Origin of the sequence: Streptomyces sp. NPDC057271 (genome assembly GCF_042668715.1) — a bacterium.
Classification (GTDB): domain Bacteria; phylum Actinomycetota; class Actinomycetes; order Streptomycetales; family Streptomycetaceae; genus Streptomyces.
In genome coordinates this window covers 21,504-70,801 of record NZ_JBHUYJ010000032.1, presented here as the reverse complement: position 1 = coordinate 70,801, position 49,298 = coordinate 21,504, and the positions used below count along the sequence as shown (strand labels likewise).

General features: G+C 71.4%; 48 protein-coding genes. 35 read left to right on the top strand and 13 right to left on the bottom strand.

All coding sequences use genetic code 11. From position 1 onward, the window contains the following. Window positions 1-186 precede the first annotated feature (186 nt). On the bottom strand, window positions 187-837 hold the full coding sequence (locus tag ACFUJR_RS17435; RefSeq protein ID WP_383172612.1) for a type III effector protein: 651 nt from the start codon (window positions 835-837) through the stop codon (window positions 187-189). Window positions 838-964: 127 nt separating this feature from the next. Between ACFUJR_RS17435 and ACFUJR_RS17430 the strand changes: the two genes are divergently transcribed. The 3 genes from ACFUJR_RS17430 to ACFUJR_RS17420 all read left to right on the top strand — a co-directional run bounded on the left by ACFUJR_RS17430 (window position 965) and on the right by ACFUJR_RS17420 (window position 2,433). Further along, complete coding sequence (locus ACFUJR_RS17430; RefSeq protein ID WP_383172613.1) at window positions 965-1,396, top strand: Hsp20/alpha crystallin family protein; 432 nt, start codon at window positions 965-967, stop codon at window positions 1,394-1,396. A 135-nt stretch (window positions 1,397-1,531) separates the two neighbouring features. Then, window positions 1,532-1,927, top strand: a complete 396-nt coding sequence (locus ACFUJR_RS17425; RefSeq protein ID WP_383172614.1) for a DUF2267 domain-containing protein — start codon at window positions 1,532-1,534, stop codon at window positions 1,925-1,927. Between the two features lie 68 nt (window positions 1,928-1,995). Next, window positions 1,996-2,433 carry a DUF2267 domain-containing protein gene (locus tag ACFUJR_RS17420; RefSeq protein WP_383172616.1) on the top strand — a complete coding sequence of 146 codons (438 nt, stop codon included), beginning with the start codon at window positions 1,996-1,998 and terminating at the stop codon, window positions 2,431-2,433. A gap of 531 nt (window positions 2,434-2,964) precedes the next feature. Here ACFUJR_RS17420 and ACFUJR_RS17415 read toward each other — a convergent pair. Further along, complete coding sequence (locus ACFUJR_RS17415) at window positions 2,965-3,153, bottom strand: hypothetical protein (protein WP_383172618.1); 189 nt, start codon at window positions 3,151-3,153, stop codon at window positions 2,965-2,967. Window positions 3,154-3,330: 177 nt separating this feature from the next. On the opposite strand from ACFUJR_RS17415, the gene ACFUJR_RS17410 reads away from it, so the two are divergent. After that, a complete protein-coding gene (locus ACFUJR_RS17410; protein WP_383172620.1) occupies window positions 3,331-5,430 on the top strand; it encodes a SpoIIE family protein phosphatase in 2,100 nt (699 codons plus the stop codon). Between the two features lie 131 nt (window positions 5,431-5,561). Here the strand turns inward: ACFUJR_RS17410 and ACFUJR_RS17405 are convergent, their stop codons facing one another. Further along, entirely contained in the window at window positions 5,562-6,839 is a 1,278-nt protein-coding gene (locus tag ACFUJR_RS17405; protein ID WP_383172622.1) for a PP2C family protein-serine/threonine phosphatase, read from the bottom strand. Between the two features lie 336 nt (window positions 6,840-7,175). Then, window positions 7,176-7,544, bottom strand: a complete 369-nt coding sequence (locus ACFUJR_RS17400; RefSeq protein ID WP_383172624.1) for an STAS domain-containing protein — start codon at window positions 7,542-7,544, stop codon at window positions 7,176-7,178. A gap of 118 nt (window positions 7,545-7,662) precedes the next feature. Here ACFUJR_RS17400 and ACFUJR_RS17395 point away from each other — a divergent pair, with 118 nt between their 5' ends. The 7 genes from ACFUJR_RS17395 (at window position 7,663) to ACFUJR_RS17365 (ending at window position 15,510) form a co-directional block, all read left to right on the top strand. Then, window positions 7,663-7,989 carry a helix-turn-helix transcriptional regulator gene (locus ACFUJR_RS17395; RefSeq protein WP_383172626.1) on the top strand — a complete coding sequence of 109 codons (327 nt, stop codon included), beginning with the start codon at window positions 7,663-7,665 and terminating at the stop codon, window positions 7,987-7,989. A 537-nt stretch (window positions 7,990-8,526) separates the two neighbouring features. After that, on the top strand, window positions 8,527-9,699 hold the full coding sequence (locus tag ACFUJR_RS17390; protein WP_383172628.1) for a low temperature requirement protein A: 1,173 nt from the start codon (window positions 8,527-8,529) through the stop codon (window positions 9,697-9,699). 249 nt (window positions 9,700-9,948) lie between these two features. Further along, window positions 9,949-11,193: an NAD(P)/FAD-dependent oxidoreductase gene (locus tag ACFUJR_RS17385; protein ID WP_383172630.1), complete on the top strand. Its 1,245-nt coding sequence runs from the start codon at window positions 9,949-9,951 to the stop codon at window positions 11,191-11,193. Window positions 11,194-11,265: 72 nt separating this feature from the next. Further along, window positions 11,266-12,003 (top strand): SDR family NAD(P)-dependent oxidoreductase, encoded by a 738-nt coding sequence (locus tag ACFUJR_RS17380; protein WP_383172632.1) that lies wholly within the window; start codon window positions 11,266-11,268, stop codon window positions 12,001-12,003. Further along, window positions 12,000-13,214: a lycopene cyclase family protein gene (locus tag ACFUJR_RS17375; protein ID WP_383172634.1), complete on the top strand. Its 1,215-nt coding sequence runs from the start codon at window positions 12,000-12,002 to the stop codon at window positions 13,212-13,214. Before ACFUJR_RS17380 ends, ACFUJR_RS17375 begins: the two co-directional genes overlap by 4 nt. Continuing rightward, window positions 13,211-13,942: a methyltransferase domain-containing protein gene (locus tag ACFUJR_RS17370; RefSeq protein WP_383172636.1), complete on the top strand. Its 732-nt coding sequence runs from the start codon at window positions 13,211-13,213 to the stop codon at window positions 13,940-13,942. The genes ACFUJR_RS17375 and ACFUJR_RS17370 overlap by 4 nt, the downstream gene beginning before the upstream one ends. 56 nt (window positions 13,943-13,998) lie before the next feature. Continuing rightward, window positions 13,999-15,510: an FAD-dependent oxidoreductase gene (locus ACFUJR_RS17365; protein WP_383172660.1), complete on the top strand. Its 1,512-nt coding sequence runs from the start codon at window positions 13,999-14,001 to the stop codon at window positions 15,508-15,510. Window positions 15,511-15,571: 61 nt separating this feature from the next. On the opposite strand, the gene ACFUJR_RS17360 is transcribed toward ACFUJR_RS17365, so the two are convergent. The 4 genes from ACFUJR_RS17360 to ACFUJR_RS17345 are packed head-to-tail and all read right to left on the bottom strand — an operon-like array spanning window position 15,572 to window position 20,271. Continuing rightward, entirely contained in the window at window positions 15,572-16,582 is a 1,011-nt protein-coding gene (locus ACFUJR_RS17360) for a DUF5914 domain-containing protein (protein ID WP_383172638.1), read from the bottom strand. Further along, the gene (locus tag ACFUJR_RS17355; protein ID WP_383172640.1) at window positions 16,579-17,574 is read right to left on the bottom strand and encodes a phytoene/squalene synthase family protein; all 996 of its coding nucleotides are present in this window, start codon (window positions 17,572-17,574) and stop codon (window positions 16,579-16,581) included. Before ACFUJR_RS17355 ends, ACFUJR_RS17360 begins: the two co-directional genes overlap by 4 nt. Further along, a complete protein-coding gene (crtI, locus tag ACFUJR_RS17350) occupies window positions 17,561-19,132 on the bottom strand; it encodes a phytoene desaturase family protein (protein WP_383172642.1) in 1,572 nt (523 codons plus the stop codon). Before crtI ends, ACFUJR_RS17355 begins: the two co-directional genes overlap by 14 nt. Further along, on the bottom strand, window positions 19,129-20,271 hold the full coding sequence (locus ACFUJR_RS17345) for a polyprenyl synthetase family protein (RefSeq protein ID WP_383172644.1): 1,143 nt from the start codon (window positions 20,269-20,271) through the stop codon (window positions 19,129-19,131). Before ACFUJR_RS17345 ends, crtI begins: the two co-directional genes overlap by 4 nt. Window positions 20,272-20,932: 661 nt before the next feature. On the opposite strand from ACFUJR_RS17345, the gene ACFUJR_RS17340 reads away from it, so the two are divergent. The 3 genes from ACFUJR_RS17340 (at window position 20,933) to ACFUJR_RS17330 (ending at window position 24,016) form a co-directional block, all read left to right on the top strand. After that, window positions 20,933-21,412 (top strand): hypothetical protein, encoded by a 480-nt coding sequence (locus tag ACFUJR_RS17340; RefSeq protein ID WP_383172646.1) that lies wholly within the window; start codon window positions 20,933-20,935, stop codon window positions 21,410-21,412. Window positions 21,413-21,797: 385 nt separating this feature from the next. Further along, window positions 21,798-22,988, top strand: a complete 1,191-nt coding sequence (locus ACFUJR_RS17335) for a serine hydrolase domain-containing protein (RefSeq protein ID WP_383172648.1) — start codon at window positions 21,798-21,800, stop codon at window positions 22,986-22,988. A 314-nt stretch (window positions 22,989-23,302) separates the two neighbouring features. After that, window positions 23,303-24,016: a class I SAM-dependent methyltransferase gene (locus ACFUJR_RS17330; RefSeq protein WP_383172650.1), complete on the top strand. Its 714-nt coding sequence runs from the start codon at window positions 23,303-23,305 to the stop codon at window positions 24,014-24,016. A gap of 602 nt (window positions 24,017-24,618) precedes the next feature. On the opposite strand, the gene ACFUJR_RS17325 is transcribed toward ACFUJR_RS17330, so the two are convergent. Further along, on the bottom strand, window positions 24,619-25,773 hold the full coding sequence (locus ACFUJR_RS17325; protein ID WP_383172652.1) for a hypothetical protein: 1,155 nt from the start codon (window positions 25,771-25,773) through the stop codon (window positions 24,619-24,621). A gap of 563 nt (window positions 25,774-26,336) precedes the next feature. Between ACFUJR_RS17325 and ACFUJR_RS17320 the strand changes: the two genes are divergently transcribed. Further along, a complete protein-coding gene (locus ACFUJR_RS17320) occupies window positions 26,337-27,119 on the top strand; it encodes a hypothetical protein (protein WP_383172654.1) in 783 nt (260 codons plus the stop codon). A 160-nt stretch (window positions 27,120-27,279) separates the two neighbouring features. On the opposite strand, the gene ACFUJR_RS17315 is transcribed toward ACFUJR_RS17320, so the two are convergent. Further along, window positions 27,280-28,152 (bottom strand): LuxR C-terminal-related transcriptional regulator, encoded by an 873-nt coding sequence (locus tag ACFUJR_RS17315; RefSeq protein WP_383172656.1) that lies wholly within the window; start codon window positions 28,150-28,152, stop codon window positions 27,280-27,282. A gap of 302 nt (window positions 28,153-28,454) precedes the next feature. Here ACFUJR_RS17315 and ACFUJR_RS17310 point away from each other — a divergent pair, with 302 nt between their 5' ends. From ACFUJR_RS17310 to ACFUJR_RS17265, 10 genes are all read left to right on the top strand, one after another. Next, entirely contained in the window at window positions 28,455-29,165 is a 711-nt protein-coding gene (locus ACFUJR_RS17310; protein ID WP_383172658.1) for a hypothetical protein, read from the top strand. 467 nt (window positions 29,166-29,632) lie between these two features. Beyond that, entirely contained in the window at window positions 29,633-31,114 is a 1,482-nt protein-coding gene (locus ACFUJR_RS17305; protein WP_383450511.1) for a Mu transposase C-terminal domain-containing protein, read from the top strand. Continuing rightward, entirely contained in the window at window positions 31,104-31,940 is an 837-nt protein-coding gene (locus ACFUJR_RS17300) for an AAA family ATPase (RefSeq protein ID WP_383170262.1), read from the top strand. Before ACFUJR_RS17305 ends, ACFUJR_RS17300 begins: the two co-directional genes overlap by 11 nt. A gap of 62 nt (window positions 31,941-32,002) precedes the next feature. Continuing rightward, window positions 32,003-32,767, top strand: a complete 765-nt coding sequence (locus tag ACFUJR_RS17295; protein ID WP_383170260.1) for an AAA family ATPase — start codon at window positions 32,003-32,005, stop codon at window positions 32,765-32,767. Beyond that, window positions 32,764-34,206 carry a hypothetical protein gene (locus ACFUJR_RS17290; RefSeq protein WP_383170258.1) on the top strand — a complete coding sequence of 481 codons (1,443 nt, stop codon included), beginning with the start codon at window positions 32,764-32,766 and terminating at the stop codon, window positions 34,204-34,206. The genes ACFUJR_RS17295 and ACFUJR_RS17290 overlap by 4 nt, the downstream gene beginning before the upstream one ends. Continuing rightward, window positions 34,203-34,568 carry a hypothetical protein gene (locus ACFUJR_RS17285; RefSeq protein WP_383170257.1) on the top strand — a complete coding sequence of 122 codons (366 nt, stop codon included), beginning with the start codon at window positions 34,203-34,205 and terminating at the stop codon, window positions 34,566-34,568. The genes ACFUJR_RS17290 and ACFUJR_RS17285 overlap by 4 nt, the downstream gene beginning before the upstream one ends. Then, window positions 34,484-35,068, top strand: coding sequence for a hypothetical protein (locus tag ACFUJR_RS17280; protein WP_383170255.1), 585 nt, complete (start codon window positions 34,484-34,486; stop codon window positions 35,066-35,068). Before ACFUJR_RS17285 ends, ACFUJR_RS17280 begins: the two co-directional genes overlap by 85 nt. Then, entirely contained in the window at window positions 35,065-36,216 is a 1,152-nt protein-coding gene (locus tag ACFUJR_RS17275) for a hypothetical protein (protein WP_383170253.1), read from the top strand. Before ACFUJR_RS17280 ends, ACFUJR_RS17275 begins: the two co-directional genes overlap by 4 nt. A gap of 43 nt (window positions 36,217-36,259) precedes the next feature. Further along, entirely contained in the window at window positions 36,260-36,937 is a 678-nt protein-coding gene (locus tag ACFUJR_RS17270) for a hypothetical protein (protein ID WP_383170251.1), read from the top strand. 197 nt (window positions 36,938-37,134) lie between these two features. After that, complete coding sequence (locus ACFUJR_RS17265) at window positions 37,135-37,326, top strand: hypothetical protein (RefSeq protein WP_383170250.1); 192 nt, start codon at window positions 37,135-37,137, stop codon at window positions 37,324-37,326. 20 nt (window positions 37,327-37,346) lie between these two features. On the opposite strand, the gene ACFUJR_RS17260 is transcribed toward ACFUJR_RS17265, so the two are convergent. After that, window positions 37,347-37,910: a YbaK/EbsC family protein gene (locus tag ACFUJR_RS17260; RefSeq protein ID WP_383170248.1), complete on the bottom strand. Its 564-nt coding sequence runs from the start codon at window positions 37,908-37,910 to the stop codon at window positions 37,347-37,349. After that, window positions 37,907-38,035 (bottom strand): ATP-binding cassette domain-containing protein, encoded by a 129-nt coding sequence (locus ACFUJR_RS17255; protein ID WP_383170268.1) that lies wholly within the window; start codon window positions 38,033-38,035, stop codon window positions 37,907-37,909. Before ACFUJR_RS17255 ends, ACFUJR_RS17260 begins: the two co-directional genes overlap by 4 nt. 425 nt (window positions 38,036-38,460) lie before the next feature. Here ACFUJR_RS17255 and ACFUJR_RS17250 point away from each other — a divergent pair, with 425 nt between their 5' ends. After that, window positions 38,461-38,601 (top strand): hypothetical protein, encoded by a 141-nt coding sequence (locus tag ACFUJR_RS17250; RefSeq protein WP_383170246.1) that lies wholly within the window; start codon window positions 38,461-38,463, stop codon window positions 38,599-38,601. Here ACFUJR_RS17250 and ACFUJR_RS17245 read toward each other — a convergent pair. Then, on the bottom strand, window positions 38,596-38,943 hold the full coding sequence (locus ACFUJR_RS17245; protein WP_383170244.1) for a hypothetical protein: 348 nt from the start codon (window positions 38,941-38,943) through the stop codon (window positions 38,596-38,598). The two genes, ACFUJR_RS17250 and ACFUJR_RS17245, sit on opposite strands and share 6 nt — an antisense overlap. A gap of 856 nt (window positions 38,944-39,799) precedes the next feature. Between ACFUJR_RS17245 and ACFUJR_RS17240 the strand changes: the two genes are divergently transcribed. From ACFUJR_RS17240 to ACFUJR_RS17200, 9 genes are all read left to right on the top strand, one after another. Next, complete coding sequence (locus tag ACFUJR_RS17240) at window positions 39,800-40,090, top strand: hypothetical protein (RefSeq protein ID WP_383170243.1); 291 nt, start codon at window positions 39,800-39,802, stop codon at window positions 40,088-40,090. Window positions 40,091-40,549: 459 nt separating this feature from the next. Continuing rightward, on the top strand, window positions 40,550-42,103 hold the full coding sequence (locus ACFUJR_RS17235; protein ID WP_383170241.1) for a nitroreductase family protein: 1,554 nt from the start codon (window positions 40,550-40,552) through the stop codon (window positions 42,101-42,103). Between the two features lie 42 nt (window positions 42,104-42,145). Next, window positions 42,146-43,330: an acyl-CoA dehydrogenase family protein gene (locus ACFUJR_RS17230; protein WP_383170239.1), complete on the top strand. Its 1,185-nt coding sequence runs from the start codon at window positions 42,146-42,148 to the stop codon at window positions 43,328-43,330. After that, window positions 43,323-44,789: a class I adenylate-forming enzyme family protein gene (locus ACFUJR_RS17225; protein WP_383170237.1), complete on the top strand. Its 1,467-nt coding sequence runs from the start codon at window positions 43,323-43,325 to the stop codon at window positions 44,787-44,789. Before ACFUJR_RS17230 ends, ACFUJR_RS17225 begins: the two co-directional genes overlap by 8 nt. A gap of 21 nt (window positions 44,790-44,810) precedes the next feature. Then, on the top strand, window positions 44,811-45,071 hold the full coding sequence (locus ACFUJR_RS17220; RefSeq protein WP_383170235.1) for an acyl carrier protein: 261 nt from the start codon (window positions 44,811-44,813) through the stop codon (window positions 45,069-45,071). Between the two features lie 16 nt (window positions 45,072-45,087). Continuing rightward, complete coding sequence (locus ACFUJR_RS17215; protein WP_383170233.1) at window positions 45,088-46,062, top strand: hypothetical protein; 975 nt, start codon at window positions 45,088-45,090, stop codon at window positions 46,060-46,062. 1 nt (window position 46,063) lies between these two features. After that, on the top strand, window positions 46,064-46,837 hold the full coding sequence (locus ACFUJR_RS17210; RefSeq protein WP_383170231.1) for a 4-hydroxy-tetrahydrodipicolinate reductase: 774 nt from the start codon (window positions 46,064-46,066) through the stop codon (window positions 46,835-46,837). Continuing rightward, entirely contained in the window at window positions 46,810-47,568 is a 759-nt protein-coding gene (locus ACFUJR_RS17205; RefSeq protein ID WP_383170229.1) for a 4'-phosphopantetheinyl transferase family protein, read from the top strand. Before ACFUJR_RS17210 ends, ACFUJR_RS17205 begins: the two co-directional genes overlap by 28 nt. After that, the coding region (locus ACFUJR_RS17200; RefSeq protein ID WP_383450508.1) for a non-ribosomal peptide synthetase at window positions 47,565-49,298 on the top strand (1,734 nt) is incomplete at its 3' end. The genes ACFUJR_RS17205 and ACFUJR_RS17200, both read left to right, overlap by 4 nt.

Genomic DNA, 49,298 nt, shown 5'->3' with positions numbered 1-49,298 from the left:
TCAGCCACGTGATCATTCTGGCCGTCCAGTGCCGCCCGGAACAGCGACCGGGCGGCACGTCACGACGGGGCGAACGTTGCCTGATGCGGCACTAGCTCTCTAGTGCTCCGGTGTGGTGACGCGGGTCGAGCGTCGTCGGTGCTGGCTGCCGACCGTGCAGGAGGGCAGACGGTGCCGGTGTGACGGTCAGTCGAGGGTGGGTGGGGTCGCGGCGTGGTCCGTGAGGTCGTCGAGTTGAGCGGCGAGGCCGGGGTGGGTGTCGGCCAGGTGGGGCCGGGTGGCGGCGAGGGGGTGGATGAGATCGGCGGGGTCGTCGTGGGCGAGGGCCGTGTGGAGTTGGTCGAGCGGGCGCCGGGCGGCGGTGGGGAGGTCGGTGAGGGCGGTGATCTGCCCGGCGATGCGGCGCAGGTCGGCTGCGTTGCGGCGGGCCCAGGCGGCCTGGGAGCGGTCGGCTGCGCGGCGTTCACGGGTGGCCTGGACGCGTTGTTCGCCGGTGGTTCCGGCGGGTCCGGGGCGGCCGCGCAGGTAACGGCGTTCGGCGGCCTGGCGGCTGGCGACGCCGAGCGGATGGGCTAGGTCGGCCCAGCTGGCTCCCGCGTGTCGGGCGGTCTCGATCAGGCCGGTCTCCCATCCGGCGAGTTCCTCCCTGACCTGCCTCAGCAGCAGGAGGGAGGCCAGGGCCTGCTCCGGGCCGGGAGCGGCATCCGGGGTATCGGCTTCTTCCTGGGCGGCGCGCAGGGCGTTGTCCACTGCTTGCAGGGCGGCCGCGGCAGCGAGGAAGGACGCCGGTCCGTTCGCGTCGGCGCTGGACGGGGCCGGCTGGTCGGCTGCTGTCACGGCACCTCCCTTGGATCGTCATCGTCCGGACGACACCATGTTTGTCATCCAATGGATGACATGCTACAACGGTTTCAGTGAAGCGCATTGGCAGCAACTGCCTGAACTTGCTGGAGGTGTTCTCACGATGTTGATGCGCACTGACCCCTTCCGCGAGCTGGACCGGCTGACGCAGCAGCTGACGGCCCCAGGCACGTGGTCGCGCCCCTCCGCGATGGCGATGGACGCCTATCGCGAGGGCGACGCCTTCGTGGTGGCCTTCGACATCCCCGGCGTCAGCGCGGACGCGATCGACATCGACGTCGAGCGGAACATGCTGACCGTCAAGGCCGAACGCCGACCCGTGGCCAAGGCCGACGACGTGCAGATGGAGTTGGCCGAGCGGCCGCTGGGCGTCTTCTCCCGCCAGATCGTGCTCGCCGACACCCTGGACACCGAGCACATCGAGGCCGACTACGACGCAGGGGTCCTCACGCTGCGGATCCCGATCGCCGAGCGGGCCAAGCGCCGCAAGATCTCCGTCGGCGTCGGATCCGGTCGCAAGGAGATCTCCGGCTGAGCCGAGGATGAGGTTGAGCCGAGGCCGAGGCTGAGCCGAGACCGATGAGGCCTGAACAGCTGCGGAGGACGGGTACCCGGTCTCCCCGTCTCCCGTCCTCCGCACCCCGTGGACCCCAGAAGGGCGGCGGCAGACGTGACTCTGCGACGGGAAGTCTTCCTCGAACAGGTGCAGGAACGCGGTGAGTACGGCAGTCCGCAGGAAGCCGAGCGCGCGGCACGCGTGGTGCTTGCCTTGCTGGGTGCGCACCTGGTCGGTGAGGTGCGTGCCCGACTGGCGGCACACCTGCCGGAAGGCTTCGCTCTGATCCTGCTCAACCCGCTGCAGAGCGCGGAACCGTTGCCACCGGAGCGGTTCGTCCGGGCGACGGCCGCCTGGATCGACGGAGCCACGGAGCAGACCGCCGCCTGGGACGTCGGCGCCGTACTGAGTACGGCCGCCGACGCGGCCGGGGACGACCTGATGGAGCAGATCCTGCTCCAGCTCCCCGCCGGCTACGACCTCCTCTTCGGCCGCCCCCAGCCCACCTGATCAAACCCACCCGGCGGTGCCCCACACCGGCACCGCCGTCCCTGCGAGTGACAGAAAGGCAACCCCAAGTGATCTCCGACCCGCGTACACCACTGCCGCACGTGCCCGCGATGACATACGAGGAGATGCTGGAGAAGGTCCGGTACGAAGGTGCGTATCCGACCCGTGGACGGGCCGAGGAGGCCGTCCACCTGGTTCTGTCCGGACTGGGCCGACAGCTCACCGGCGACGAACGCGTCGAACTCGCCGCTCGACTCCCCGTCGAAGCCGCACGCATGCTCACAGCACAGATCCCGGAAACCGAGCCCCTGACCGGCTGGGCCTTCGTGAAGGACCTCGCCGCCCGCGTCGACGCCTCCCTGGCGACCACCCGCTGGGACACCGGAGCTGTCCTTGCCGCCGTCGCATACCTGGCCGGGCCTGACCTTCTCACCCGCATCCTGCGCCAGCTCCCCTCCGGCCATGCGCTGCTGTTCGGCCGCGCCGAACTCGCTCCCGCCGCATAGCCTCGCCCCGTCGGCACAGCCTCACCGACGCCCGACGCCCGACGCCCGACGCCCGACGCGAGGAGCCCCGGCCCGCGGTCGCGGCTGGTCCCGCCTGGCCTCAAGCGGGTGGCCTGATGCCGCAGGGTGGTGATGGGAGAGAATGCTGCGCATGACGACTTGAAGAGCACCGGCCGGGCGGCAGCACTGGGTCAAGGTCGCGACCTGGGACACGGTCAGGGACGGTGATCGCCGGATCTGCGCCGCTTGTGAGACCGAGATCTGCTCCTACCAGTTCCGTTTCCATCCGCCCGAGTCCTCGTTGTTCGAGCGGTGCGTCGGCTTGGCCTGGTGCTCCGGGTGCCGGATCTACTCCGGTGCGATGGTTCACGTTCCCCGAGCACGTGTCCTCGTCGACGCACTGGCGTCTCTCCCTGCGGACGAGCGCGATCGACTGCTTCGCAGCGAGGCGAAACTGATCAGGTATCTCGATGGTCGAGGCGGCGGCCGACAGTGAGCGGTATCCGCCGGGCGGCCTGCGTTCTGTGAGGGCTATTCGGCCCGGCTGCCGGAGGAGGCGTATTCGATCTTCTTGCCGAGCATGCGTGGGTACGCCGTCGCGGCGAGCGCGGCCCGTGTCAGGGCGGTCTTGGCGACCGTCGAGGCGGAAAAGCCCGGCTGGGTGGCGACCCGCCCGCCCGGACACACCGGCGACCGGCTCGGGCCGGCGGTGCTCGGCATGCGTTCCGATGAGCCCACCACGGCCTCGCGGTGAAGGCGGGGGCCGGTGAATCACCCGACCCCTTCACTGCGGTGGCCGACTCGGCGTGGTGGGCGTTGCATGAAGGGCACGCAGTCCACCGTCTTGTCGAACGGACGTTTGCCGTGGTTGGTGAGGATCATGCGGACAGCCGGTCCGTGCCCGAGGGGATGGGGGACGCCGTACTGAACGCGCTGTTCTCCCAGTCGCCCGTGGGCCTCCATGTCTACGACCGGGAGCTGCGTCTGGTACAGGTGAACACAGCCGCTCGGCTGATGCGGCAGTTGCCGGTCGACCGGTTGCTCGGCCGTACGCTGCCCGAGATCCTCCGGTTCCTCGACGTCACCGATCCGGCTGCCGTGGAACGTGCGGCTCACCGGGTACTGGAAACCGGCACGCCCGAGTCCGAACTGAGCATCCGTGTCCGCGACCGGAGCGACCCGCCGATCGAGGCCGTCGCCTCGGCGTTCGTGTTCCGCCTGGAGCGAGCCGACGGCACCGTGCTGGGGCTGGCCGCCGCGCTGACCGACGTCACTGATGGGTTGCGGGCGGAAGCCGAGGTGCGACTGCTGAACGAGGCGGCCGCACGGATCGGCACCACGCTCGATGTCTTCCGTACGGCGGCCGAGTTCTGCGAGGTCGCCTCCCCGGCATTGGCCGATACCGTGACTGTCGACGTCTACGACGAGGTCCTCCGCGGCCGAGCTCCCACCGCTGATGCTCCCGACAGGGATCAGACGGTCCGACGCGCCGGATTCCGCTCGGTCGCCGGACCGGACCAGCAGGGCGTTCCTGTCGTCGGCGAGGTCGACGTGTACCCGATCGGTACGCCCCACCGCACGGCCCTGGACACCCTGGCCCCCAAGCTGATCCGACGACTTCGCCAGAACGCCCCCTGGCTCGATTCCGCGCGGCGACGCGACGCCCGGATCCTGAGCGCGGGAACGCACTCGATGCTCCTGGTACCGATCCGGGCACGGGGTGTGGTGCTCGGTCTGGCCTGCTTCTACCGGTGGCGTGACCCCACCCCGTTCGACCACCGGGATCTGGGGCTCGCGCAGCAGCTCACCGCGCACGCCGGCCAGTGCCTGGACAACGCCCGCCTCTACAGCCGGGAGCACTCGGCCGCCCGTGTCCTTTCGGGCGGCTTCGCCCACGCTCAGGCCTCCGTGGACGCGGCCGTCGAACTCGCCCGCACCCACCTCCCGGCCGGCACGGGTGGAGGATGGTTCGACGCCATCCCCCTCTCCGGATCCAGGGTCGCCCTCGTCGCCGGGGACACCACGTCCGGGACGTCGGGCCCAGGGGCGATGAGCGAGGTCCGCGCGGCCATCGAGGCGCTGGCCGACCTCGACCTGCCGCCGGACGAGATCCTCCAACGCCTCCACGACCTCGCATGCCGCCCCACCACCCTCGCGGACGCGGCTGCGTCCGACGCCGGTGACGGACCGCCCGCCACCTGCCTCTGCCTCGTCTACGACCCGGTGACTCGCCTGTGCACCGCGGCGAGCGCGGGACACCCCTCACCGTTCCTGGTGCATCCGGGCGGCGAAGTCGAACTGCTCGACATCGCGGCAGGGCCACCCCTGGGCCAAGGGCTTGCGCACTACGCGCTCACCGAACGAGCCCTGCCCGGGGGCACCACCTTGCTGATCTACAACGCCGCCCTGCTGGCCGGGGCCGCTACCGGAACATCGCTGATGAGCCTGCTGAGCGACCGGTTCGCCGATCCACAGCCCTCTCTGCAAGCCGCATGCGACGCGTGTGCCGCCGCCCTCGCGCCGCAGCAACCCCCGCGCGACGCCTACCTCCTGCTGGCCCGCACACGGACACTGGACGACTCCCAGACGAAGGCCTGGACCTTCCCCAACACCCCGGAGAGCGCTGCCCAGGCCCGCAAGCGAGCCGCGAACCAACTCACCGCATGGGGCCTGGCCCAGGACGTCATCGACGACACGGCACTCGTCGTCAGCGAACTGGTCACCAACTCCGTCCGCTACGCGCAGGGTCCGATCCAGCTACGCCTCATCCGCGACGGCGACAGCACGCTCGTGTGCGAGGTCACCGACGACAGCAGCGCCAGTCCCCACCTGCGCCGCGCCCTGGACACGGAAGAGAACGGCCGGGGCCTGTTCATCACCGCCCAGCTCACCCAGCGCTGGGGCGTGAGGCCCTTGGGACGGGGCAAGACACTCTGGGCCGAACGCGTCGTCGCAACGCCTCCCGCCTCCGAAGAGGCCGAACCTCCCGAGGCATGACCGACGGGCCGCCTGACGCGAGAGGCCCCTTCCTGAGTGCCCCACGGCCCCTGCGGCCGAGTGCCCCCACGGCCCCTGCGGCCGCCGGGCGCAGGCGACGGTGCTCACCCGGACGGGACCCTGCTGCCGCGCTACGCGCGTGAGGTGCGGTCCTCCGGCTGCCAGGTCAGGCCGTGCCATTCGCACAGCACCACGGTGGCGTCGTCCTGCAGGCGGCCCTCGTTGTGGCCGAGGACCTCGCGGGTCAGGCGGCGAAGAGTCTCTGGGACGGGAAGGCCGTCGCTCTGGCGGCGGTTGATGAAGTCGACGAACCGATCGACGCCGAACTGGCGGCCGTGGCGGTCCTGTGCCTCGGTGATTCCATCGGTGTAGAGCAGCAGCCGGTCGCCCGGCTGGAGCTGTTCGCGGTGGACGGTGGCGGGCAGCCCGAGATCCGTACCCAGCGGGTGGGTGGGAGGGCCGTCCAAGGCGGTCACCCAGCGGCCCTCACGGATGAGCAGAGGAGGCGGGTGGCCACAGTTGAGCCATCTCAGCAGACCGGTCCGCAGGTCGAGGTCGGCCAGGATGGCGGTGACGTAGTTGTCCCGGGCGAACTGCTCGATGAGTGTGGACTCGACAGCGTCCCGCACCTGGTTCAGATCGGCCTGCTGCCGTCGCCGGTTGCGGCACGTGGCCATGGCGAGGTTCGCCGTCAGCCCTGCGGTGGTGTCGTGGCCCATGGCGTCGAAGACGGCCAGATGGGCCACCTGGCCTGCCAGGGCGTAGTCATAGGCGTCGCCCGCGGTCTCGTACGCCGGTTCCATCACGGCTGCGATGGTCACCGCACGGCTGGCCATGGTGCGCGGGGGCATCAGCGCCCACTGCATTTCGGCGGAGACCGTCATCAGTTGCGTACGGATCAACCGTGCGTACGAGTCGCTGTGCCCTCGCTTCGAGGCGACGAGAAGGCCCACTGCGGACGACAGACCTCGCATCCGGGCCAGCGTGTCCTCATCCGCGTCGTTCTCGGCGGTGCAGGCGAGGACTCCCAGCCGTTCGGTTCCGTCCAGCAGCGGCAGCCAATGCCTGCGGCTTCCGTCGGTGGTGCGGTGCTGGGTATGGATGTCCTGGAAGGCCCGGCCCGCCAGCGTGGCATCGATCCGCAGCTCCTCCCCGCCGTCCACCGCCGCCAAGCCCTCACCGGTGACCTCGCGCAGCACGTCCTCGCGCACATCCGCCACATAGATGCGGGCATCCGCCAGACCGGCCGCTCGCGCGTGCGAACGCACCAGGCCCGGCAACTCGTCGAAAGCAGCCAGATGACTGGCCTGCAGGAGCCGCTCCACCATGCAGGAACCGTCGGCTTTCGTCATGACCGGCACTCCGCCCTGCGGGACGATCGCGTCCGCCCGTCGGGCGAAGCTGCTCACGGCCGACGAAAACGAGAAGCCAGGAAGGCTCTGCCCCCAGCCTAGACCTCGCCGTCATGGGGCAGCGGGCCACGGCCGGGGGCCAGGGAGCCTACGCCGCCGACGTGGCCGGCCGGAGGCGGTCGTGAGGTCTGGCCACGCTCGCTGGGCATCACCCCCCTGGCCGACCCGGGCGCACACCGCGACGACGTGTGCGTTCTCCGCCGCCTGATCAGCGGCTGAGGCCTCTCTGCCGCGCCTGCGGAGGCCGGCAAGGGGGCCTCGTCGGTGTCTGTCCCGCTCACGAACGCGCACCGTCCCCCGCGCCGCGGACCGGGGTGCCCGTCGCGGGCGCGGCTATGTCGCGCTCCTGAACAGGGCAGCCGATCCCGTGACCTCCAGGAGGCGGGTCACCTGGGAGCCGGCGGCGGTGATGGTCAGCCGTCGGCCCTCACGGAGGGCATGACGCCGGGCCAGCAGCAGCGCGTTCAGTCCCGAGGAGTCACAGAAGGAGACGCCCGAGAGGTCGAGGGTGACGTCGACGCCGTCGTAGGCGGCCATGGCCCGCAGGAGGGTCGTCCGCAGCCGGCCGACGCTGTCCAGGTCGATCTCTCCTCGGACTCTGACGCCGACGCCGCAGGCGGTCGGTGTCACGGACACACCGATGCGGTCGTCGTCCCCCTCGTGCGGAGTCGCTACCGGTGCGGAGCCGGGGAGCAGAGCCATGGCGACCACCTCCTGACCTGAGAAGGACCCGAATCGAGTGTCCCGTCGCTGCGTTACCCGTCAGAAATTACATGAAACATGCATCGCATAATCACGGAGGGTGAGGCATGATGCGGGTATGGCAGCCAGACACGCTCACCCGGAGTGGACCTTTCTCACCCATCACGCTCGGGTGCTGCTGGCGCTCTCACGCGACCCGGGCGTACGCCTCCGGGAGGTCGCGCTGAACTGCGGCGTCACGGAGCGCACCGTGCAGGCGATCGTCGCCGACCTCGCCGCGGCCGGGTACATCACGCGCACACGAGCGGACGACGGCCGACGCAACCGCTACGCCCTCGTGCCAGGCGCCGGGTTCCGTCATCCCGCCGAAGCGGGCCATGAGATCGCCGGTCTCCTCAAGCTCCTTGCTGGGCCCCCGGCGTCCCACTCGGCCGCCACGCCCTGATCGGGCGATGGCCCGAGTGAGTCGGGTGCCCCGCTTGCCGGGCCTGCCGGACGAACGCTCGGTCCTCCATAGCCCCCCGGTCCGGAGCCGGCCGCGCGGCGCCGGTGTGCGCCCGCGGTCGCGCCGGGTCTCGCCGTACGGGGTTACGGGTACGCCTGCCGACAGGGGCCCGCCTCGGCCCGAGCCGCTTCGCCGTCGTACCGACTCACGTCGAAGTGGAGTTCCGGCAGGGGACGGGCAGGGGAGTGTGCGCCGACCGCGGAACGCCCCGGTCCGACCACTGCACGAACTCCCCGGGCCTGTGCACAACCACGGTCGGGAAGCCGCGACCGGCCGGCGAGAGCGTCGGACCCGCGCCGGTCTCGTTCGAGGAACAGCCGCGAGAAGATCCGCCGCGCACCCGGGTCCGCCGTCGACGCCCTCCCGCGCGCCGCCCCGAACGCCCGAGCCGGCCACGGTCCTGCCATCGGGCCACAACGGCGCGGCGCGCCGCTCGCCGCCCCGGGCCTTCGGGGGATCCGTCCGATACTCACCGTCATGACCGCTCAGTACGCCGCTGCGTCCGACCCGGACTCCTCCGGTGAGTCCGACCGGCATGCCTCATGGCTGGAGTTGTTCTTCGACCTGATCGCCGTCGCCGGTGTCGCCCAGTTGGCCCATCTCCTGCACGGCGCACCCGACCACGCCGACCTCGCCCTGTACTGCGTGCTGTTCCTCGCGTTCTGGACCGCGTGGATGTGTTTCACGACGTACGGCAACGTGGCGGCCGACAAGGTCCACACCCGCACCGTGCTCATCGGCATGTTCGGGCTCGCGGTGATGGCCGCCGCCGTTCCGGAGGTCCGCTCCGATCACGGGGACGCCTTCGCCCTCGCCTATGTCTTCGTCCGTCTGCTCGCCTCGCGGGTGTGGCAGGGGCGCGGCGAGGTCCCGGCGGACTGGCCGATCGCGCAGCTTTCGGCGGGGGTCACACCGTGGATCATCTCCGTGTGGGCCGAGGATTCCGTGCGGTACTGGCTGTGGGCCGGCGGGCTCGCCATCGATCTGGCCCTTACGTTCGCCCTGTCGGGAAACCGGCTCATGGCGCGGCTCCGGAAGCAGCAGGCGGCGGGGGACCAGGACCATGGTCAGGACGCGGCGCTCCTGCGGGCCGCCCGCTTCGACCCGGGTCATCTGGACGAGCGGTTGGGCCTGTTCACGCTGATCGTGCTCGGCGAAGGCATCGCGCAGGGTGTGGAGGCTGCCTCCGGCGCCGAGTGGAACGCCGATCTGGGCAGCCTGTCGGTGGGTTCCTTCGCCCTGCTGCTGGCGCTGTGGGGGCTGGCGGTGCGCCGCTCCAGCGGCGTACCCCTCCTCGGCTTCGGGGTGCTGGCGCCGCGGTTCTCCTTGCCGATGCACTGTGTGGCGACCGGCGCACTCGCGTCCCTGGCCGCAGCCCTGGGCGCCGCCGTCGAGCACGTGGAGGGGCGGCTGCCGCTGGGCATGCGGTGGCTGATGTGCGGGGCCGTCGCCGTTTTCCTGGGCGTCGGGCTGGTGGCCGGCGCGTTGTCCGGGCGAGGCGCGCGGTGGGTCGTGGTGGTGGGGCTGCCCATGGTCGCGGTGCCCCTGCTCCTCGCCGCGTTCGCGGGACGATGGGCGCCCGGAAGTCTGGTGTGGGCGCTCGTCCTGGTGACCCGCTGGAACTGGCTGTACGAGAAGCGCTTCACGTAGCGCCCGCCCTCCGGGGTGCCACGCCGCGCCCTGTCCGACGAGCGCGTCATTCGGTGCCACCCTCGGTCGTGGCGCCTGGCATCGTCCGGGGGAACGTGGTCGGCTGGACCGATGGTCGCGGCTACGGCCGTCGCGCGTCGCCGCTCGCAGCGAGGCATTCCCGGCCGGTGCCCCGCACGTCTGCCAAGGGACGGGAACCTGGCCCCGACTCCCGAGCGCGACCGGTATCCGCTTTGAACGAGGTGAGGCATGACCGAAGTGCACCCCGGGACACTCGACACCGTCGTGGTCGGTGCAGGTCTGGCGGGCCTCGCCTGTGCGCTGGACCTGAGTCGTGCCGGGCAGCGGGTGGCCTTGCTCGAGGCGTCCGACGGTCCGGGCGGCCGGATGCGCACCGACCGGCGAGACGGATTCCTGCTGGACCGCGGATTCCAGGTGTTCAACACCTCGTACCCGCAGGTGAAGCGGCGCCTGGACCTTCGGAGTCTTCGGCTGCGTCCTTTCACGCCGGGCATCATCGTGCACACTCCGACGGGGCCGGTCCGTCTCGCCGATCCGACGCGGTCGGGCGCGGCCGGGGCCGAGCGGCCAGGTCGAGCCCTTCGCCCCCGGGACATGGCGGCGCTTGCGGCCCTCTCCGCTCGGGACGCGGTGTTGCCGGCGGCCGTGCTCAAACGTCGCGTGGATCGCCCCACGGCGCAGGCCCTGCGCCGTGTCGGGCTGTCAGACGGTGCCATCGATCACGTCCTCCGGCCGTTCCTGTCCGGCGTGTTCCTGGAAGACCGGCTGGAGACGTCCGCACGCTTCTTCCACTTCGTCTGGCGGAGCATGGTCCGCGGAACCCTGTGTCTGCCCGCCGACGGGATCGGAGCCGTACCCGCCCGGCTCGCCGAAGCCCTGCCCGACGGCGTGCTGAGGCTGGGCACACCGGTGGCCGAGGTCACCGGCGACGGCGTGCTCCTGAGCGACGGCACGGATGTGCCGAGCACGGCCGTCGTCGTCGCGACGGACGCGGCAACCGCAGGCCGCCTGCTGCCAGGCCTGACGGTCCCCGACGGGCGTACGGTCACCACCTACTACCACGCGGCCGGCAGCACACCGCTGTCGGAACCGACCCTCGTGGTGGACAGCACCGGAGCGGTGCTGAACACCTGTGTACTCACCGAGATCGCTCCCACCTACGCGCCACCGGGCACCGCGCTCGTCTCCACATCGGTCCTCGGCGCGGACCTCCCGGGTAGGGTGGACACGGTTCTGCGGCGCCTGGCGGAGCTGTACGGAACCAGCACCGGCGCCTGGCGGCAGATCGCCGTGTACACCGTCGAGGGAGCGCTGCCCGCGATGAGGCCGCCCTGGCCGCTGAGCCGCACCACGCGTTCTGGTCCACGCAGGTACGTGTGCGGGGATCACAGGGCGACCGGATCGGTGCAGGGAGCGCTGGCGTCGGGCACACGCGCCGCCCGGGAGCTGCTCGCGGACCTGAAACGACTCTGACCGCATGCCCGTTCCGCGCAGCCGCATCCATGGGCGGTCTCCGGCCCGAAGAGCCCATCGACCGTACGTGACTTGCCGACCCCTATCCTGGAGCCAAGTGTGGAGCTGAGCGGCGCACGCGTCCTGGTGGCCGGTGCCACCGGCGCCCTGGGCGGTGCCATCACCGCCGAACTCGTCGGCCGCGGTGCGCGTGCGGCCCTCACCGGACGCGATCCGAGTCGGCTGGCCGCTGCCGCACACGCGTACGCAGGCGCCCCGACCGCCCTGTTCGACGCCTACGACCCCGGCTCGTGCGCACGGGCGGTAGAGGAGATGTCGGCCACCCTCGGCGGCCTGGACGCCGTGGTCATCGCCTTCGGAGCAGTGGCGTTCGGCACGGCTGGGGAGGTCGGTGACGAGGTCGCGGAGCACCTCATGGCCGTCAACCACCTCGCGCCCGCGGCGTTCTTCCGCGCCGCGCTCGGCGTCCTGGAACCCGGTTCGGCGATCGCCGCCGTCACCGGGGCGGTGGCGGAGCGCCCGCAGAGGGGGATGGCCGACTACAGCGCGTCCAAAGCCGCGCTGCGTGCCTGGCTCGACGCCGTGCGCCGCGAAGCGAGGACGAGAGGTGTCGGGGTTCTCGAGATCCGGCCCGGGCACCTCGACACCGGATTCGCCGATCGCCCTGTGGCTGGAACGACCCCGCCGTTGCCCCAGGGCGGCGACCCGCGTCAGGTGGCCGCCGCCGTCGCGGACGCGCTGGCGGCCGACGCCGAACTCCTACGCTCCGACCCGGCCGGGTCGCCCGTCATCGAGCGGCGGGCCCAGTGACACCAGCCTCCACCGACACCTGTGAGGCGGTCGTCCTCGGCGGTGGAGCGGCTGGTCTCAGCCTGGCGGACCGCCTGGCTCGGACGGATGCGGTCCCCGTGACCCTCGTCGAGCAGCCGGACGGCCCGCTACGCCCGGCCGAACGTACCTGGTGCTACTGGAGCCAGGACGCCACCGGCCCCGATGACCCCGTCAGCGCCTCCTGGTCCCGGCTGCGCGTGCACGGATCCGACGGCCGGGAGGTGACCGCCGACTCGACACCGCTGACGTACCGCATGATGCGTTCCACGCCTTTCGAGCGCATGGTCCACTCCCGCCTGGAGCGCTCACCCGCCGGGCGCGTACTACGCGCGACGGCCGGCGAGGTGTACGACGTGCCCGGGGGTGCGGAAGTCCGGTGCACGCTGCCCGACGGCCGCCCACTGACACTGCGCGCTCGGTGGGTCTTCGACTCGCGGCCCCTTCGGACCCTGCCGCCCGCCCGGACGCAGCTGCTGCAGCACTTCCGTGGCTGGTTCATCCGTACCGATTCCGAGCAGTTCGACCCCGCGGTCGCCACCCTGATGGACTTCCGTGTGCCGCAGCCGAGTCACGGGCTCGCCTTCGGCTACGTCCTTCCGACGGCCGCCGACCGGGCACTCGTCGAGTACACCGAATTCTCCCGTGCGCCGTTGACCACCGTGGCGTACGAGGCCGCGCTCGGCCACTACGCCCGCGAGATTCTGGGCCTGGGCGCATTCACCGTCGACACCGTGGAACAAGGGGTCATCCCCATGACCGACGCCCGCTTTCCCCAGCGGATCGGGCGGGCCGTGTACCGGATCGGGACGGCGGGCGGTGCGACCCGTGCGTCCACCGGCTACACCTTCGCAGCGGTACAGCGCCAGAGCGGGGCCATCGCTGAGGCGCTGCGCGACGGTCGCGGCACGCTGCCCCCGCCTCATGGGCGACGAGCGCGAGCCATGGACGCGGTGCTGTTGCGGGCCCTGGACACCGGACGGATCGACGGCCCCGCGTTCTTCACCGACCTCTTCCGCCGGACGCCGACGCCCCGGCTGCTCCGCTTCCTGGACGGCGCGACCTCGGTCCGCGAGGAGTGGGGCATCGGACTGCGCACACCGGTCGGCCCCATGCTTCGTACCGCGGTCGAAGTGCCCTTCCTGCCCCGCCGTGCCCACACCGCCCCCCGCACTGGAGACACCCGCCGATGACACTGCTGCGCGACGACGACCTCTCACACGCCTTCGACCACGCGTCCCGTACGTACGACCGTCTCACGGCCCTCAACCCCGGATACCGAGCCGACCTGCTGCGTTCGGCGCGCCGACTCGGCCTGCCCGGGGAAGGAGCGGGCCTGCACATCCTCGATCTCGGCTGCGGCACCGGTGCCTCTACCCGGGCCCTCCTGGCCGCGGCACCCCGGGCCCGGGTCACCGCGGTGGACGCGTCGGCGGGCATGCTGCAACGCGCCCTGGCCAAGCCCTGGTCTGCCCGTGTGCGCTTCCTGCACCTGACGGCCGAGGACGTCGCGACGGCAGCCGAAGGCCCCTTCGACGCGGTCTTCGCCGCATACCTGTTCCGGAACGTCACCGACCCGGACGCCGTGCTCAGGAGCGTCCGGACCCTGCTGAGGCCCGGAGGGCGTCTCGCGGTCCATGAGTACAGCCTCAGCGGCTCGCCGGTGCACCGGGCCCTGTGGACGACGGTATGCCGTGGGATCGTCATCCCGGCGGGTACGGTCACCGGCGACCGCGCCCTGTACAGCCACCTCTGGCGCAGTGTCCTTGCCTTCGACACCGCCCCCGCGTTCGCCGACCGGCTGACGAGAGCCGGTTTCACCGGAGCGCGTGTCGCTCCCGTCGCCGGATGGCAGACGGGCATCGTGCACACCTTCCTCGCCCGCAACGGATCGACGACGGCCAAGGAGCACGACCGGTGACCCGCGGCACCCCTGTGGCCGCGCGGCGGGGCCGTGATCGCAAGGCCGAAATCCTGATGCCCGCACCCGGCAGAGCCGGGTTCCGGCGAGGCGCCGAGCCCTCGGTCGCCGTGGTCGGCGGCGGCATCGCCGGCCTTGCCGCCGCGACGCTGCTCGCCGAACGCGGTGCCCGTGTGACGCTCTACGAGAAGGAGAGTTCACTGGGCGGCCGGCTCTCCGGATACGGCACGAGACTGGCCGACGGCTCCCAGGCGACGATGACCCGCGGGTTCCACGCCTTCTTCCGCCAGTACTACAACCTGCGAGGCCTGCTGCGCCGCACCGATCCCTCCCTCGCACGCCTCACCCCGCTGTCCGACTACCCCTTGCTCCACAGCGGCGGCCTGACCGACAGTTTCGCGCGCGTCCCCAGGACGCCACCGTTCAGCGCACTCGGCTTCGTCGCCCTGAGCCCCACTTTCGGCTGGCGGGACCTCGCCGCGATGGACGCCCGGGCGGCGCTGCCGCTCCTCGACGTGCGCGTGCCCGAGGTGTACGAGCGCTTCGACGCGGTCACCGCCACGGACTTCCTGCGGACCGTGCGCTTCCCGGAAGCCGCGAACCACCTCGCCTTCGAGGTGTTCACGCGCAGCTTCTTCGCCGACCCTCGCGAACTGTCCGCCGCCGAGCTCCTGCTGATGTTCCACATCTACTTCCTCGGATCGGCGGAGGGCCTGCTCTTCGACGTACCGAGTGAGCCCTTTCCGCAGGCGCTCTGGGAACCACTCGGCGACTACCTCCAGCGCCTCGGAGTGGACGTCCGGACCGGCACCCCCGTCCATGACGTCCTCCCGCGTCGCAACGACGACGGAGCGGATCTGCACACCGACACCGGCTCCGGCCACCACGACGCCGTGGTGCTCGCCCTCGACACAGGAGGACTCCGACGGATCGTCTCCGCATCACCGGGCCTGGGCACCTCCGCCTGGCGTGACGGCGTCGCCGGACTGCGCACAGCGCCCCCGTTCCTCGTCTCCCGGCTCTGGCTCGACCGGCGGGTCCACGCGGCCCGGCCCCCCTTCCTCGGCACCAGCGGCTACGGCGGCCTGGACAACATCAGCATCCTGGAACGGTACGAGGGCGAGGCCGCCCGATGGGCCGCGCGGAACGGGGGCTCGGTGGTGGAGCTGCACGCCTATGCCGCGGACGGCGCCGCGGAGCCGGAGAAGGCTCAGCGCATGCTCGTCGAGCAGTTGCATCAGGTGTACCCGGAGACCCGCGACGCACGCGTCGTCGACGTCCGGCACGAATGGCGGTCGGACTGCCCGCTCTTCCTGGTCGGCACCCACCACCTGCGTCCCACCGTGCAGACGCCCCACCCGTGGCTGACACTGGCCGGGGACGCGATCCGTTGCGACCTCCCGGTCGCCCTCATGGAACGAGCCGCCACCACCGGCTTCCTGGCGGCGAACGCGCTCCTCGCCCCATGGGGAGTGCGGGGCCAGGTGCTGTGGACAGTTCCCCGGGCGGGCCGTTCACCCGCGCTCAGAGCACTCGCGGCCGCCGCGGGACGCCGACCGGCCCCCTGACGGACGCCCTGCCGACGCCCGAAGGCCGACAGGGCACACAGCCCGCCACGCCGGCCCGTGGTCAGCCGGGGAATCTCCCGGTGCTGCGCAGCACCCAGCGACGCTCGGCATAGGCCAGATCGTCGCGCCACAGACGCGCCGCCGCGCGGCGCATCACCGGACGCAGCATCGGGGCGGCGGCCCGGGCCAGGGCGAAGCCCGGCCGGTCCGACGCGGCAACGACCGCCTCGACAACGGCGGTCCGAGGCCGTTCGGCGTTCAGACCGGTCAGTGGGGTCGCGTGCGTCTCCACGACGGACGTGGCTCCCTCACCGTCGGTGATACGCATGACGACCGTGCGCGGTTCCGGCGCGGTGAACTCGGCCCGCACCGGGACCACCAGACGCCCGGCCACCCGGAACGAGACGTCGACGACGAACGCGTCGTCGACGTCGTCCTGTGGCTCCCGCACCACCACCAGGTCCACGAAGGAGTACGGATGGAACCACGAACCGTGCCACGGGTCGAGCCGATTGGCCACCACATCCTGCGGCTCGCATCGCCCGACCGTCGTGAACACGGCGTCCACACCGCGGCCCGTCGCGGGCCGCACCGGCACGACGGGGCGCTCGGCGGGCTCCTCGCCCCCCACCTCGTCCAGCCGTACCCACACAAGGACGCCGTCGTCGTGCACGGGGAACGGCTGCCAGCCGGCGAACGCAGAACCGTTCAGAGCCAGGCCGTGCCAGTGGCAGACCAGCGTGCCGCACACCACCCGGCTGTCACGCAGAGGAGCACCCAGATGCGGGCAGACGCCTTGACCCGCGTGCAGCTCACCCTCGTCCGAGCGCCACAGCACCACCTCCACACCACCGACGGTCCTGCCGTACGGACGTCCTGAGGCGGCCACCTCCCGCGAGGCACCGACCACGAACCAGTTGCCGGACGGACGGGCGCACGCACGCTTGAGAGCGTCGGCGATGAGTACCGGCCGCGCCTGGCGCCACGTCGGTGCCTGCGCTGCCCAGCCCGGGCCACGACGCCGACGCCGCAACGGAGGCGTCCAACGTGGCCCGCCGGTTCGCTCACTCAATGCCCCGGACCTCTCCGCTCGCCCACGCCATGACCCGCCGCGACCCTCCGCCCTGAGGCACGAGCCCGCAACCGGGCGCGAACCACGTGCAGCGCACCGGCTGCGGCAGTCGCCGCACGACGCCCCCCGGACACCACCGCACGACGATGCAGCACGGTGTAGTCCTGAGCCGCGATCGCGTCGAGAATGCCGCCGTACAGGGTGAATGCCGTGCGGATACAGGGACGTACGCGCGGGTCGAGCATGGCGATGCCCGGCTCCGCCGCCCGGTACTCGTCCCTCGTCATGGCTTCCGCGGCGACGAGGGCCCGACGGATCCGCGGGTCGGCGCGCCCGGTACGTCGGCTCCACTCCAGGAGCGGCCTGTCCACACCATGGGCGGCGAGCAGATCGCCGGGCAGGTAGACGCGACCGCGGTCGAGGTCCTCGCCCACGTCCCGCAAGAAGTTGGTGAGCTGGAACGCCACACCGAGAGCCGCCGCGTGCGGTGCCGCTTCCTCACGCGGCACGACCGTGCCGAGTACCGGCAGCATCTGCAGACCGATCACCGCGGCCGAACCGTGCACATAGCCCCGCAACGCGGCATAGGTGGGATACTCGGTGACGCTCAGGTCGGCGCGCATCGACGACAGGAAGTCGGCGAACAGCACGTGCTCGATGTCGTACCGGTCCGCGGTGTCGGCAACGGCCCGGACCACGGGCTCGTCTCCGTCACCTGCCCGCAGCCCTTGTGCCAGGTCGCGCTCCAGACGGCTGAGCAGCCGGTCGCGCTCGGCGGGCGACTTGTACCGGTCGAGATCGTCGACGATGTCGTCGGCCCAGCGGGCGAAGCCGTACAGCGCGTGGACAGCCGAGCGGCGTTCCAGCGGCAGCAGACGGGTGGCAAGGAAATAGGTCTTGCCGTGACGGGCGTTGAGCCGCCGGCACTGGGCGTAGGCGGCGCGCAGCGCAGGATCGGTGATCCCCGCCGCCTCGAGTTCACGACGGGTCATCAGCACCTGCCTGTGCCGGAGTGGCGGGTACGGGCGTCGGAGTCTGAGGCGGACGCGCGGTGACGAGCCGACGTCCGGCGCCGCCGGTGACGCGCGCGGCGGCGAGCTTGCCGCTGATGAGCACGGTGGGGACGCCGACGCCAGGAGTGGTTCCGCATCCGGCAAGCACCACGTTCTCCACGCCACGCACGAGGTTGCGCGGCCGGAACGGTCCGGTCTGGGCGAACGTGTGGGCGACCGAGAAGGGACTGCCCGCCGCGTGACCCTGTGCCGTCCAGTCGAGCGGGGTCACCAGAAGTTCCTCCTGGACGCTGTCCGCGAACCCGCCCAGGCCCCGGCGCTCCAGTTCGCCGACCAGGCGGTCGCGGTAGCGCGGGCCGAGGTCCCGCCAGGCTGCGGCAGGCGGGCCGGCCGTGGTGTTCGGGCAGGGTGCCAGAATGTAGTGGAGATGGCGGCCAGGCGGTGCGAGGGCGGCATCGTGTGAGGTCGGGCGGGTGATCAGCAGGGACGGGTCGCTCATCAGCTGTCCCGATCGAGTCAGTTCGTCGAACGTGCGCTCCCACGCGGCACCGAACGAGAGGGTGTGGTGGGAGAGGTGGGGCCAGGTACGGTCGGTCCCGGCGTGGAGGATCACCGCGGACGGTGAGTGGCGAATCCGTGACGGACGCCGGGGTGCTCGTCCCAACAGCCGGTAGGCGGCGGGGAGTTCACACGTGAGCACCACCGCGTCGCACGGGATCCGTTCGCCCGTGGCTAGGCGAACGGCCCGCACGCGACGCCCCGAGCGCTCCAGAGCGCTCACTTCCGACGTCCAGCGCAGGTCGGCTCCGGCCTGCGCGGCGGCGTCGGCCAGTGCGCGCGGAATCGTGTGCATGCCTCCCTTGGGGAACCAGACGCCGGCCACGGTGTCCATGTAGGCGATCACCGCGTAGGCCGCGAGGGCACGGGCCGGGGCCACACCGGCGTACAGCGACTGGAAGGAGAAGACCCGACGCAGGCGGTCGTCGGAGAGGAAGCGGCCGATCCGGTCGTCCAGCCGACCGAACCCGCCCAGCGCCGCCAGACGTGCCAGGTCCGGGTTCAGCAGCTGGAAGGGGCTGTCGAAGTTCGTGTCGATGAACCGGTGCATCTGCGCCCGGTACAGACGCTCCAGCCAGGTCCGCAGATCACGGTACCCGGCCGCCTCCGCCGGTCCGGCGAAGCGTCGTACCTCTGCCTCCATCGCCTCGCCGTCGGTATGCACGTCGAGCGAGGAACCATCGGCGAAGCACGCCCGGTACGCCGGATGCAGGGCCACCAGCTCGACGTGACGGTAGAGGCTGTCGCCGACAGAGGCGAACGCCTCGTCGGCCAGATGCGGCATCGTCAGCACCGTCGGACCGGTGTCCACCTGGTATCCACCCAGGTGCAGACGTCCAGCCCGGCCGCCCGGACCGGACTCGCGTTCGACGACGGTGACCCGGCGGCCCGCACCCAGCAGGTGCAGGGCACACGCGAGCCCCGACAGACCGGCGCCCACCACGACGACATGATCGGTCGGCCCCGCCACCGTCCTCACGCGACCTCCTCCGCGCGGCGCGGAACCACGCCCGAGGCGCGTTCGACCAGCGCGGCGAACTCACCTCGCACGCTGGGGTGGGCGCCGGTGCGCTCGAAGTGCAGGAGACTCATGGCAGCCAGCTCGCCGATCTTCGCCTCCACCACCTCCCTGGCCCCTGTCCGCTCCAGGGCGGTACGCATACGCTCGACGGCCCGCTCCGACCCTGTCTCGGCGCCCGGAGCGAGGGCCGCGGCCGCGCGGTGCTCCCCGCCGGCCTCGGCGAGTTCGAGCGCGACAGCCAAGAGGTAGGTGAGCTTGCGCGAACGAAGATCGTCACCTGCCGGTTTGCCGGTCAGAACGGGGTCACCGAAGGCGCCGAGGAGGTCGTCACGGAGTTGGAACGCCAGCCCGGCGCACCGGCCGGCTGCCCTCAGGGCGTCCAGCACGTCATCGTCGGCTCCCGCCAGCGTCCCGCCCAGGGCCAGCGGACGAGCGACCGTGTACAGGGCACTCTTCAGGGTCGCGACGGCCAGCGCTTCGTCGACGCCGGACGAACGAACGGCCTGAGCGCGCAGGTCGCGGTACTGACCGGCCACCATCTCGGTGCGCATCGCCCGCCACTCCGCGTGCAGCCGCGCGCCCTGCGGCGTACCGAGTGCGGTCTCCGTCAGCAGATCATCCGCCCAGGCCAGAGCCAGATCACCGGCGAGTACGGCGGCAGAGGTCCCGAAGGACTCTGCGGAGCCGTGCATGCCCGCGGCCCAGTGCGTGCGGGCCATCTCGACGTGCATCGCGGGGGCACCCCTGCGGCGCAGGGATCCGTCCATCACATCGTCGTGCACCAGGGCGCACGCCTGAAGCAGTTCGAGGGCGGCTCCCACGCGGAGGACCGCCGTGGTGTCGCCCGAGCCGCCTGCCGCCCGCCAGCCACAGGACGCGAACGCCGTGCGCAGCCGCCTTCCGCCGCGTACGACCAGCGCTGCCACGCGGTCGGCCAGGTCGCGGGCGAAGACGGGATCGACCCCACGAGACTGGCCCAGTCGCGCGTCAAGGACGTTCTCGAGGACGGTGGCCGCTGCGTCCGTGGCTTCGGGCGCGGCCGGCGGATCGGCAGCGCGTTCGACCGTTGCTGCCATTGCCGGCGGCAGTCCAAGCATGCGCGCCCCCTTCTCACTCACGGCTGTCTGCACAACGGTGCTTCCGCCGAAGACCTCCATACGGATGCGCTGATCTCTTCCCGGTACAGGCCGGTCCGGGGACGTACTCACTCGGGTGGCCCATCGATGTGGAGCTCATGGCGGTGTGCCGGCTCTGTCGCGCTGCGGCGGCGGACCGATGGCCACCGCTGATGCGGTCGGGCCATCGCGCGACCGCGGGATTCGCTGACCGCCTGCGGGCGGCTCCCTCGCCCAGGAGCGCCCGGTAGCGGACGACGGGCGACAGCCGGCTCGCGGGGGCGGCCCTGAACCGAGTTCCGGTGCAGGCAGCGCCGGAAGGCGAGGTGTACGTGACAGCCCACCGACGCCCTCCAGCGCTTGTCACGCCCGTGAGTCTGCGTGAGTAGCGTGCCGAAGCGTGCATCGCCCGAGCCGTCCGCCACGACAGGGCTGTACGGCGGCCTTCGACGGGCGGCCGATCAGGTGCGGTGGTTGCGTGGCCACGAGACGCCTCCTTCGCGAAAGGCACGACCGTGGCTGACGTGGCTTCTGGGTCCGCCCCCGGTGCACCGTCCCGGGCACGTCTGTACAGGACAGCACCAGCACGGGGCCGATCTCCCGCGCACAAGCCCGGCGCGCTGCGCAAGACGAGCGAACCATCGTGACCAGGCACGACGACGCCCGCGACGAGAACAACAGAGACGGCGACGGGCCCGAACGCGGCCACCAGCGTCCTGACGGCGTCAGTGACGCCACGGTGGAAGCGCTCGGTTCTCTGTCGAAGGCATTGGAAACGACCGAACGAGCCCGTGGCCACCTCTACGCCTTCCATCAGCTGACCGGAACCGCCGACCTGGAACTGGACCGGGCGGTGCACCTGCTGCGCGAGGCCGGCCACGGTCGATGGGCCGACCGCGTGGAGCGGGAGATCACGGGTCGCAACGTCATCCCCGGCCGTTGGACCTTCCAGATCATCGAGGAGTACAACGACACCTACTACGAGCCGTTCAGAGAGACGGAACGCCGTGCCCGAGCCGAACTGGCACACGGCGTGGACCATCTGTACGAAGCCGAAATGAAGGAAGCCCGCCGCACCCACGGTCACTCCGACCACACCGCCCGCCCCGACCCCGGCGGGTAGCCGACCCGCGCTCGCAGGAAGGGCTGCGGTGGGCCACGGAGTGCTCCCGGTGACCTTGAACAGCAGCGCGCCGTTTCGGGGCAGCGTCCGGCCGAGTACCTCGTCGCGGACTGTGGCGAGCGGCGCGGTCCGGCCGGGCGCGTCGGCCGGCGGGCACGGGGGTGGGCGCTGCCATGACGCCTGGCCTCCGGGCCGTGAAGCTGGGCGGGGGGGCGTCGCTATGGAGGGGGCGGAGCGTCGCGGGCTGATTGGAGTGGGCGCCGGCGGGCGTGGTGGGTGCGCCGTATGGAGTACGGGGCAGGCGTGTTCCGGCGGTGCGTCTGATGCTGGGGCGGTCCCTTTGAACCGGGTGTCCCGCGCCCGGTGCCACTGCGAAGGAGTCCTCGTGTCTGCATGCCCCGAAGTCCGTTCCCGTTCCCACGTCCGCCTGCGGCTGTCCGTCGCCGGCCTGGCCGCGTCCGCGGTACTCGCCGCGCTGGTCCAGCCCGCGCAGGCCACGGCCGGGCCGCCGTTCCCGGACGGGGTGCTGCAGCAGCAGCTGAACGATCTCGTCCGTACGGCCGGGGGTCCGCCCGGAGTGATCGCGCTGATGCGGCAGGGCGCCCGGACGGAGGTCTACCGTGCGGGCGTCGCCGACACGACGACGGGCCGCCCGCCCCGCACGACCGACCATATGCGGATCGCGAGTGTCGCCAAGGCTTTCAGCGGAGCGGTCGCCCTGCGCCTGGTGGACCGGGGCCGGCTGCGCCTCGACGACACGATCGGCGAGCTCCTGCCGTCACTGCCCGCGGCATGGCATCAGGTGACGCTCCGCCAGCTGCTCAGCCACACCAGTGGTCTGCCCGACTTCTCGACGGCGCCGGAGTTCATCGAGATCCTGCGGGAAGACCCCCGGCATCATTTCGACTCCCGCCGGCTGCTCGACTTCGTCGCCGGCGTCGACCTGCTGTTCCCGCCGGGATCGCGCTACGAGTACTCGAACTCCGACAACATCGCCGTGGCGCTGATGGCCGAAGCGGTCACGGGGCAGCGGTACGAGCGGCTGCTCGACCAGCTCGTGTACCGGCCACTCGGCCTCCGGCAGACCAGCCTGCCCCAGGGCTACCGGCTGCCGGAGCCGTATCTGCACGGCTACGACGTGGCGCCGCCCGCCCCGCCGGAGGACATCAGCGAGGTGCTCAGCGCGTCGGGCGTCTGGGCCTCCGGCGGAATCGTCTCCACCCCGAAGGACCTCAACAGCTTCATCCGTGCGTGGGCCGGCGGACACGGCTTCCTGTCGAAGGAGACCAGGCGCGGGCAGCGGACCTTCATCCCCGGCGCCGCCTCCGAGCCCGCCGGTCCCGGCGTCAACGCGGGCGGACTGGCGATCTTCCGCTACACGACGCGGTGCGGCACGGTGTACGGGCACACAGGGAACTTCCCCGGCTATACCCAGTTCGCGGCCGGCACCGCGGACGGCAAGCGCTCCCTCACGTTCTCGGTCAACACCCAGACCAGCAAGAGCCTGAAGCCGGAACTGCTGGCCAAGGTCCGTGCCGTCCAGGAGGACTTCGTCTGCGCCCTGCTGCGACGCTGACAGACGTCGACGCACCGCAGCCCTGGCCACGAGCAGGAACGGTGCGGCAGTGACGACCACACCGACAGTCACGGCGAGCCGGATCGCGCGGACCCTGATGACGCTCTCAACCCGCATCGCTTCAGTCCGCCGTAGGGAAGCCCCGGCGCGTCACCCTCCTGGCCCTGACCCCGCGGCCTTCGCAGGGGTAGGGATGAGGGGCATGAGCAACGAGAACGCCGCCTCCCAGTCTCTGAAGGCGAAACACCGGGCGATGTGGGCCCTGGGCGACTACGCCGCCGTGGCAACGCAGGTCATCTCCGAGCTGGGGGGGCGTGCTGGTGCACGAGTGCGGCATCCGGCAGGGCGACCGTGTCCTCGACGTCGCGGCCGGCTCCGGGAACGCGGCCATCCCCGCCGCCCTTGTCGGCGCGGACGTCGTCGCTTCCGACCTCACCCCCGAGCTCCTGGAGGCCGGGCGCAACCTCGCGGGGGAGCGGGGTGCGCGGCTGGACTGGCGGGAGGCCGACGCCGAGGCCCTGCCCTTCGCGGACGGCGAGTTCGGCACGGTGATGTCCTGCGTCGGCGTGATGTTCGCCCCGCGCCACCAGCAGGCGGCCGACGAACTGGTCCGGGTCTGCCGCCCGGGCGGCACCATCGGGCTGATCAACTGGACACCTGAGGGTTTCATCGGGCAGATGTTCGCCACGATGCGCCCGTACGCCCCTCCACCGCCGCCGGGCGCCCAGCCGCCGCCTCTGTGGGGCGACCCGGACCACGCGCGCTCCCTGCTCGGGGACCGGGTGACGGACGTGGATGCCCGCCGACAGCCGCTGCGAGTGGACCGGTTTGCGCGACCGGAGGAGTTCCGGGACTTCTTCAAGACCTGCTACGGGCCGACCATCGCCACGTACCGGTTCATCTCCGAGGACCCCGAGCGAGTGGCCGCCCTCGACGAAGCCCTCGTCGACCTGGCCTCGCAGCACCTCGCCGACGGCGCCATGGACTGGGAGTACCTACTGGTCACAGCCCGACGGGCCGACACATAGGAGGGCGTCGAGCTGCCACGCCGAGCGCGGAGGCGGGGACGGATCACACCGCCGTACGAGACGACCGACATCTCGGCCTGCCTGCTGGAACCGTTCCCCGACCTGTCGACACACCGGCCGGCCAGCGCCTCGTACACCAACGACCCCCATCCGCCATCACGTTCGGCGGAGGCGTGGCGCTGTGCGTCGTCCACGGCTCGCCGATCGCCGAGCCACGGCGGCGGAGCCTCTCCGGTCCGCATGGGACGGAATCAGGTCTCGCTTCTCCGGGAACCCTGCCTTGTCGGTCGCGACGGCAGGAGCGCCGGGCGCTGTGCACAAGGCCAACGGTCCATCCATCGTCCTGACCCGCGATCCGGCGTCGCGGTGGAAGGACCACAGCACCTCGCGTGGCAGAGCCGTCACCGGCTTCCCGGAGGCAGACCGGGCCCAGCCCCGGCGAAACGGCGGCCCGGGCCTCCGGGCACACCGTTCGCTCGGGCAGGCGCAGGAGGCAACCACAAAACGGCAGCGGTCCGCGCGCGGCCGTTTCGCTACGCCGTTCGCCCCGCCGTGATCGGACCGACCGTACGGGCGGGGCTGGACCTCCCATCTCGGGGCCGCTACCGGTCAGCTCTGCGGAAGATGCCGAGCGTCTTCGTGAGCGTTTTCAGCGGTGAGGTGTCCTGCTCGGCCGTAGCCGGTGCGGGTGCCCCGGGTGTGTTGCCGCCGCCGGTGGCCTCGGCGAGCGCGGCGAGTGCCGACTCGGCCGCCTCACGGTACAGGTCGCAGGACGCCGTCATGGACTTGAGTGCTTCGGCGTACCAGGTGACCATGGCCCGTGCGTGGACGAGTTCCTCATCCGTGGTGAGCAGGTGCCAGCCCCGGCGCAGTCGTGTCAGTGCCTGTTCGGCGTCGGCCGGCAGCGGTCGTGGCAGTGCGGCGAACTCCGTGATCTTCCGCAGGAGTTCGGTCGGCTCGGTGCCGTCGAGGAAGACGTCGCCCACGGTGAAGCGTTCCGCGTCGTAGCCCGGGGGCTGCGGTGTGGGGGGTAGGACGACGGCACCGCCGCGCGGTAGCCCCACGCCCAGCTCACGCTTCATCACGAAGTCGGCGATCAGCGCCTGCTCCGGAGTGGCCCGGTGCTCGATCACACGGTGCCTGAGGCTCGGTGGCAGGAACGCCGTGACCGGCCGCCGCCCCAGCGCGTCCGGCGTCATCGCCTCGTGCACCACGACATGGACGAACCAGCTCTGCCGGGTGCAGTCTCGCAGCAGGCGCCGCAACTCGCCATCGTCCTTGGGCAGGTAGTCGACCGTCCGCAGACGCCCGCCCGGCACCCTGTCGTGATCCCAGGCGACCTGGTCGCTGTCGGGCCAGAACACGGTGGCGGGTGAGGGCCAGCTCGGCTCCCATGCCCGCTCCGCCTCGGCGGCCAGTACCCAGGCGACCTCGCTCTCGTTGCCGACACGGCGGGACTCAGGCTCATAGGTGGTCAGTTGAGCACGCACCGTGACGTCGCCGGCCACGCGCCAGCGTGCTTCGAACAGGCGGCGGGCCGAGGGGCCGGGGTCGGCGGACTCGTCCCGGGGGAACAGATCGGTCGAGCGGGCCGCCTCGACGGGATCGAGGTCGAGGAAGTCGTCGATCACTCTGGCCGCCTTGAGGGCGAGCAGGTTGCGTCGGACGTCCCGCTCGGCCTCCGGCCCGAGGTGACGCCCCCGTCCGAGCCATGCGGTATCCGGGGCAGTGGTCGATGAAGAGCTGCTGTTGGCCATGGAACCGTCCAGTGGGTGATCGGGGCTCGACCAGTATGGTCCGTGGCCCGAGCAGCGGAGTCCACCAGGCCGCCGCACCGGACAGGCGGAGCGCGCTTCCCGGTGTGCGGTCTCACCGATATCGGCCAGAGCACGTCACGCGCCGTCTCTCAGGGCCCACGTGACGCGCCCCGAACCACGACGCGTGCCGCGCTGGAACCGACTGCCGACATTCTCCGGCAGTCCGCCGCTCACCTCCCACGCGACGGGCCTCGCCCCGTTCGCCGCTCACGAGGACGGACCGGCGAACGCCCAAGAGGTCGCGGCCCTTCACCGGACGGCCGTCGTCGGCGTTCCGGAGAATCCCCGCGACGGCTGCGGAGACACACTCGACGACATGGTCACCGGCATGCACGGGCGCATCGTTCCAGACGCCGCTCCCAGCACCCGTCCACCCTGACCGAAGAGGTGGCTCCAATCGTCGCGCATGAGGAGGGGAGGGTCGGCGCATGGGGGTTCGGCCTGAAGGGCATCACGGCTGGGTGAGGACAACGGGGTATGGGCGGGGTTGGTATCGCGGGCGGATGCCCGTCTGGTTACGGGCACTGGTCGTTCTCGCGGCCGGATGGGGGGTCGTTCTCTGCGGCCAGCAGGTCGCCGAAGGGTACGGGGAGACCATGGTGTACCGCGAGGCGCCGGTCTGCGAGGTCGGGAGCCTGAAGGGGAACGGGGGCGAGGGAGAGGCGTGCGTGCGGCGCGAGGCGGGTACGGTGATCGACCGCCGGACGGGCAAGCACTGCACCTCCAACGGCACGAGCGGCGGCACGAGCGGCGGCGTCGTGACGATCGGCGGAGGCGGCGGCTCGGCCACCGCCGGCGGCAGCATGGGCGGTGTGGTGACAGGTGGGGTGTCCGCCGGGGGCGGTGGGGGCGGTACGACGTGCACGACGTACCACGACATCGAGGTGGAGTGGCCCGACCGCGCCGCCTGGCTTGCGGTGGGGTCGGAGACATACGACGACGTCAAGGAGGGGGACCGCGCCGAAGTCCGGCTATGGCGGGGTGAGGTCGTGGGGCTGCTGGTGGGCGGCCGTACCCATTCCTACGCACCCTCCTCCCAGACCGGTGTCCTGTGGTGGCTCGCGCTGGGCTGCCTGGTGCTGGCGGCGGGCGCGTGGGGAGTGGTGAGCGGACGGCTCTCGGGCCTCTTCGCCTTCCCCAATTTCGGCTGGCCTTTCGTGGCCGTGGGGCTCGGCTGGCTCGGTGCCATGGCACTGTTCGGTGGACACCTTCTGGTGTGGGGCTTCGCGGTCGTGTGGACGGGGTTCGCGGTCTTCTGGATCGTGGGAGCCTGGCGGGACCGGTGACCCGGCCCAGCCTTCCGAGGGGACCTGTCCACCCTGGCCGAGTCAGGGATACGGGGCCGGGCCGGTGAGGGGCCGTCGGTCGCCTGCCCCTTCACGCCGGCGCGAGCCGAGGGGTGTGCGACGCGGGACTCCCTCCCGGAACGACCGACTGCGGGACGGGTCAGAGCCAGCCCCTGTGAGCCGCCTGCACACCCGCCTGGAAGCGTGTCTCCGCGCCCAGTTCCACCATCAGCTCGGTGAGCCGGCGTCCCACGGTCCGCTCGGTCACGCCCAGGGAGCGGGCGATCGTGCGGTCCTTCAGGCCGGACGCCATCAGCGAGAGCAGCTCTCGGTCCCTTTCGGACGGGCCGTTCTGCGCCCCGTCCGCGCCGAGGGGCGTAGCGGGCGCCCACAGGCTCTCGAAGCAGCAGACGAGGGCGTCGACGAGTGCCGACTCGTGCACCAGCAGCCGGACGCTCGGGTCCTGCTCGGTGTAGGAGACGAGCAGCACAGCTGTCATCCGGTCGACGACGAACATCTTCATGGTGACATCAGGAAGGGTCCTGGCCTGTTCGCCGGCCTCGGTGCAGCGGCGCATGGCCGCCATGTGCCCGGGTGAGGCCAGTGCCTCGCGGGCGTAGACGAACCGGTAGGCGACGCCTTCCGCGAGCCTGCGTAGTTCGAGGTCGTTCGGGTTGCTCTGGCCGCCGATGTACGGCGGGGCGTCGACCGCGATGATCTCCTCGCGTGCTTCGAGCTGGAGCCGGGACACCGCGGCCAGTACGGCGTCCTCGCCCTCAAGCAGTTCGACGACCGGGGCCCCTGTGTGCGGCCGCGCACGCAGCCGGTCGGCCAGCTCCTCCACGTGCAACTGCATCTGGGCGAGGTCGCCGCGCCGACGGCTGATCAGCGCGGGGAGAGCCTCGTCGGGTGCGATGAGGGCGTACAGCGGGGGAGTGAAGCCGATCTGCTGGACGAGCCCGTGGTGGAGCAGACGACGGATCGCGGAGCGCAGTTCGGCGGGGCAGCGGCTGACGCTCTCCGCGAGTGTCACGACCAGCCGGAGGTGAGGCCTGGGTCGACGACTTGAGAGCCTCTGGCCTGCGGGATCTCGACTGCGGCCGGACTTCTCTCTGAAACGTCTGACCTGCTGCTTCTCTGATTCGAGGTCCTCTGACCTGGCACGCCGCAACTTGATCCGGACACACATCAACTGCTCTCGGACGCGGTATGAAGCAGCGACCGAGAAGGCTTTCGGGGTCCTGAGCGGTATGCCGGTGGGCGGGCGAGAGCCTGTGGCCCCGCCCGACTGCCGGTGGGTGCGAGGGCTTCCCACTTGGCCTTGCTTGCGTTTCAGTGCGAGACCTGCCTGCCCCGAGCTCGACGGGTGTCCGTATTGCTGGTGACCGCTATCAGTGGCTGGCTGCGTGGCAGGGGTGTGTCGCCGCTGTCCGGGATGCGGCGCTGCGTGCGTCCAACCCGGTGGTGGCGGTGGGCGTCGAGGTCGACGACGCGGGGAACTTGGACGATGTCGTCTTGTACCGGCAGGTGCCGCCGCACACCTACATGCAGGTCAAGTACGCCGCGGACAGCTCTACCCCGGTCAACGGTGACTACCTGCTCAAGCTCAGCGATCGCGGCGGCCCGTCGATCCTGCGGAAGATGGCGCAAGCCTGGGAGAAGCTCACCGAGGGCGGCACTCCGGTCGATCTCGCGTTGCTGAGCAACCGGTCCCCGGATGCGGAAGACCCGCTGATCTCGCTGGGGGACTCCCGCACTCAGCTTCTGGTTCCGAAGGCGGCGCAGCAGGGCCCGGGCTCCAAGAAGGGTCAGGCACGCAGGCGTTGGGCCGACGGTGCCGGGCTGAGTGAGGACAGGCTGCTGGACTTGCTGAAGGTGCTGCGCTTCGACCTGGCACGAGACGTGATGCACCTGCATGAGCACTTGCAGATGCTGATGTTCGCCGCAGGGCTGCGGTTCAGCGAGGAGGCCATGCACTCCGGCGCGGACTGGGTTGTGAGGTTCGGGGAAGAGACCACCGAGATGTTCGGGTTTCCCCACCGCTGATGCTGACTCGTCTTTGTCCTGGTCAGTCGACGTTTCAGGTGGTTGATCTTGGTGGTGTTTCCCCGAATCAGTGGTGATGTGATCCCGAATCGGTCAGTGCAGTGTTCGTCGAACCTCCTTTGAAGTGGGCTCTATAGCGCATGAAGGGGTTGGGCCGGGGCAAATCGGATCGGTGTCACTCGCCCAGGTGATCGACGCGGACCCTTGTCGAGGGTGTCGGCTCTACTGTCATGTCCGTAACGCCTGTCACGGGGCGCTACATGAACCACCCTATGTAGAGCGGCTGTTGAATGTCCGGAGGCTGACGCTTTGATCACTGCTCTGTTGCCGGTTCGTGCTCTGCGTGGGTGCCGGCTCCGGTGACCAGTGATGCCTGGGGGGTCATGGACGACGGCTTGGCGCGGCATCGGGATGAGTTACGGCCTGCCGCGGTGGCTCAACTGTTAGGGCTGCGCAGGTCGGGGAAGTTGACAACGGCGCATGTGCGGCTGGTCTCCGAAGCGTTGAACGTGCACATCAGGACGGTGTGGGACTGGCTGGCGAGCGCTGAGAAGACCGGCAGCCCGGAGAAGCCGGAACGCTCCCGGTTCCGTATCACCGACGAGATCATCGAAGTTCTTGCCGACTACCAGGGCAACGTCAAACGCGCTCACGAGCACTTGGTGCGCGTGGCCGAGGAGGCGGGGGAGAAGCCGATCGGTCTGACGACGCTGCACGACGCCATCGCCCGTGACCTCGACCCCGGTTTCATGGCGGGCCTGCGGGAGGGCATTCCTGCCGCCCGCGGCTTCGACCCCGCCTTCCAGCGCCCGGCGGTGGCCCGGAACCAGGTGTGGGAGGGGGACCACAAGCAGGCCCCGCTCGTCGTGGCGATGCCCGACAAGAAGCTGTCGAAGGTGTGGGTGACCTGGTTCGAGGACCGCGGCACCAGCTATGTGATGGGCTGGGCGGTCACCGCCGGCTCCGCGCACCGCGGCTCGGTCCTAACGGCCGTACGGGCGTCCGTGCTGCGGGAGGATCCTTACGGGCCGGCCGGGGGACTGCCGCACCTGGTGCGGGTCGACGGCGGTGCCGACTTCCTGTCCAAGACCGTCCGGCGGGCCTTCGGGCTGCTGGGGGTGCCGGTGCACCGGGTGCGCAGCGCCCGCCACAAGGGCGGTATCGAGCGGTTGAACCGCACCAGCATGACCCGTTTCTTCGCCGACCTGCCCCGCTACACCAAGGCGCCCCTGCTCGATCACCGCCGCCGCGTCGGCGAGACGGACCCGCCGTTGACCTTCGAGGCATTCGTGGAGCTCCTGGGGGAGTGGGTCACCGAGCACAACACGAAGCACGTGGTGAAGCGCACCGGGGTGACGCCGCTGGAGGCGTGGCTGGCCGACCCCACCGAGATCCGCCCCGAGCCCACCCCGGCGGAACTGCGCGCGTTCATGCTGGAGAGCGACCACAGGCCACGGAAGATCACCAGCCACGGGGTGGAGTTCGCGGGCCGCTGCTACATGCCCGAGAACGGTGTCGGCCGGATCGGGGTCGAGGTGCGGGTTCGGTGGATGCCGCACCACAGCCACGAGATCGACCTGTACTCCTTCCGTGGCGACCGCTACCTGGGCCGGGCGTTCCTCAGCGACGAGGCCACCGAGGAGCTGCGCGCCAAGGTCCTTGCCGACCGCCAGGAGCACAGCGCTGAACTGCGCCGGGCCTTGCAGCGCTCCGGTGAGCGCAAACGCGACCGTTATCTGCCGGCTACCGAACCCCAACTGCCCGTCTCTGCGACCCGCATGACCAAGGAAGAGGCGCTCGCCGAACTCGCGGGCACCAGCCGGTCAGCGCCTGCCGCGCCGCGCCGGCGCGCAGAGCCGTACCAGCCCTTGACCCCCGTCCCGGCCGGCTGGGTACGCCCCGGCCAGGCCACTGCCTCCGCCGATCCGTCTTCAAAGGATGCATCATGACTACCGCACCCAGGCGCAAGCACGTGCCCCCCAGCGCCGCGCCGAGCCGGCCGCGGGCCGGTCCGCCACGGCGCCCCGCCGCCGGCCCGATCTGCGTCCGCAGTTCTTCCTCGATATTCCGGACTCGCACCTGGTCGCTACCGATACTCTGCTGCAGATCAAGGACACCGTCGTCGACATCGTCGAGTCGCGGGCGATGTCGGTGATCTACGGGGATGCCGGGCTCGGCAAGAGCTTTTCCACCCGGGCCACGATCCAGGAGATGAACCCGGATCTGATCCTGCCGCTGGACTTCACCCGCTCCCGCCCGGGGCCGAAGGACCTGCGCGAGGAGTTGTTCCACCAGATGAACCTTTCCTGCAAGATGCCCGGCACCCCGACCGCGTTCGACAAGCTGCTGCGCGAGACCCTCCCGCGGCGCCCGTATGTGATCGTGTGTGACGAGGCCCAGCAGTACCGGCGGGAGAACTTCGAGTTCCTGCGCAAGCTGTGGGACACCTGCGACCCCAAGCCCGCCATCGTCTTCGTCGGCGGCCGGGAGGCGTACGACACGCTGCAGAGCGACCCGGCGCTGGCCTCGCGGATCTACATTCGTCTGGAGATCCTCGCGATGTCCCCCGAGGAGGTACTCACGACCGTTCCCGACTCCCACCCGGTGTGGCGGAACGTTGACGAGGCGCTGCTGAAACGGATCGACACCCAGTATGCCGACGGTTCCTTCCGCGAATGGGTAAGGATCACCAAGCATGTCCTGAAGGGACTTCAGCACTTCGGCGCGGAGAAGGTCGACGACGCCATCGTGGACTGGGCCCTGGCACGGTGCTGACCACCACGCCCTGCTCGCGGGCTGGCTGGGCCGAGGCGGCAGCACCCGAACCTTTCGCCGTTGTGGACGACCTTGCCCCGTCCGGCCTGCACTTCCTCGCCGTCCCCGGGGTACGCACCCTGCTCACCCCGGGCATGCTCGCCGTGGGTGAGGCACTCGCCGACGCCTGTGCCCAGCGGCGCTTCCTGTGCGTGCTGGGTGATGCCGGGGTCGGCAAGACCTTCGCCGTGCGCACCGCGGCACGCCGTCTCGGCGCGGCAGTACTGCTTGACCTTCGGGCCCAGTCGGCGCCGGCGGACCTGCGCGCCGGCCTCCACGGCGCACTCGAGCTGACCGGCGCACCGCCTGCCGACCCTGGAGCCGCCGACACGCTGATCCGCCGAGCCCTGGCCGCCACACCGCGGATCGTCGTCGTCGTCGACGACGCCGATCGGATGTCGGGGTCCTGCTTGGAGTACCTGCGCTTCCTGCACGACGGCACCCCCGGCGGGCTGTGCGTGGTCCTGATCGCCGGGCAGCGCGGCGAACGGCACCTGCGCGCCCAGCGGATGCTCGCCACGCGCACCGCCGCCTGGCTTCACCTCTGTGCGCTCACCCGCGACCAGATCCCCCTGGCCGTGCCCGCCCTGCACCCGCTGTGGCAAACCGTCGCACCCGGCCACCTGCAGGCGCTGGACGCCCGCTTCGCCAGCGGCAGTCTGCGCCGCTGGGTCCTGCTCACCCACCACACCCAGCGGGCCCTGGCCGCCACCTCAGCCGCCGCACCCGATGCGCGCCTGCTGCAGACCGTCGTCGACCGCATCGACAGCCCGGGCCGGCGCCCATGACCACACCCCCTCGCACCCCACACCAGCCCGCCGCACCGGCGGCGCCGCCGGGACGGCTGCTCCTCGACAGCGACGACGACCACGCGGTACACCGGGCCGCCTACCAGTGGGCCGATCCCGCCCAAGGGCGGATCACCGTCGACCCCACCCCGCACACCACCAGCCCGGCCTACCTCGCACTGGACGTACTGCGCGCCATGGGCCGCGACGGATTCTTGCGCCCCGAGGCCGAGCGGATGTCCACCGACCCGGCCTGGCGGGCGGTGACCTGCTGGACCCTGGCCTGCGGCGGCCTGGATGAGGTCATCATGCTGCGCGCCCACCGCCTCACCACCGAGCGGCTGCGCCGCCTGGCCGCGTGGCGCGCGGACACCGGCATCCGCCTGACCCTCCTCGCCCACACCCCGGAGCAGACCGACCTCCAGCGCCTGCTCGAACACCTCACAGCCGCCGAGTTGGTGGACGTGGCGACCGTACGCGGCACGGCCGCCGTTCTCGAGGCGATCGGCCCGGCCGCCACCGGACGGCGCACCGGCCCGCCGCCGCACGATCACGCCCACCAACTGCCCACGCTGCCCCGCAGCGGTGTGGCCGCGTGGCGCGCGGACTGCTGGCGCCGCCAGAACGCCACCGACTTCGCGCACACCGACGGCCAGTACCGCGCCGGCTACGCCGCCGCCCGCACCTGGTTGACCCGCACCCTGCCACCCCCACCAGCCCCAGCCTGCGGTACCGAGCCCGTCGGCGGCCCGGCCGAGCCCACCCCCTTCACCCTGCAGGAGACCGAGGCTGTGCGGCTGTTCCTGGCCCGGCTGACCGTCTCAAGTCCCAGCGCCCAGCACACCGTGGCCCGCGTGCGCGGCGCCCAGGCCGCCTTCCTGTCCCGCTCGCTGCTGCTCAACGTGCCCGACGACCGCACCAGCCGCGCCGGTCCCGGCATCACCACCGTGCCCCTCACCCCGCGCACCGTGCACACGATCACCGTGCGCCTGCCCAACCCGCTGCGCGCCGCCGCCATCGCGGCCCTGCTGTTCACCGGCACCGACACCTCGCTGCTGTCGATGACCCAGATCGCCAGCGTCGACAAGGACGGCACCACCGTGGCCATCGACCGCGACTCGCGGATCAACATCGGCGAGGCGCCCGGGCCCCGGCACCTGTACGCAATCCCGCCCCGCGCCCGCCCCCTGCTGCGCGCCGCGGTCGAATTCCGCCGCCGCACCCCGCGCACCGCTGATAACCACGGCCTGTTCGCGAACTGCTTCGGCACCACACCGCGCTTCGAGGCCCTCATCGCCGACGCCGGCCTTCCGGTACCCGCCCTGGTCCACCCCCACGCCGAGGACGACTGGCACACCGCTGCCCGCTGCTGGCACCTGCACACTCCCACGCCATCCGCCCCCAACGTCCCACCGCGCCTTGGGGAGTTACACCCGTGACCGACCAGCCACCGCCGCCCGGCGACACGTCCGCGGCCGCGTTCGACCTGATGTTCCTGCGCACCCGCACCGCCCAGTGCCGGCTCAGCGACGAGGACCTGACCGCGCTGACCGGCATCCCCACCGCCGACTGGGGCACCCACCTCACCCCGCACACCCTCCCCGCCGCGGCCTTGCTCGCTCTCGCCCGCGCGCTGGACACCTCACCCGAGTCCTCCTGCGCGTCCCCGAGCACGCCTCCCGCCGTTCCGTCCCGGGGGCGGCCACCCATGCCACCGTGCTGCACGCGGCCCTGCTTGAGGTCGGTCGCATCCACCCCGACGACCTGGCCTGCGCCCTTCAATGGCCCCCGCACCGCCTGAAGCGGGCCGCCACCGCCCTGGCCGCACACCTCGAGCAGCGAGGCAGCCCGCAACGGCTCATCCACACCGACACCACCATCCACCTGACCTGCGCCCCCGGCCTGCTCACCGGCACACAGCGGCAGAACCTGTACGACACCGGCCACACCGCCGCCTCGCTCGCCCCTGGCGAGGCCGCCGCCCTCACCCGCCTGCTGCACCGCACCGCCCGCGGCCTCACCCCCGACCTGCCCGCCGACCAGATCCCGCGCCTGGCCAACCGGCGCCTGCTCGCCCCAGCCGGCAAACCGCCGGCTCCCCACCCCGATGCGCTGTTCGCCCTCGGCCTGGCCGCCCACCCCCTCCTGGACACCGCCGGCCACCAAGCCCTGGGCCACCGCCCCGCCGCGGCCGACCCGGGACCCCACCGACGTGTCCACCACGCCGACGCAGCCCACGCCGAATACACCGACAGCCCCTTGCCGATGCCCGCCCCGCCACAGCCACCCAGGCCGCGATGACGCCACCTCCCCGTACGGCCGCCGTGCCCGAGACCACCACCGACCCGTCCGACAACACCACCACAAGCCCGTGGAAGCCCACGTGGTCACCCGGCCACACCCGCCCCGAACTGCCCCCGCTCACCGTGGTGCACGACCCTCACGACGACTACGCCTTCATGGCCGCCGCGCTGGCCGCCCACACCCCCCAGACCGGCCGTATCACCGTCCACCCCACCCCGGTGGCGAGCGCACCGGCATCCCTGGCCCACGACCTCCTGCGCAGCATGTGCAAACACCTCCCGCTGGCCGGCAGCGAGGACGGCACGTACTGGACGGGCAGCACCGAGACCGCCTGGCGCGCCCTCGCCGCCTGGATGCTCGCGCTGCGCATCCATCACGTCATCGTCACCCGGGCCCATCGCATCAGCTCCCGCCACTTCGAGCACCTCTTCGCCCTGCGGGAACTCACCAATATCCGGCTGACCCTTCTGTGCCACGGCCCCCTTCCTCCCGTCCTGGCCGCCGCCCTCGCTGTGCTCCCGCACGAAGAGGTGCACACCGTGGCCGCTCCCACGCCGGCTCCACCGCCAGCCGCTGCCCGGTTCGCGTGGTGGGAAGCGGACGGACAGTACCCGTCCCACCCGGATGAGCCGTGCTTCCTGCTGCCCGCTCGGCGCGCGCCCGGCCGGGGCGAACTGGAGGCGGCAGCCTGCCGCCTGGGCCGTACGGTGCTCCCGCTGCCCGCGGCTGGCCGCTTCCCGCCCGAGCCCGACGAGCCGACCGCGCTCCTCGCGCACCGACTGCACGCGCGCATCGCCCACCCCGTCCACGCCGCCGCGCTGGCGGTGCGGGTTTTCGCCGCTCAGACGGACCTCCCGGCCCGAACGGGCCGTGGCCGGGAGATGCGGATACCGTCCTGGGGAGTTGACTTGCTCGAGGCAGCCCGCCACTTCGGGCAACTGGAGGGGCGGGAGGACAACACTTCCCTGCCCCGCCTCAGGTCCTGGGATCACGCGGCTGTGACCGAAGCAGCTCATGCCTGCGGTCTGCACGAGCCGCAGGCACCGGGCCCGAAGCGGCATGCCGCGCCCACCTCGCGTTCCAGACGGCCAGATGTCGCGCGCAACAGCGCGGGCGGTACACCAGCACCCGGCCGGGCAGCATGAAGCGCGCATGAACAAACAGCACGCATACACAAGGGAGCAGACGATGGCTGAGCCTGGGACAGAACTGTTCGAAGTGATCCGCCGCGACCACCGTGCGGGCGACAGGCTGCCCCGCTCCTTGGCCACCCGGCACGGCGTGCCCCGCCAAACGGTCATGGAAGCGATCTCGACCGTGCTGCCGCTGCCGCGTTCCCTCCCGGCCGACGAAGAGCAACTGGGCGAGGCCCGGCAGATTCTGGATGCGCTGCTGGCCGAGGACCGGGCCAAGTCGCCCGCCGAACGCAGCTCGGCCTTCGATCTGTATGAGGAGCTGAGTCTTCGCACCAGCAGGCTTCCGCTGTCCTACCGGTGGGTGTGGGAGTACATCGCCGCTCACCGCTCACCGGACGCTTCCGACACCTCACCGGAACCACACGAGCGAGCCTGGGCGGGCAATGTCCCCTCCGACATGCCGAGCTTCGTCACCTATCTGATCACCAGTGCGGTACGCGACCTGGCGGAGCTGAAGATCGAAGGGACGCTGCCGGCCGCCGATGGTGTCGAGCTCGGCATGGTCTCCCTCGGCAACGCCGCAGCCCGGATCAACCAGGCCCTGCACGAGTTCGCGCTGGTCGGACTCAGAGCCGGCCTGTCCTACGCCCAGATGAGCGCCTTCACCGGCATCCCCGAAGACGACCTGGCGAAGCAGGCCGAGGACTACCACCGCCGCATGACGACCTGAGCCACTGCCTGCCGCGTCACCGTCCGCGTGCGGAAGCCGCAGACCGTCGGCCAGGCCTCGATGGATCGGCCCCGGACAGGGAAGACTGCGGGTACTGCCGGTGGATGGGGAGGGGGCAGTCGCCGTGGCTGCGGCCTGGAGTACGGACTCGGCGCTCAAGTAACGCGATCACGGGCGGGGCGACGGACGCGAGCCTGATGAGCGCGTGGGAATCAGGCCGGCGCCGTACGGGCAAACGGAACCGCGCGGGCCTGTGCCAGCTGTACCGCGGGCGCCCGGAGGTGCTGTCTGGGGTCGACGGGCTGGCAACGGGGGCGACCAGCCAGGAGATCTCCGGCCCGCACCTGCGGGACGCCGCCAGGGCCGTCTACAACGGGTTCTGGACGTAGCCAGCGCCCCCGATGCGGTCTCAGCCGGCCAAGCCCGCGAGCACCTCCGCACCCGGGATCCGGGCCATCGCCCAGCCGGGCAGGATGAGCTTGCCGCGGCGGCGACCGCTGCCGACCAGGACGTGCGGCGCCGCGACGACGGCCTCGTCAATCAGCAGGGGCCATGTAGAGGGAAGCCCGAGCGGGGTGATCCCCCCATACTCCATGCCAGTCTCGTCGATGGCGGTCTCCACGGGCGCGAAGGACACCTTGCGGGCCCCCAAATGCTGGCGGACGGCCTTGTTCACGTCCACGCGGGTGCCCGCCAGTGCCAGGCAGGCGGCGAGGGTGACGGTCCCGCCGCGCTTGGCCGCGACCACCACACAGTTCGCGGAGAGCTCCAGTGGTACGTCGTAGCTCTCGGAGAACACGGCGGTGTCCGCCTTGCTGGGATCGGTGTCCACGTAAACCACCGACTCGGCTGCCTCGCGCGCATCCCAGTTCTTCAGGGCGTCGGCTACGGGGTCGGCAAGGTCGTCACAGATCTCGAGCGCGGTGCGGGCGACCGTGAAATTCCCGAACGGAGGGCACACGTGCTGAATCATGGGAGAACCCTACCGCAGGTCGCCGAAGCTGTGGTTCGTCTGGGGACCTTTCCCGCGTCCGGGCCCTCCAAGTCCACCAGCATGCGGGCGATCGTGGTCTTGCCCGACCCCGATTCCCCGACAATGCCGTACGACCTGCCCTCTCCAGCCGGAAGGAGACGTCATTCACCGCGCGCACCGGGCCGAAGTCCTTGCGCAGTCCCTTCACTTGGAGCAGGGGCGCCGAGAGACCTCTTGAGGGAACAGACACGTCACTTCGGTGCCGTCGTGTGCTGTCAGTGGGACCCGGTCCTGCTTGCAGTTGGGCGCGGCCCGTTCGCAGCGAGGCGCGAAGGGGCAGCCGGGCAGAGCCTGGTCCACGCCGAGGGGGCCTCGGGCGGCGTCGAGGCGGACGGCCGGGCCGTCCAGGTGGGGGCGGGAAGCAAAGCAGGGCTGCGGTGTAGGGATGCCGCAGAGCGCTGAACAGGCCCGCGGTGGGCTGGGTCCCCATCACCTGGCCCGCGTACAGGACGTAGACTCGGTCGCAGATCGCCCCGGCGAGGTCCAAGTCGTGGGTGACGAAGAGCATGCCCATGCCGCGCTCGCGGCGCAGCCGCGTGAGGATTGCGATGACCTCGGCCTGGGCGGACACGTCCAGAGCGGTGGTCAGCTCGTCGGCGGCCAGCGCCGCCGCGATCACCACGTGTCATAGCATGCCGCCGGAGAACTCGTGCGGCCATCGCCGCAGCGCATCGCCCGGGTCGCTGATGCCCACCGACTCCAGGAGTTCAGCGGGCCGGGAGTCGGCCTTCCGACGGGTGTGAGCACAGTTGGTGCGCATCGCCTCGGTCGGGAAGCCGCCGACACGGTAGAGCGGGTTGATCGACGAGCGCGGGTCTTGGAAGACCATGGCCGCCGCGCCGTCGCGCATCTTCCGCAGAGGTCCACTCGGCACCGATCCCGCCGCGGTGGGGGTGGTTGAAGCATTGAGCATGTAGCGCGGTAGGGCGGCGAGGTCGTCGGCGAGCGTGAAGGCGCCGACGATGCTGCACACACCGTGGTGTTCCGGCGCCAGCGGTCAAGATCGCCTGTGCGCGACTGCGTCTCGACATATAGACAGAGAGTTTTCAGGGGTGAGTCAAGGGCTGGTCTCACATGATGGATGTGACGTGAGTATGGCTCAGCTAGCCTCCGGCTGTCTGAAAATCCCCTCTTGCGACGCCGAGTGGCGTTGGCTTAGTTTTTCGACAGGTGTATGTGACATATGCATACGCGAAGTCGAAGAAGCTCTCGGCGCCTGACCAGGTGAAGAGCGATCTGGACAACCGAATTCCGCTATGGTGGCGGGAAGTGCCCTCTGCGGGCCTGACAGGGATCGCCGGGAACGGCTCCTGATCGGCAAGGGTGGCGAAGGCGGTGCATTGCCGCGTGGTGGGCTGAGGGGGTGGAAGTCCCCGCCATCCCGATGGATTCCTTTCACATTGGATGTGTGGGTGACCTTGTTCGGCTGCCCGGCTCCGGTGTGATTCCGCCTGCCTGCAATCCAGGCAGGCTGGGGATTCGGATACGTGCGGCTCCGGTGAACAACCAGAGGGAAGGCAAAGTTGACCAGGGAGACCGATTCAGCCGAGAGTCGTGTTACCGGAATCTTAAAATTCAGCCGTCGCCGCATCCGCTATCAGTGCCGCATGGGGCATCGGCATGCTGGGCGAGTTATGCGAGCAGGGGGTGATCGACGCGGAGGATTTTGCCCGGCGTCAGGGGGCCGATCTCTCGTCGATGGTGGGACTGCTGCGCGCCCTCGCGTCAGTGGACATTCCGACCCCCGCGCGGTGCAGGCCCAGGCGGCGCACGCTGTGCTGGGCGACTTCGCATTTCCGCCGGTCGCCCGGTCGCGCGGGGAGGCGTCCTTGCGCCTGGCGCTCGGTGAAGGGCCAGGTGAACTGGCCCGGCTTCTCGGCGCTGTGGCGGAGTTCGGGATCGGCTCCGGCGAGGTCGCCCTGGAGCCGGCCGCCGCGAACGGCGGCGGGCTGGCCGTGCGGCTCGCGGTGGGATCCGGCGGGGCCGAGACCGTGCGCAGGAGGCTGGCCGCGGAGGGATGGACCGTACTCAAGCCCGAACTCCGCCGCGGCCCCCGGGAGGGCGTGGAGGACATGAGCGGAATGCGGCGCGTGGGCGAGGTGACGGCATCTGCGCCCTGACGCATCGGATGTGAATGGAAGCATCGACTTTCCGTTGTTCGCCGTCTCCGGTCGTGCCGGTGCACACCGGACCATCTTTTTCCCGGTGACGGCCATGACGGGCTGACCTTCCATTCTTCAGTCTGCGCTCCGACGGATCGGTCGACGATTCCGATGCGGGGTTGAATTGGCATGCCCGAAAACTCCGGACGGGATACGGCTTCCCTCGGTGCGCCTTTCCTCGCCGAAAGATTCCTGTGCTCCGGCTGAAGGATTGTGTATATGCTGATCAAGTGAATCGGCCGCGATCTCGATGTGCCTCACTATTGATGGAGCGTCGTACGCCGGCGGCAATGACGGAGGGGAACTTATGGGGACGTGCAGGTGTGACTGCCCTGTGCCGTGGGCCGAAGTCCGGCGGCCGGCTGCGTGCGAATCCAGCGAGCGCCACGCAGTCGGACGCAAGGGGAAGTGAAATCAGTGAGCACTCAAAGTGGCATGGACGTGAAGGAACCGCTCGACCCCCAGTTGACGCGGTTCTGGCACGAGACCCGCCTGCGGGCGACCCCCGGTCCGCCGCCGGAGATCCTGGAGTCGGCGCAGCCCGCCGTCGGGGAATCCTGGCTCGCGATATCCGAGGTCCTCGCGCTCGGTTACGGCGAACGCTCCGGCGCGGTCATCACCAAGGGGAAGACCCTCATGCGGGCGCGCACGACGCCCTCCGCGGGGGCGCTCTATCCCTTCGAGCTGTTGGTCGCCTTCCGCGGCGAGACCCAGTACGAGCTGTACGAGTACGACGTCGTCGGCTGCTGCCTGAGGCATGCGGGGCCGGTGGACGCGGCCGAGACGGCGGCGCTGCTTGCCGGGCCGGATGCCGGGGCGGACGAGGCACCGCCGCCCGAGGCGGTGGTGGCCATCGTCGGACGCCCGTGGGCGTCCATGCGCAAGTACGGGCGGCGCGGATACCTCTACACACACCTCGACGGCGCGCACGCGGCGACCAACATCACGCTCGCCGCGCAGGAGGCGGGCTTCAGGCCGGTCACCCACCTGCGGTTCGACCGTCGGCAAGCGGCCGACGTTCTCGGGATCGCCGACCGCTGCCGCGAACCCCAGACTCTCATCACGCTCACGGCGCCCGGTGCCCCCGCCGCGGCCTGGGACGGCAAGGCCGCCAACCCCTTCGCCGTACCGATCTGGCGGCACGGCGACGGAGTGCGGCCCGAGGAACCCGGCGACGAGGAGCGGGCGGCCTGGCGCTCGATCCAGTCCATCAGCGCGTTCCACCACCGGGGCGACACGCCTCGCCGGTACGGAAGCGCACGCTCCGTCGTCGCCCGTGCGGCCCGCACGGCAGCCGCAGAACCGGCCGACGCACGGCCGGCGGTACGACTGCACAGCGGTAACGGCAGGAACGCCACGCCACGCCCCTTCGCCGACACCGTCCTGGAACGCCGCTCCGCGAAAGGGTTCCTGCCGGTCCCCGTGGACAACGCCCCCTTCGGCCGGATGCTCGCGGGGCTGCGCCAGGGCGCCGCGCTCGACAGCGCCGACGGCCCGCTGGCGCAGCTCCGGCTGCTCGTCCGCAACGTCGACGGGATCGAGGCGGGCGCCTACGACTACGACGCCGAGGGCCACGCCCTGCGGCCCGTGGGCGGCGACGGCCGCACCGACGACGCGGTCGTGGCGGCCTGTATGAGCCAGGCCGTGGTCCGCTCGGCGGCGGCCCTGTTCGTCCTGCACTCCCCGGTGGGCCCGCTGCTCGGCGCCCGCGGCCCCCAGGGGCTGGCCGAACTGCACTACCACGCCGCCGGAGCGGCGCAGCGCCTGTGTGTCGCCGCAGCGAAGAGCGCCGTGGGCATCACCTGCCTCGGCGGCTTCGACGAGGGCCGGGTCGCGGAGCTCGTGTGCCTGCCCGACTCCGAGGAAGTGATCTACGTCCTGGCCTGCGGAGTCCCCGACGAGACCGCGGTGAAGTGGGACCGCGCGCCGATCGCCTACAGCCATGGACGCGGCCCCGCACGGCAGAGCTGATCCCGCCGATCAAGTCGACCAGAAAGAGCGTGTGTTCACCCCATGTTGAGTAACAGCATCCTGTCCGAGCGGATGACCGACGATCACCGGGAGCTGGCCCGCCGGGCGACCGCCTGCCTCACGCCCGAGCGGCTCGAACAGTGGCGCACCGCCCCGGACGGCCACCTCCGCAAGGAGGCCTGGCGCGAACTGGCCGAACGCGGCCTGATGGGCGTCTCGCTGCCGCGCGAGCACGGCGGCCAGGGCCTGGGCCTGCTGGGCGCGCTGGTGCTCGGCGAGGCCCTGGCGCAGGTCCGGGACGGCGGCCTCGCCCTCGGCATGCACGTGCAGAACGAGATCGCCTGCGACTGGCTGGTCTCCGCCAAGAACACCGAGCTGTCGGATAAGTTCCTGCCGGGGCTCGTCGCCGGCGAGCTCGTGGCCTGCCAGTGCGACACCGACCCCTCGGCCCAGGAGCCGACGCTCGCCGTCACCGACGGCGACGAGGTCGTGGTCAGCGGGCAGAAGAAGTTCGTGGTCAACGGCGCCAACGCCGACCTGTGCTTCGTGAGCGTCCAGCTCGACGGCGCGCCGGCCATCGTGCTCGTCGAGAAGAAGACCCACGGGGTCCACGTCACCCAGGTGTACGACAAGCTCGGCACCCGCTCCATCGACTCCGCCCTCGTGGAGTTCGACCGGGTACGCGTCCCGGCCGCACACGTCATCTCACGACGCGGCGTCAGCCAGCTCATGCGCTGGAACCGGGTCATGTCGCGGATGCGCTTCCTCATCGCCTCCGACGCCTACTTCGTCCACCGGGCGCTGCTCTCCCACATCAGTGCCTACGCCCTCGGACGGGAGCTCGGCGGCCGCCCCCTGGCGGGCTGGCCGGTCAACGAGCACGCCCTGGCCCGGGCCCGCGCCGACCAGGAGCTGATGGAGGCCGGACTGGTCGAGGCGTACCTGCGCCTGACCGAAGGCGGCAGCACCGTCCCCGAGATCGCCGAGCTCAAGTGGTTCTGCGTGGAGCGCACCACCGAGTTCGCCGGGCTCTGCACCGACCTGGAGGGCGGCGCCGGTTACATGTGGGACAGCGTCGCTCTGCGCGCGCACGCCCAGATCCGCGGGCTGCGCATGTCGGGCGGAAGCCAGACCACGATGCTCACCGTCGCCAACCACTCCATGGCCTGCCGCGCCGAACTCGACGCACCCGCGCTCGCGGCCGCTGCCGGGAGGCGTCGTGGCTGACCCGCTCCGTCTGGACGAGGTCTTGCTGCGGGCCTGCGCCGAGCACGGCGCCCGGCGCGCCGTCGTCGACGACAGCACGGAGCTGACGTACGCCGAGCTCGCCTCCCGTGTCCGCGCCCGCGCCGGAGCCCTGGACGACGCCCTCGGACCCGACGAGCAGCGCATCGCCCTCTACGCCGCGAACAGCGCGGAGTACCTGATCTCCTACTACGCGCTGCTGGTCGCCGGACGCCTGCCCTTCCTGGTCGACGCACAGTTCGGCGCGGTCGAACTCGAAGGCATCCGCACGAGCTGTGGCGTGGACGCCTTCCTGACCGACAAGCCCGACGTCTTCCCGCTCCCCGCCTCGGCCCGGCCGCTGCCCGACAGCCCGTACGCCGTGGCGCGCGGCACGGGGCCGGCGCCCGCCGCGGTGCCGGCGCCACGGCCGACCACCGCCACGTGCCGGTTCACCTCGGGCACCACCGGTGCGCCCAAGTGCCTGGAGTTCTCCCACGAGGCCGTGCACAGTGCGGCCCGCACCTGGGTGGCGGGCACCGGGCTCGGTCCCGACGACCGCGTGCTGTGTTTGGCTGCGTTCACCAACGGATTGGCCTTCAACACCTCGCTCCTGCCGGTGTTCCTGGTGGGCGGGGAACTCCACCTGTATCGGGGGCTGCCCACCTCGGGCGGCATCTCCCGCGCGGTGCGCCGCGCCGGAGCCACCCGCCTGGTCGCGTTCCCGCTCGCCTACCGGCTGCTCGCCGAGGCGCCCGAACCCGACACGGCGGCGTTCACCACCGTACGGCGGGCGGTCTCGGCCGCCGCGGTCCTCGCGCCCGAGGTCCGCGACGGCTTCCAGAGCCGCTACGGAGTACGGATCGCCGACTACTACGGCATCGCCGAGACCGGGCCCTGCACATTCGAGCGCGACCCGGAGCGCACCACGGGACTCGGGACCGCCCTGCCCGGCGCATCCCTGCGCATCGTCCCCCAAGAGGGCGGCGAGCCCGAGGTCCGGGTGCGCACGGAGTCCATGGCGAGCTGCTATCTCAACGTCCCCGGCGGGCTGGAGGAGCGGATCGACGCGGACGGCTACTACGGCACCGGCGACCGGGGACGGATCGAGGACGGCCGGCTGTTCGTCACCGGCAGACTCGGCGGCCCCATCAACCTCGCCGGGCGCAAGGTCGATCCCGCGGAGATCGAGCAGGTCGTGCTCGCCCTCGACGGGGTGAGCGACACCGCTCTCTTCGCCGACCACGACCCTCAGGGCGAGACGGTTCTGCACCTCGTGCTCGCCGGCAGCCGCGAACCCTCGCGCGGCGAGATCGTCGCCGCCTGCCGGGAGCGGCTCGCGCCGTACAAGGTCCCCGGCCGGATCACGTTCCTGGACGCCATCCCCCGCTCGTCGGCGGGCAAGGTCCGCCTCACCGAACTCAAGGTTCTCGTCAAGGACACCCCGCGCCCCGGCGCGTGACCAGCACAGGAGTGGACGTAGATGACCAAGCATGCCGTCGAGGCGGAGCTGCGCGAGCAGATCGAGCAACTGGTGGAAGTGGCCACTGGGAAGGTGGTGACCGTGGCCGACCTGCGTGCGGCCGACGGCGCCCTGGACCGCGCGGGCGTCAACTCCATCGGCTACATCAACCTCATGGAGGCGCTGGAACAGCGCTTCGGCGCCGCCATCGACCCGGAGGCCGACCCCCAGTACCTCACGTCGGTCGACTCCATCGCGCGGTTCGTCCTCGGCCGGGCCTGAGACCACAAGGAGAGCTGTGAGCACCGCAACCGAAACCGCCCTCCTCGCCGGCCCGGACGCACCGGACGCCGAGATCCTCACCGAGCGCCTCGACGCCGTCTGGGCCGACGAGCCGTTCGCCGAGGCCGCCGCGCAGACGGAGCACCTGTGCGCCGTACTGCCCCTGCTCGAACTGTTCCCGCACGATCCGGACGGCCGGATCGCCGCGGTCCGGGCGGGGGGCCTCCGCGCCGCGCTCGGCCTGTTCACCCCCAACGCCCAGCTCGCCCGCACCGTGCCGACGGTCCGTGCCCGACGCGACGCCGACGGCCGCGCGGTCCTCACCGGGCGCTTCCGGTACGCCGACGAGGCGGCGGACCTCACCGTGGCGCTCGTGCGGTTCGAGGACGAGGAGGGTGTACGGCTCGCCCTGCTGCCGCACACGCTCGACGGCCTGCGGCTGTACGGTGCCGGCCGCTCGCAGGACCGCGGGTGGGCCGAGCTGGACGGAGCGGCCATCGACGCACGCGCCGTGTCCGACCCGGTGAACACGGACGACGACGGACCGCTGACGGCCGTCCTGGACGCGTATTCCTGGGAGTTCTCCCGGCGTTCGGTCACCTGGAGCGCCAAGGTCGTGGCCGACCTCCGGCGGACCCTGGCGAACACCGGTGAGGGCGCCGAGGCGCTGAGCACCTCTCAGTATCTGGCGCACGAGCTGAGCAAACTGGAGATCGAGCTCTCGCTCGCCGCTGCCGCCGCGAGTTTCGGCGCCGCGTTCAAGGGCGAGCGGCCCGGCGGCCAGTCCGTCGCCGCGACGCTCCTGGCCTGCACCGACTTGCTGTGGCGCACCGTCCGCGTCGCCGAGGACATGAGCGCGGACCTGGGCCTCGAACCGAGCCCCGTCGCCGACCCCGCCTGGCCGTCCGACCGGGTGCAGGCGAGCCTCGGCGGGCGGCGGCTGGCCGGCGGCGAACTGGCCCGCCGCATGGGCCTGCACAGGCGGCGGTGACATGACGATCGCGACGGTGGTTTGCGGACGGAGCGGGCGGATGGCGAACCTGATCGCCGCGGCCGTCGACCGCTCCGAGGACCTCGACCTCACGGCCCGCCTGAGCGTCCGCGACGGCGCCGGCGCGCCACCCGGCGCCGAGCCCGTGCCCCTCGTCCGTAAGCTCGCCGAACTCCCGGACCCCCGGCCGGTGGTGGTGGACTTCACCTCGCACGAGGCGACTGCCGATGTGCTCCGCCAGGCGGTGGACGCACCCTGTCCGCTCGTGGTGGGCACCAGCGGTCTCGGCGCCGCGGAACGCGCGCTGATCACGGAGGTCGGGCGTACCGGCGCCGTGGTGGTCGCGGCGAACTTCAGCCTCGCTCTGCTCGCCGTGGCGCGCTTCGTACGAGAGCTGTCGCAGCAGGTGGACAACACCTGGGACGCGGGCGTCATGGACCTCCACTTCGCGGGCAAGCGCGACCGGCCCAGCGCGACGGCGCGTTTCCTGGCCGACCAGTGGCGGTCCGAGACCCCCGGGCGGACCGGCCGGGGCCCGGCCGACGCCCGGAGCGGCGCCCCGGAGCTCGCCTCGTTCCGCATGGGCGACGCGGTCAGCGAACACCGGCTCATGGCCGCGGGCACGGGCGAACACGTCGAGGTCCTGCACCGGGTGGCCGACCGTGCGGCCTTCCTGCCGGGCATCCTGCGGGCGGTGCGCTTCGCCGCGCACGCCCGGCCCGGGGTCTACTCGCTGGAGGACGTGGCGTGCTCGACGGCAGCGGCACCGGAGTGAGCACTGCCCTGACCAGGACGGGGCTCTTCCCCGGGCCAAGGCTGTGGTGGGCCGCCGTCACCGGCGGCGGGCCGGAACAGCCGGCCGCCGCCGACCCGGACCGGGAGTTCACCTCACAGGCCCGCCGGGACCAGGGGGAGACGGCCCGGCGCACCCTGCGGGCCGCCCTCACGGAACTCGGTCTGACCACCGGCGAAGGCGACCCGCAGCGGATCCTGCCGGACCCGCCCAGCGCGGTACGCCGGGTCCGCGTGGACGGCCGGCGTCTCCGCCCCGACTTGCAGTTCTCGCTGGCCCACACCGCACGGCACGCCGTCGTCGCGATCCGGCGCACCGACGGGCCGGCGACCGGACTCGGCGTAGACGCCGAGGACGACTGGGACGGCGCCGGACGCAACCTCCACCGGTTCGGCACCCGCGCCGAACTGGACCTGATCGCCGCGGACCACCCCGGCGCCCACCCGCTGCACCTGTGGTGCGCGAAGGAGGCACTGGCCAAGGCGACCGGCCACGGCTTCGCCGTACCGCCCCGCCGCCACCGGCTCCTCGCCGGCGACGGCGCCCCGCACACCCTGCTCCTGGAGATCGCCGAGAACCACCGCACCGCGGCACCCCGCCCCGCCAGGGTCCGCGTCGGCACGCGCAGAACGTGGCCGCCCACCGCCTGGGCCGTCGCCGAACTCCCCCTGACCGGCACCGCAAACGAAGGAAGCGAACACCGATCACCGTGACACAGGACCAGCCGATCACCACCCTCGGGCAGCTCCTCGACCGCCAGGCCGCGCGCCGCCCCCAGGCCCCCGCTCTGCACGCACCCGACCGGGAGCCGCTCACGTACGCGGCGCTGAGGGACCGTGTCCAGGACGCCGGCCAGTCGCTCGCCGCACTGGGCGTGGGCCGGGGCAGCCGAGTCGGCATTGTGCTCCCGAACGGGCCCGACCTGGCACTCGCCTTTCTGGCGGTGGCCGCCCACGCCTGCGCGGCGCCGCTTAACCCCGCCTACCGCGAGCAGGAGTTCGCCTTCTACCTCGACGACATGCGCGCCGACGCCCTGCTGGTGGAGCAGGGCAGCGACTCGCCCGCGATCGCCGTGGCCGAGGAGCGCGGCATCCGCGTCGTCGAACTGCTCCCGGACCCGGCGGGGCCCGCCGGCGCCTTCGCCCTACGGGGCCGGAGCAACGCGGACCGGGAGCCGCGCACCGGCCCCGCCTTGGCCTCCGGGCACGCCGAGCCGCAGGACGTCGCCCTGATCCTGCACACCTCCGGCACCACCTCGCAGCCGAAGCTCGTGCCGCTCACCCATGCCAACCTGTGCGCGGCCGCCGCCAACACCCGCGCGGCCTTCGCCCTCGGCGAGAGCGACCGCTGCCTCAACGTCATGCCGCTGTTCCACGCCCACGGCCTGACCAGCACCCTGCTCGCCGCCCTCGTCGGAGGCGGCAGCATCGTCTGCACGCCCGGGTTCTCCGAGAGCCGGTTCTTCGACTGGCTCGCCGACTTCCGCCCGACCTGGTACACGGCCGTGCCCACGATGCACCAGGCCCTGCTCGCGGTGGTCGGCGAGCACGCCGAGGAACTGGCCGCCGCGCCCCTGCGGTTCATCCGCTCGGCGTCCGCCCCCCTGCCGGGGCCGGTGCTCATCGCCCTGGAGGAGGCGTTCGGAGCGCCGGTGATCGAGGCGTACGGCATGACCGAGGCGGGTTCCCTGGTCACCAGCAACCCGCTCCCGCCCGGCGACCGCAAGCTCAGGTCCGTCGGACTGCCCGTCGGCGAGCCCTTCGCCGTCCTCGACAAGGCCGGTCGCGTCCTGGGCCCCGGTGAGACGGGCGAGATCGCCATCCGCGGGGCCAACGTGACCGCGGGATACGAGGACAACCCGGAGGCCAACCGGCTGAGCCGCACCGCCGACGGCTGGTTCCGCACCGGTGACGAAGGCCGCGTCGACGAGAACGGCTATCTCTACATCGTCGGGCGCAGCAAGGAGATCATCAATCGAGGCGGTTCCAAGGTCGCCCCGGCCGAGGTCGACGACGTGCTCAGCGGGCACCCGGCGGTCAAACTGGCGGTCGCCTTCGGACTGCCGCACCCGACGCTGGGCGAGGACGTCGCCGTGGCCGTCGTCACCCGGCCGTCCGCCACGGTCACCGAACGCGAGATCCGCGAGTACGCGGCCGAGCGGATCGCCGACTTCAAGGTCCCCAGCCGGGTGTTCATGGTCGCCGACGTCCCCAAGAGCCCGACGGGCAAGGTGCAGCGGCTCAAGCTCGCCGAGCTGCTGTCGGCCGCCGCGCCCGGCCCGTCCGCGCAGGAGCCGAGGGGACCCCTCGAACAGCGGATCGCCGCCCTCTGGGCCGACGTCCTGGGTCTCGACCGGGTCGGCCTGGACGACAACTTCTTCGACCTCGGCGGCAACTCCCTGCTGCTGAGCAGGGTCTCGATCCGGCTGCACAAGGACCTGGGC

Excerpts from the sequence above, each read along its gene's own strand:
- ACFUJR_RS17430 (WP_383172613.1), top strand. The coding sequence starts at position 965 with ATGTTGATGCGCACTGACCCCTTCCGCGAGCTGGACCGGCTGACGCAG.
- ACFUJR_RS17415 (WP_383172618.1), bottom strand. The coding sequence starts at position 3,153 with ATGCCGAGCACCGCCGGCCCGAGCCGGTCGCCGGTGTGTCCGGGCGGG.
- ACFUJR_RS17400 (WP_383172624.1), bottom strand. The coding sequence starts at position 7,544 with ATGGCTCTGCTCCCCGGCTCCGCACCGGTAGCGACTCCGCACGAGGGG.
- ACFUJR_RS17395 (WP_383172626.1), top strand. The coding sequence starts at position 7,663 with ATGGCAGCCAGACACGCTCACCCGGAGTGGACCTTTCTCACCCATCAC.
- ACFUJR_RS17390 (WP_383172628.1), top strand. The coding sequence starts at position 8,527 with ATGACCGCTCAGTACGCCGCTGCGTCCGACCCGGACTCCTCCGGTGAG.
- ACFUJR_RS17385 (WP_383172630.1), top strand. The coding sequence starts at position 9,949 with ATGACCGAAGTGCACCCCGGGACACTCGACACCGTCGTGGTCGGTGCA.
- ACFUJR_RS17370 (WP_383172636.1), top strand. The coding sequence starts at position 13,211 with ATGACACTGCTGCGCGACGACGACCTCTCACACGCCTTCGACCACGCG.
- ACFUJR_RS17365 (WP_383172660.1), top strand. The coding sequence starts at position 13,999 with ATGCCCGCACCCGGCAGAGCCGGGTTCCGGCGAGGCGCCGAGCCCTCG.
- ACFUJR_RS17355 (WP_383172640.1), bottom strand. The coding sequence starts at position 17,574 with ATGACCCGTCGTGAACTCGAGGCGGCGGGGATCACCGATCCTGCGCTG.
- ACFUJR_RS17345 (WP_383172644.1), bottom strand. The coding sequence starts at position 20,271 with ATGCTTGGACTGCCGCCGGCAATGGCAGCAACGGTCGAACGCGCTGCC.
- ACFUJR_RS17325 (WP_383172652.1), bottom strand. The coding sequence starts at position 25,773 with ATGGCCAACAGCAGCTCTTCATCGACCACTGCCCCGGATACCGCATGG.
- ACFUJR_RS17320 (WP_383172654.1), top strand. The coding sequence starts at position 26,337 with ATGCCCGTCTGGTTACGGGCACTGGTCGTTCTCGCGGCCGGATGGGGG.
- ACFUJR_RS17300 (WP_383170262.1), top strand. The coding sequence starts at position 31,104 with ATGCATCATGACTACCGCACCCAGGCGCAAGCACGTGCCCCCCAGCGC.
- ACFUJR_RS17290 (WP_383170258.1), top strand. The coding sequence starts at position 32,764 with ATGACCACACCCCCTCGCACCCCACACCAGCCCGCCGCACCGGCGGCG.
- ACFUJR_RS17275 (WP_383170253.1), top strand. The coding sequence starts at position 35,065 with ATGACGCCACCTCCCCGTACGGCCGCCGTGCCCGAGACCACCACCGAC.
- ACFUJR_RS17270 (WP_383170251.1), top strand. The coding sequence starts at position 36,260 with ATGGCTGAGCCTGGGACAGAACTGTTCGAAGTGATCCGCCGCGACCAC.
- ACFUJR_RS17265 (WP_383170250.1), top strand. The coding sequence starts at position 37,135 with ATGAGCGCGTGGGAATCAGGCCGGCGCCGTACGGGCAAACGGAACCGC.
- ACFUJR_RS17260 (WP_383170248.1), bottom strand. The coding sequence starts at position 37,910 with ATGATTCAGCACGTGTGCCCTCCGTTCGGGAATTTCACGGTCGCCCGC.
- ACFUJR_RS17230 (WP_383170239.1), top strand. The coding sequence starts at position 42,146 with ATGTTGAGTAACAGCATCCTGTCCGAGCGGATGACCGACGATCACCGG.
- ACFUJR_RS17220 (WP_383170235.1), top strand. The coding sequence starts at position 44,811 with ATGACCAAGCATGCCGTCGAGGCGGAGCTGCGCGAGCAGATCGAGCAA.
- ACFUJR_RS17210 (WP_383170231.1), top strand. The coding sequence starts at position 46,064 with ATGACGATCGCGACGGTGGTTTGCGGACGGAGCGGGCGGATGGCGAAC.